Annotated in this window: 61 protein-coding genes, 1 tRNA gene and 1 pseudogene (1 of these 63 running past the window's edge); 39 read left to right on the plus strand and 24 right to left on the minus strand. The window is 47.7% G+C overall.

Translation table 11 applies throughout. The features are described 5' to 3' along the window. Positions 1-1,814: 1,814 nt before the first annotated feature. Positions 1,815-3,449: a tetratricopeptide repeat protein gene (locus GF401_02030; protein ID MBD3343825.1), complete on the plus strand. Its 1,635-nt coding sequence runs from the start codon at positions 1,815-1,817 to the stop codon at positions 3,447-3,449. Positions 3,450-3,517: 68 nt separating this feature from the next. On the opposite strand, the gene uvrA is transcribed toward GF401_02030, so the two are convergent. Genes uvrA through argF form a run of 7 tightly spaced genes read right to left on the minus strand, consistent with a single transcriptional unit; the run spans position 3,518 to position 9,497 of the window. Beyond that, positions 3,518-6,349 carry an excinuclease ABC subunit UvrA gene (gene uvrA, locus GF401_02035; protein ID MBD3343826.1) on the minus strand — a complete coding sequence of 944 codons (2,832 nt, stop codon included), beginning with the start codon at positions 6,347-6,349 and terminating at the stop codon, positions 3,518-3,520. Between the two features lie 19 nt (positions 6,350-6,368). Then, a complete protein-coding gene (locus tag GF401_02040) occupies positions 6,369-6,803 on the minus strand; it encodes a response regulator (protein MBD3343827.1) in 435 nt (144 codons plus the stop codon). Then, positions 6,775-7,155, minus strand: coding sequence for a response regulator (locus GF401_02045; GenBank protein MBD3343828.1), 381 nt, complete (start codon positions 7,153-7,155; stop codon positions 6,775-6,777). Before GF401_02045 ends, GF401_02040 begins: the two co-directional genes overlap by 29 nt. Positions 7,156-7,165: 10 nt before the next feature. After that, positions 7,166-7,465, minus strand: coding sequence for a hypothetical protein (locus tag GF401_02050; GenBank protein ID MBD3343829.1), 300 nt, complete (start codon positions 7,463-7,465; stop codon positions 7,166-7,168). Between the two features lie 5 nt (positions 7,466-7,470). Continuing rightward, positions 7,471-7,776, minus strand: a complete 306-nt coding sequence (locus GF401_02055) for a hypothetical protein (GenBank protein MBD3343830.1) — start codon at positions 7,774-7,776, stop codon at positions 7,471-7,473. 2 nt (positions 7,777-7,778) lie between these two features. Then, positions 7,779-8,552: a hypothetical protein gene (locus GF401_02060; protein MBD3343831.1), complete on the minus strand. Its 774-nt coding sequence runs from the start codon at positions 8,550-8,552 to the stop codon at positions 7,779-7,781. Positions 8,553-8,570: 18 nt separating this feature from the next. After that, the gene (argF, locus tag GF401_02065) at positions 8,571-9,497 is read right to left on the minus strand and encodes an ornithine carbamoyltransferase (protein MBD3343832.1); all 927 of its coding nucleotides are present in this window, start codon (positions 9,495-9,497) and stop codon (positions 8,571-8,573) included. Positions 9,498-9,924: 427 nt separating this feature from the next. Between argF and spoVG the strand changes: the two genes are divergently transcribed. The 12 genes from spoVG (at position 9,925) to nrdR (ending at position 17,729) form a co-directional block, all read left to right on the plus strand. Then, positions 9,925-10,245 (plus strand): septation regulator SpoVG, encoded by a 321-nt coding sequence (gene spoVG, locus GF401_02070; protein ID MBD3343833.1) that lies wholly within the window; start codon positions 9,925-9,927, stop codon positions 10,243-10,245. 145 nt (positions 10,246-10,390) lie between these two features. Beyond that, positions 10,391-10,465: transfer RNA gene (locus GF401_02075), tRNA-Gln, on the plus strand. After that, entirely contained in the window at positions 10,434-11,168 is a 735-nt protein-coding gene (locus GF401_02080) for a 50S ribosomal protein L25 (protein MBD3343834.1), read from the plus strand. The genes GF401_02075 and GF401_02080 overlap by 32 nt, the downstream gene beginning before the upstream one ends. Before the next feature lie 66 nt (positions 11,169-11,234). Beyond that, positions 11,235-11,849 carry an aminoacyl-tRNA hydrolase gene (locus tag GF401_02085; protein ID MBD3343835.1) on the plus strand — a complete coding sequence of 205 codons (615 nt, stop codon included), beginning with the start codon at positions 11,235-11,237 and terminating at the stop codon, positions 11,847-11,849. A 71-nt stretch (positions 11,850-11,920) separates the two neighbouring features. After that, positions 11,921-12,283: a 30S ribosomal protein S6 gene (gene rpsF, locus GF401_02090; GenBank protein MBD3343836.1), complete on the plus strand. Its 363-nt coding sequence runs from the start codon at positions 11,921-11,923 to the stop codon at positions 12,281-12,283. Positions 12,284-12,286: 3 nt separating this feature from the next. Further along, the gene (rpsR, locus tag GF401_02095; GenBank protein MBD3343837.1) at positions 12,287-12,526 is read left to right on the plus strand and encodes a 30S ribosomal protein S18; all 240 of its coding nucleotides are present in this window, start codon (positions 12,287-12,289) and stop codon (positions 12,524-12,526) included. A 71-nt stretch (positions 12,527-12,597) separates the two neighbouring features. Next, positions 12,598-13,050, plus strand: a complete 453-nt coding sequence (locus GF401_02100; GenBank protein MBD3343838.1) for a 50S ribosomal protein L9 — start codon at positions 12,598-12,600, stop codon at positions 13,048-13,050. A gap of 51 nt (positions 13,051-13,101) precedes the next feature. Further along, positions 13,102-13,992 (plus strand): 4-hydroxy-tetrahydrodipicolinate synthase, encoded by an 891-nt coding sequence (locus GF401_02105; GenBank protein ID MBD3343839.1) that lies wholly within the window; start codon positions 13,102-13,104, stop codon positions 13,990-13,992. 5 nt (positions 13,993-13,997) lie between these two features. Beyond that, positions 13,998-14,801 carry a 4-hydroxy-tetrahydrodipicolinate reductase gene (locus GF401_02110; GenBank protein MBD3343840.1) on the plus strand — a complete coding sequence of 268 codons (804 nt, stop codon included), beginning with the start codon at positions 13,998-14,000 and terminating at the stop codon, positions 14,799-14,801. 35 nt (positions 14,802-14,836) lie between these two features. Next, a complete protein-coding gene (locus GF401_02115; GenBank protein MBD3343841.1) occupies positions 14,837-16,417 on the plus strand; it encodes a hypothetical protein in 1,581 nt (526 codons plus the stop codon). Next, positions 16,414-17,118: a hypothetical protein gene (locus GF401_02120; GenBank protein MBD3343842.1), complete on the plus strand. Its 705-nt coding sequence runs from the start codon at positions 16,414-16,416 to the stop codon at positions 17,116-17,118. The genes GF401_02115 and GF401_02120 overlap by 4 nt, the downstream gene beginning before the upstream one ends. Positions 17,119-17,276: 158 nt before the next feature. Next, complete coding sequence (nrdR, locus tag GF401_02125; protein ID MBD3343843.1) at positions 17,277-17,729, plus strand: transcriptional repressor NrdR; 453 nt, start codon at positions 17,277-17,279, stop codon at positions 17,727-17,729. A gap of 130 nt (positions 17,730-17,859) precedes the next feature. On the opposite strand, the gene GF401_02130 is transcribed toward nrdR, so the two are convergent. Next, complete coding sequence (locus GF401_02130; protein ID MBD3343844.1) at positions 17,860-18,075, minus strand: hypothetical protein; 216 nt, start codon at positions 18,073-18,075, stop codon at positions 17,860-17,862. Positions 18,076-18,189: 114 nt separating this feature from the next. On the opposite strand from GF401_02130, the gene dacB reads away from it, so the two are divergent. Then, on the plus strand, positions 18,190-19,647 hold the full coding sequence (gene dacB / locus GF401_02135; GenBank protein MBD3343845.1) for a D-alanyl-D-alanine carboxypeptidase/D-alanyl-D-alanine-endopeptidase: 1,458 nt from the start codon (positions 18,190-18,192) through the stop codon (positions 19,645-19,647). A gap of 26 nt (positions 19,648-19,673) precedes the next feature. Here the strand turns inward: dacB and GF401_02140 are convergent, their stop codons facing one another. Next, positions 19,674-20,411 carry a hypothetical protein gene (locus GF401_02140; GenBank protein ID MBD3343846.1) on the minus strand — a complete coding sequence of 246 codons (738 nt, stop codon included), beginning with the start codon at positions 20,409-20,411 and terminating at the stop codon, positions 19,674-19,676. A 164-nt stretch (positions 20,412-20,575) separates the two neighbouring features. Between GF401_02140 and hisA the strand changes: the two genes are divergently transcribed. The 9 genes from hisA to GF401_02185 all read left to right on the plus strand — a co-directional run bounded on the left by hisA (position 20,576) and on the right by GF401_02185 (position 29,797). Then, entirely contained in the window at positions 20,576-21,343 is a 768-nt protein-coding gene (gene hisA, locus GF401_02145) for a phosphoribosylformimino-5-aminoimidazole carboxamide ribotide isomerase (protein ID MBD3343847.1), read from the plus strand. 24 nt (positions 21,344-21,367) lie between these two features. Beyond that, positions 21,368-22,036, plus strand: a complete 669-nt coding sequence (locus GF401_02150) for an AAA family ATPase (GenBank protein ID MBD3343848.1) — start codon at positions 21,368-21,370, stop codon at positions 22,034-22,036. Next, complete coding sequence (locus tag GF401_02155; GenBank protein ID MBD3343849.1) at positions 22,036-24,345, plus strand: DNA polymerase II; 2,310 nt, start codon at positions 22,036-22,038, stop codon at positions 24,343-24,345. Before GF401_02150 ends, GF401_02155 begins: the two co-directional genes overlap by 1 nt. Before the next feature lie 216 nt (positions 24,346-24,561). After that, entirely contained in the window at positions 24,562-25,380 is an 819-nt protein-coding gene (locus GF401_02160; GenBank protein ID MBD3343850.1) for a TIGR02147 family protein, read from the plus strand. Between the two features lie 204 nt (positions 25,381-25,584). After that, entirely contained in the window at positions 25,585-26,427 is an 843-nt protein-coding gene (locus GF401_02165; GenBank protein MBD3343851.1) for a TIGR02147 family protein, read from the plus strand. Next, entirely contained in the window at positions 26,417-27,085 is a 669-nt protein-coding gene (locus tag GF401_02170) for a hypothetical protein (protein MBD3343852.1), read from the plus strand. Before GF401_02165 ends, GF401_02170 begins: the two co-directional genes overlap by 11 nt. A gap of 203 nt (positions 27,086-27,288) precedes the next feature. Beyond that, entirely contained in the window at positions 27,289-28,086 is a 798-nt protein-coding gene (locus GF401_02175; protein MBD3343853.1) for a hypothetical protein, read from the plus strand. A 36-nt stretch (positions 28,087-28,122) separates the two neighbouring features. Then, a complete protein-coding gene (locus tag GF401_02180; GenBank protein MBD3343854.1) occupies positions 28,123-29,115 on the plus strand; it encodes a hypothetical protein in 993 nt (330 codons plus the stop codon). Positions 29,116-29,488: 373 nt separating this feature from the next. Continuing rightward, on the plus strand, positions 29,489-29,797 hold the full coding sequence (locus GF401_02185) for a DUF1508 domain-containing protein (protein ID MBD3343855.1): 309 nt from the start codon (positions 29,489-29,491) through the stop codon (positions 29,795-29,797). A 647-nt stretch (positions 29,798-30,444) separates the two neighbouring features. Here GF401_02185 and GF401_02190 read toward each other — a convergent pair. The 4 genes from GF401_02190 to GF401_02205 form a co-directional block, all read right to left on the minus strand. Then, on the minus strand, positions 30,445-31,029 hold the full coding sequence (locus tag GF401_02190; GenBank protein MBD3343856.1) for a hypothetical protein: 585 nt from the start codon (positions 31,027-31,029) through the stop codon (positions 30,445-30,447). Between the two features lie 11 nt (positions 31,030-31,040). Beyond that, positions 31,041-32,066, minus strand: coding sequence for a hypothetical protein (locus tag GF401_02195; GenBank protein ID MBD3343857.1), 1,026 nt, complete (start codon positions 32,064-32,066; stop codon positions 31,041-31,043). Between the two features lie 220 nt (positions 32,067-32,286). Further along, the gene (locus GF401_02200) at positions 32,287-32,439 is read right to left on the minus strand and encodes a hypothetical protein (protein MBD3343858.1); all 153 of its coding nucleotides are present in this window, start codon (positions 32,437-32,439) and stop codon (positions 32,287-32,289) included. Between the two features lie 16 nt (positions 32,440-32,455). After that, positions 32,456-33,514 carry a hypothetical protein gene (locus GF401_02205; GenBank protein MBD3343859.1) on the minus strand — a complete coding sequence of 353 codons (1,059 nt, stop codon included), beginning with the start codon at positions 33,512-33,514 and terminating at the stop codon, positions 32,456-32,458. Positions 33,515-33,825: 311 nt separating this feature from the next. On the opposite strand from GF401_02205, the gene GF401_02210 reads away from it, so the two are divergent. From GF401_02210 to GF401_02250, 9 genes are all read left to right on the plus strand, one after another. Continuing rightward, a complete protein-coding gene (locus tag GF401_02210) occupies positions 33,826-35,112 on the plus strand; it encodes a protein kinase (GenBank protein MBD3343860.1) in 1,287 nt (428 codons plus the stop codon). Between the two features lie 35 nt (positions 35,113-35,147). Further along, a complete protein-coding gene (locus GF401_02215; GenBank protein MBD3343861.1) occupies positions 35,148-35,726 on the plus strand; it encodes a DUF4390 domain-containing protein in 579 nt (192 codons plus the stop codon). Positions 35,727-35,789: 63 nt separating this feature from the next. Beyond that, the gene (locus GF401_02220; GenBank protein ID MBD3343862.1) at positions 35,790-36,959 is read left to right on the plus strand and encodes a HAMP domain-containing protein; all 1,170 of its coding nucleotides are present in this window, start codon (positions 35,790-35,792) and stop codon (positions 36,957-36,959) included. Positions 36,960-37,089: 130 nt separating this feature from the next. Continuing rightward, the gene (locus GF401_02225) at positions 37,090-38,445 is read left to right on the plus strand and encodes a response regulator (GenBank protein ID MBD3343863.1); all 1,356 of its coding nucleotides are present in this window, start codon (positions 37,090-37,092) and stop codon (positions 38,443-38,445) included. Positions 38,446-38,655: 210 nt separating this feature from the next. Further along, positions 38,656-40,356 (plus strand): SpoIIE family protein phosphatase, encoded by a 1,701-nt coding sequence (locus tag GF401_02230; GenBank protein MBD3343864.1) that lies wholly within the window; start codon positions 38,656-38,658, stop codon positions 40,354-40,356. Continuing rightward, positions 40,346-40,669 (plus strand): STAS domain-containing protein, encoded by a 324-nt coding sequence (locus GF401_02235; protein MBD3343865.1) that lies wholly within the window; start codon positions 40,346-40,348, stop codon positions 40,667-40,669. Before GF401_02230 ends, GF401_02235 begins: the two co-directional genes overlap by 11 nt. A 137-nt stretch (positions 40,670-40,806) precedes the next feature. Then, positions 40,807-43,794, plus strand: a complete 2,988-nt coding sequence (locus tag GF401_02240) for a phosphoribosylformylglycinamidine synthase (GenBank protein ID MBD3343866.1) — start codon at positions 40,807-40,809, stop codon at positions 43,792-43,794. Positions 43,795-43,812: 18 nt separating this feature from the next. Further along, positions 43,813-44,637, plus strand: a complete 825-nt coding sequence (locus GF401_02245) for a phosphoribosylformylglycinamidine synthase subunit PurQ (GenBank protein ID MBD3343867.1) — start codon at positions 43,813-43,815, stop codon at positions 44,635-44,637. A 136-nt stretch (positions 44,638-44,773) separates the two neighbouring features. Beyond that, positions 44,774-45,133 carry an STAS domain-containing protein gene (locus tag GF401_02250; GenBank protein MBD3343868.1) on the plus strand — a complete coding sequence of 120 codons (360 nt, stop codon included), beginning with the start codon at positions 44,774-44,776 and terminating at the stop codon, positions 45,131-45,133. A gap of 35 nt (positions 45,134-45,168) precedes the next feature. Here the strand turns inward: GF401_02250 and GF401_02255 are convergent, their stop codons facing one another. Beyond that, entirely contained in the window at positions 45,169-45,501 is a 333-nt protein-coding gene (locus GF401_02255; protein MBD3343869.1) for an STAS domain-containing protein, read from the minus strand. Between the two features lie 175 nt (positions 45,502-45,676). Here GF401_02255 and GF401_02260 point away from each other — a divergent pair, with 175 nt between their 5' ends. The 5 genes from GF401_02260 to GF401_02280 all read left to right on the plus strand — a co-directional run bounded on the left by GF401_02260 (position 45,677) and on the right by GF401_02280 (position 49,000). Further along, positions 45,677-46,648: a histone deacetylase gene (locus tag GF401_02260; protein ID MBD3343870.1), complete on the plus strand. Its 972-nt coding sequence runs from the start codon at positions 45,677-45,679 to the stop codon at positions 46,646-46,648. A gap of 69 nt (positions 46,649-46,717) precedes the next feature. Continuing rightward, positions 46,718-46,885, plus strand: coding sequence for a SelT/SelW/SelH family protein (locus GF401_02265; GenBank protein ID MBD3343871.1), 168 nt, complete (start codon positions 46,718-46,720; stop codon positions 46,883-46,885). Continuing rightward, entirely contained in the window at positions 46,882-47,490 is a 609-nt protein-coding gene (locus GF401_02270; protein MBD3343872.1) for a threonylcarbamoyl-AMP synthase, read from the plus strand. Before GF401_02265 ends, GF401_02270 begins: the two co-directional genes overlap by 4 nt. Before the next feature lie 77 nt (positions 47,491-47,567). After that, the gene (mazG, locus tag GF401_02275) at positions 47,568-48,347 is read left to right on the plus strand and encodes a nucleoside triphosphate pyrophosphohydrolase (GenBank protein MBD3343873.1); all 780 of its coding nucleotides are present in this window, start codon (positions 47,568-47,570) and stop codon (positions 48,345-48,347) included. Positions 48,348-48,799: 452 nt separating this feature from the next. Beyond that, entirely contained in the window at positions 48,800-49,000 is a 201-nt protein-coding gene (locus tag GF401_02280; GenBank protein ID MBD3343874.1) for a hypothetical protein, read from the plus strand. Here the strand turns inward: GF401_02280 and GF401_02285 are convergent. The 10 genes and pseudogenes from GF401_02285 to GF401_02330 form a co-directional block, all read right to left on the minus strand. Next, complete coding sequence (locus tag GF401_02285; GenBank protein MBD3343875.1) at positions 48,993-49,421, minus strand: hypothetical protein; 429 nt, start codon at positions 49,419-49,421, stop codon at positions 48,993-48,995. The genes GF401_02280 and GF401_02285 overlap by 8 nt on opposite strands. 73 nt (positions 49,422-49,494) lie before the next feature. Continuing rightward, entirely contained in the window at positions 49,495-49,734 is a 240-nt protein-coding gene (locus GF401_02290; GenBank protein ID MBD3343876.1) for a cystathionine beta-lyase, read from the minus strand. Then, positions 49,703-50,569, minus strand: coding sequence for an HD domain-containing protein (locus GF401_02295; GenBank protein MBD3343877.1), 867 nt, complete (start codon positions 50,567-50,569; stop codon positions 49,703-49,705). Before GF401_02295 ends, GF401_02290 begins: the two co-directional genes overlap by 32 nt. 196 nt (positions 50,570-50,765) lie before the next feature. Continuing rightward, a pseudogene (locus GF401_02300) lies at positions 50,766-52,520 on the minus strand (P-loop NTPase). Continuing rightward, positions 52,517-52,798: a hypothetical protein gene (locus GF401_02305; GenBank protein MBD3343878.1), complete on the minus strand. Its 282-nt coding sequence runs from the start codon at positions 52,796-52,798 to the stop codon at positions 52,517-52,519. The pseudogene GF401_02300 and the gene GF401_02305 overlap by 4 nt, the downstream one beginning before the upstream one ends. A 30-nt stretch (positions 52,799-52,828) precedes the next feature. Beyond that, complete coding sequence (locus GF401_02310) at positions 52,829-53,542, minus strand: MBL fold metallo-hydrolase (GenBank protein MBD3343879.1); 714 nt, start codon at positions 53,540-53,542, stop codon at positions 52,829-52,831. Positions 53,543-53,622: 80 nt separating this feature from the next. Continuing rightward, positions 53,623-53,994, minus strand: a complete 372-nt coding sequence (locus tag GF401_02315) for a hypothetical protein (protein ID MBD3343880.1) — start codon at positions 53,992-53,994, stop codon at positions 53,623-53,625. Between the two features lie 39 nt (positions 53,995-54,033). Continuing rightward, on the minus strand, positions 54,034-54,219 hold the full coding sequence (locus GF401_02320) for a hypothetical protein (GenBank protein ID MBD3343881.1): 186 nt from the start codon (positions 54,217-54,219) through the stop codon (positions 54,034-54,036). A gap of 47 nt (positions 54,220-54,266) precedes the next feature. Then, on the minus strand, positions 54,267-54,695 hold the full coding sequence (locus GF401_02325) for a hypothetical protein (GenBank protein MBD3343882.1): 429 nt from the start codon (positions 54,693-54,695) through the stop codon (positions 54,267-54,269). A 279-nt stretch (positions 54,696-54,974) separates the two neighbouring features. Continuing rightward, positions 54,975-55,673, minus strand: coding sequence for a helix-turn-helix domain-containing protein (locus GF401_02330; GenBank protein MBD3343883.1), 699 nt, complete (start codon positions 55,671-55,673; stop codon positions 54,975-54,977). 161 nt (positions 55,674-55,834) lie between these two features. On the opposite strand from GF401_02330, the gene GF401_02335 reads away from it, so the two are divergent. After that, a complete protein-coding gene (locus GF401_02335; GenBank protein MBD3343884.1) occupies positions 55,835-56,701 on the plus strand; it encodes a hypothetical protein in 867 nt (288 codons plus the stop codon). A 15-nt stretch (positions 56,702-56,716) separates the two neighbouring features. Further along, positions 56,717-56,756, plus strand: the 5' end (the start) of a protein-coding gene (locus GF401_02340) for a hypothetical protein (protein MBD3343885.1). The gene runs 1,235 nt beyond the window's last position; only the first 40 of its 1,275 coding nucleotides appear in the window; it begins with the start codon at positions 56,717-56,719; its stop codon lies off the right edge, out of view.

Here is a 56,756-nt window from a genome sequence, read left to right on the forward strand (position 1 = left end):
ATGATGGATATCAGCCGGGTGTATCGAATTAAGGGCGACGGTCCCAATCCCCAAAAACTCTGGTTTGCCACTGCGGAAGGCGTCCGGGTACTTGACCTCGAGACATTCGAATGGATCCGTTACGGACTTGATCATGGGCTGGTATCCGAGATCGTTTCGGACCTCTGCTTTGTCCGGGGTGTTCCCTGGCTCGCTACCTGGAACGGAGTGCAATATTTCGATTCGTCACAGCGGCGTTTCATACCGGTTCCGTTCAAGCGTGATATGATCGGTGCACGGGTCCTTGCAATGGAATATGTGGAGGGCGCGGGGGTATATTTCTCGGTTGACGGCAAGGGGTTGTTTCTTCAGGAAAGACCCGATACCATTGCCCGCCATATAGATATACCATCCGTAAACGCCGCCGACCGAATAACCTGCATCAAGAATACCGGCACCCGTCTGTATATCGGCGTAGAGAACCGCCGCCTCTTTACGGCGAATACCGGTAATCATAACTTTACTGAAATACCCTTTACCTGGGACCGGTCGCCAAAAACGCTTGTCTGGGATGTTATCGAGCATGATCGCACTCTCTGGGTGGCCACCTCTGATGATGGCGTCTGGACAAAGGCGGATACAGCCGATACACTCCGTATGCTCGATGATTTTCCGGCAAAGGGGGCCTATGTTTTTTATGAGGAAGATGATGGTTTCTGGTGCGGAACTCCCTTCGGACTCTGGCGATATCATGACCGGAACAGGGCCTGGGTTCAATTTATCCATCCTGAGGCCAAAGGTCCTACCGATTTTCAGGTTTTTGCCCTTACCGGTGTTCCTGATATGCTCTGGTATGGAAGTATGGATCTGGGGGCGGGGTATATCAAAAAAGAGAATGTGGAGTGGCGGCCCATGCGCGCGGGGCTTTCCAATCCCAATGTAGCGGCTATCATTGCAAATGAGACCATGGTATGGACCGCCTATGGATATCAGGGTGGGTATATCGATAAGTTTTTTGCCGATAATGTGCAGTATGATCGCAACTATGGCTCCATGGCCGGTATTGGTGACGATCATGTTCAGGCCTTTGCTTTGTGTGACTCGGTGCTCTTTTACGGCAGCTACCGAGGTTTCGGGTATTTTGATTACCGAACCCGGTTGTTCCGTCATTATGAAGCCGAAGAACAGCTGCCCTTTGGCGATATCGCCGCTATTGTATGCCCCCAAAAAGGTCCTGTCTATCTGGCAAGCCTCTTTGGAGTAATTGAGTTTTATCCTGAAAAAGATTCCTTTGCCGTACTCGAGGAGACCGGACCCTTTCGGATTACATCACTACTGCTTTTTGAAAACAAACTCTTTTGTGGTACACTTTCCCACGGGGTAGTAAAAATGGATCGGGAGAGTCGAAAGGTCGATACTCTTTGGGGAGGTATTAAAGGCAGTATCGTGGGACTCTCTGAATATGAGACAGAGAATGGAAGTAGCCATGTTTTTGTTGCCACAAAGAGAAACGGATGTTTCGCTATAGAAACATCGTCAAATAAAGTATCTTCTATTGAAATGCCCCGTGATAAATCGAGGAGCCCCAAACAATATGAAAATCATTGTATGGCGATGAGGAAAATTGGAAACAGAATATGGCTCGGTACACGAGAAACCGGTGCAATTGTTTATAATTGTTCGACACGCCGATGGAAACGATTCGATTATTACGACGGGCTGGTGAGTGATCAGGTCCGGTCGTTCCATGATACCAACAGGTATATCTGGATTGGATGCTATGGTGGGATCAACAGAATCGATAAAGCATATGTAAATGAAATACTGCAAAGCAAATGACAGCCTTAACAGGAATTGCTGTAATAAACGTTGCTATGGAAGGAATTGATATGATGAAACGTATTCATGTGCTTGGAATGGTTGTTACCGTTCTTGTCATAAATGCATCGTCGGTCTCAAAGGCTGATGATTTATCCAAAGGGCTTATGGCCTTGAAACGCGGGAATGCACAGCTGGCGGTCAAATTCTTGAGCAAAGCCCATTCAGAAAATTCCGAATCCTTTCGTGCCAATATGGGGTTGGGCAATGCATACCTTATGCAGAAGAATTATGAGAAGGCGCTTCCCTATCTTAATAAAGCGGTTTCACTGGACCCTCGCAGTATCGGCGCCCGGGCAAATCTGGCCAGTACCTTTTCAGCGCTGGGCAAACCCGACAGGGCTATCGAGCTGTATACGTCGATTGTCAAAGAAGAGCCTGACAATGCCGAAATACATAACAATCTTGCTGCAGTCTACCATGTAAAGGGAGCTATAAAGAAAGCGATTAATTTATATAATGAAGCTATCCGGCTCAATCCTCACGAAGCGAGATATTATGTCAATATAGGAAAAGTATATGAGCATACCGGCAATAACGAGCGGGCCATTGAGCTGTATGAAAAGGCGCTCGAACTTAATTCGCGATCACAAGAGGCGCTGATTTCTCTTGGACAGGTTTATCGAAATAAAGCCGAATACGAAAAAGCCAAAGAGCTTTTTCTCAAGACGATTTCTTATTATTCCGATTCCTGGGAAGCCCAGGGAGAACTGGGGACGGTTCTTGAGGTTGAAGGTCTGCTCGATCAGGCGATTTACCGGTACTTTCAGGCCCTGAAAATTAATCCCAAAAGCGATAAATTTATGGAAGCCCTTGCCATGGCCTATGCAAAAAAGGGTGATCTCGACAAGGCGATCAGCTACTTTCGTCAACTGATAAACCGTCACCCGGGATCGGCGCGCGCCCATGGAGAACTCGGGGTGGCCCTTGTTCAGAATAAGGATTATTATACCGCGGTGGGGGAGCTGAAAATTGCACTTGAAAAGGACCAGGAAAATATCCGCTATCTGAACTCACTTGGTATTGCTTATCTGAAGCTGGAGAAATACGAACTGGCCGCCGGTTGTTTCGAGGATGTTCTTAAGAACAATGCAAACAATGAAGAGGCCCGGCTCTACATGGGGATTACTACATACAAACAAAACCTCCCGGGAAAGGCCGAAAAATATCTCAAGGGTGTTCTGGCGCTTTCACCGGCCAATGCCGATGCCCGCTATTATACCGGCATGGTTGAATTAAAGAAAGAGAAATATGATGCGGCTGTTGCCCAGTTTACCGAACTAAAATCCTTCGCGCCCCGGGATCCACGGGCATGGTACGGGCTGGGGGTTACCTACTCCCGGAAAAAAAATACCACAAAAGCTCTCGAATACCTTGTGAAGGCTGTTGAGCTTGATGAAAAAAACAATGAGGCCCGCTGGGAACTTGCAAAAATTTATGAGTCGACAGGGGCAAAGGAAGATGCGTATCGCCAGTACAAGAAAATCCTGCTTATCGATCCCGAGTTCCACCTTAAAGATGTAATCAAAGATCGCATGGAAGAACTTCGGCAGGATGGTATTGCTGAAGATGACGAGTGGCGGAATTATTGAAGATTCACCCTGAATTTCACGAAAAATCACAAATGAAAAATACTTTGTGAATTCGCAGAATTAGATTTCTACAAATATTCCTTCAAATATTTGCCGGTCTCCGATTCGGGGCGATTCGTCAGTTCTTCGGGGGTGCCAGCGGCAATAATCCGGCCACCTCTGTCACCGCCTTCCGGACCGATGTCGATGATATGATCGGCGCATTTGATAACATCGAGATTATGTTCGATAACGATAATCGTATTGCCTTTGTCGACAAGTTCCTGAATGACATTCATGAGCATGACAATGTCTTCGAAATGAAGGCCTGTTGTTGGCTCATCGAGGATATACATTGTTTTCCCGGTGGCTCTTTTCGACAACTCGGCGGCAAGTTTTATCCGCTGTGCTTCACCGCCCGAGAGGGTGGTTGCCTGCTGTCCGAGATGAATATATCCGAGTCCGACCCGGGAGAGAATCGAAAGCTTTGTTTTTATTCCCGGTATTTTGTCGAAAAAGACCAGTGCTTCATCAACCGTCATCTCCAGTACATCGGAGATATTTTTCCCTTTAAAGGTGATTTCGAGGGTTTCCCGGTTGTAACGTTTCCCGCGGCATGTTTCGCACTCGACATAAACATCGGGCAGAAAATGCATTTCTATTTTAATCAGGCCGTCTCCCTGGCAAGCCTCGCACCGGCCGCCCTTGACATTGAAACTGAATCGTCCGGGAGCATACCCCCGTATTTTACTTTCCGGGAGCATGGCAAAAAGGTTCCGTATCGGATCGAACAGTTTGGTATAGGTGGCAGGATTTGACCGCGGTGTCCGCCCGATAGGAGACTGGTCGATATCGATTACCTTATCGATCAGCGAAAGCCCTTTTATCTTTTTATAGGGAAGGGGGGTGAGTTTTGAGCGATATAACTCTCTGGCCAGGGCCGGATACAAGGTCTGGTCGATCAGCGTACTTTTCCCCGACCCCGAAACACCGGTAACACAGATCAGTTTTCCCAGCGGAAATACGGCATTGATATTTTTCAGATTATGGCCCGATGCCCCGGTGAGGGTTATCGACTTTCCCGAACCTTTACGCCGACTTCTCGGCAGAGGAACGGTTTTCTTTCCTGACAAGTAGGCGCCGGTAACCGATGAATTATTTCTGGCAATGCTTTTCGGCGTTCCCTGAGCAACGACTTCTCCGCCCTGTGTTCCTGCGCGGGGACCGATATCGATCAGGTAGTCGGCGGCGAGAATTGTCTCTTTGTCATGTTCGATAACAACGACCGTATTACCGAGATCGCGCAGAGAAATAAGGGTGTTGAGAAGGCGCTTGTTGTCGCGCGGGTGAAGTCCGATACTGGGTTCATCGAGGATATAAATAACCCCGGTAAGCCGTGAGCCGATCTGGGTCGCCAGTCTGATTCGTTGGGTTTCACCACCCGATAATGTGGATGCCATTCTGCTCAGTGAGAGGTAGGATAACCCTACATTGATTAGAAAATCGAGTCGCTGGTTGATTTCCGCAAGTATCTGACGGCCGATTTGCATCCTACTTTTAGATAATTTGAGATCACTGGAAAAGAAGGCTTTGAGATTCTCGATAGCCAGATCGGAGAGTTCACCGATGTTTTTACCGTTGACACGGACCGCCAGACTCTCTTTTCTCAGCCGACGGCCATTACAATGGGGACAGGGAGTCCGGGTCATGTACCCTTCGATCCACCGCCTGATTTCTTCGGAAGATGATTCCTTATATCGCCGCACAAGGTTGGGAATGATTCCTTCAAATTCCCGTTTAAACTGCCCGTATCCTTCCCGCGACCGCGACTGCCACCGCATGAGAATTCGTTCTTTGCCCGCACCGTAAAGGATGATTTTTTTGAACCGTGCAGGAAGATCTTTAAACGGACGGTTCATGGGGATATCGAAATGGGAGCAGACCGATTCGAGTATCTGACGGCTCCAGCTTCCTATATTCGTTGTCGCACTCCAGGGTTCCAATGCGCCGCCGATCAGGGTTCGTGAAGGATCGGGAACGACAAGGTCCTTGTCGATTTCCATCAGATAGCCGAGACCGCTGCATTTTTCACAGGCGCCGAAAGGACTGTTGAAGGAAAACATGCGGGGAGACAGCTCATCATAGCTGATATCGCAATGCGGACAGGTAAGGAGTTCCGAAAACATGACTTCATTACTACCGATACGATCGATTATGACCATATGATTCGCACTGAGCTTGAGAGCCGTTTCAAGGGATTCGGTAAGCCGGTTACGAATACCCTTATGGTTGGTAAGACGGTCAACAACAACTTCGATAGTATGCTTTTTGTTCTTGTCGAGAGTAATCTCTTCGTCGAGCGATCTTATTTCATTGTCGACACGGATGCGAATATATCCGTCTTTCTGGAGTTTTTTGAAAAGCTCCCGGTATTCTCCTTTACGGCCCGATACAACGGGAGAAAGAATCTGAAACTTTTCCTTCTCCGGAAAAGCCATAACTTTATCGGATATTTCCTGAACGGTTTGCCGGCTGATAGGGCGTCTGCAATTATAGCAGAATGGATCGCCGACCCGGGCATAGAGGAGTCTGAGATAATCGTGGATTTCGGTAATTGTCCCGACAGTCGAGCGTGGATTATGACTGATTGTTCGCTGCTCGATACAGATGGCGGGAGAGAGGCCTTCAATGGAATCCACATCGGGTTTTTCCATAAGCCCGAGAAACTGCCGGGCATAGGCAGACAACGATTCAACATACCGCCGCTGGCCCTCGGAATAGAGCGTGTCGATAGCAAGGGATGATTTTCCCGAACCGGACAGACCGGTAATGACAGTCAGGCTGCTGCGGGGTATGGTAACGGATATATTCTTGAGATTGTGCTCGCGTGCACCTTTAATAACAATGTCGGAGGTATGCATGGGTCAATATAAGTCGGGGTTAAATTAATTCCGCCTTCCGGGCGGTCTGATAGAACGCGCGGTGGTACTCCAGCCATGAATGTTGTATGCCCTCGGCGAGTTTATATTTGTCGAAGGGTTTGAAAAAAATAGCACATTTTGAAATACGTTTGATTTTAATAAGAGTATGTTTGGGATTATACCCGAATCCGGTCATTAAGGCAACTTCAGAATTGACCTGTTTATTGCGGAGGGCGGCTAGAAATTCGTAACCGTCCATCTCGGGCATGGCAATGTCGGTTAAAATCAGAAAAAATGGCTGTTCCTCGAGAAGCTCGATGGCATGGGATACCGAAGAACTGGGAGCAATATCCCATCCAAGCGAATGGAGGAAAATAGCCAGAAAATCCAAAACATCTTCTTCGTCATCAACAACGAGTATCGTGTTACTGATCTTTTTGCTTGAAAAGTTCATCGGTTTTATCGATTAGCTCCTGTTTGCCGAATGGTTTAGTAATATATGCATCTGCTTTCATTACGTGCAAGCCGACCATTTCATCAAAGCCTTCCGATTTTGCCGTCAGAATCGCGATGGGTACACCGACGAATTCGGGATCTTTACGGATTATTTTAAAAACCTCCCATCCGTCAAGCCTGGGCATACGCAGATCGAGAAGGATTGCATCGGGCTTATATGATTTTGCCGTTCCATACGCAGCTTCCGGATCAAGAATCGTCTGGACTTCATAGTCTCTGGTTTCAAGCACAAGCTTGACCAGATCAGCAATGTCTTTCTCGTCTTCAACAACTAGTATCTTCTTTGACATGTAATTACCCTCACCGTTTGAGGTGTTCTGAAAAAAGCCAGTTCCAATATCGGAAGCAAACACCGGCAGCAACTAATATGGCGGCAAATCGAATAATCATAGGGAGTGTTTCGGAGATAGTAAATCCGATACTTCCATGCAGCGTATCGATTGTAAAGGCAATGAAGATAAGCATGCATGTTCCGTAGAGAATCCGGTAATAGGGTGCGATTTTGAGCGCTTCTCCAAGCCGCCTGCTCAGGTATGAAAGCAGCAGCATAAGCAGGATCACCGCCATATCGCAAACAAACAAGTATTTCAATAAAAACATAAGAGCTATTTTCGGGGTTTTTTCATTATATAGTACAGCAATACCGAATTCCAGCCCGCCGCAATGCTTCCACCGATAAGAAGCAGGGTCTGGGCGGTACGCAATATTTTCGATTCGTTACCGACAATAAGAATGCTGCAAAACAGCACTGTCCAGAGTATTAGGGCGATCATGAAGCCCAGTTTCGGTGACGGTTCGGTGAATTTTTTATGGTAGAATGCAGAGATCATGTAGCAAAAGAGCACCAGGCCGGTGGCGCCGATCAGATATCCAATGAGAAGAAGCTCAGAGGCTGTGATCTGATTTCCCACAGTTATTTTCCTTTGCCGAATGCGTTAACAAATGCATCCTGCGGCGTCGAATGGGTAATACCGCTCATGATACCTTCCCTGCCTGCGAACTTGGCTTCGACTTCAATGCCTTTGGATGTTACGTTGAAACATCTGATGTCTTTATGATGATGACTTCCGCGCATTTTAAGCACAATAAGCGCCTTCTGGATTTCACTGTCGACCTCCACATACCTGAGCAGAAAATAGGAGTCGACAATAAAGGGTATTTTGCTCGTCACATGATCCATTTGACCCATGAGACTGTCGTTTTCCCGTAAAAGGATACTGGTCACTTCTTCCCGCTTCAATGAATTGATAAACTGCCGCTCTATTTCCCTGAGCTCGAATTCATCGAGGGACAACGACTCGAAATGGGTCATGCTGTCGATAGCGACCCGTTTGATATTCATTTTTTCGATTATCTCGACGAACTCACCGTCGAGTTTTTCGAATTCTCCCAGTGTTGTCTGGGGATCTGAGAAAACGACTTTCAGAAGTCCCTTTTCTTCCAGTGCCTTGAAATCCCATCCGAACTGAAGCGCATCGTGATAATATTGCTGAGGGAATTCCTCGAAAGTAATTATCAGACCGGGTTCGTTGTGTTGGGTGATTCCATTATAAATGAATTGCATGGCCAGGGTGGTTTTGCCGGTACCCGGAGCACCTTCAATAAGGTTGGCTGTACCGGGCAGCAATCCGCCCATAAGCATTTTGTCTAAAGCCTTTATGCCAAAAGAAATTCGTTGGTCACTCATAGTATGTACCTCGGAAGGTTATGATAAAAGATACTGTATTACCGCTTTTTGTACATGGAGGCGGTTTTCCGCCTCATCCAAGGCTATCGATTGTGCCGAGTCGAGTATCTCAGAGGTAATTTCCTGTCCGCGGTGGGCCGGAAGGCAGTGAGACACAAGAACATCACCGGGGGCACGGGAGAGTAGTTCGGTGTTTACCTGATAGCCGTTAAATATCCTTTCTCTATCCGTTGCTTCATTTTCCTGTCCCATGCTTGTCCAGACATCGGTATAGATAACCGTTGCATTTTTTACTGCCTGCAAAAGATCCTGTGTTATCGAAAGCGTGCAGTTCTTTTTTTTGGCTATCTCCAGACAGGCGGCCACGATTGTTTGTGGGGGTTCGTATCCCTTTGGACAGGCCAATGTAAAATTATATCCTAATTGCATCGCCAATGCCATAAGTGATGAACATACATTATTACCATCGCCAATGAAAACAATTGTCCCGCTACCATCTTCTCCCCGATGTTCCCGGAGGGTGAGTGCAAAGGCTAATGCCTGGCATGGATGATAATAGTCGGTTAAGGCATTTACCACAGGAATAGAACAGGCCCGGGCGAGTTGAACAACGGTTGAGTGAAGATAGGTTCTGGCGATTATCAGATGAACCCATCGTTCGAGATTCCGGGCAACATCATCAACTGTTTCGCGTTTACCGAGCTGCACCATCCTGGATTCGAGATTGATCGCATGGCCCCCGAGTTCGTTCAACGCAGTTTCAAAGGTGATTCGTGTTCGCAAAGATGGCTTCTCGAATATCAAAACCCCGGTTTTCCCTCGCAAGATATCCGGTTCCCGCTGAAGCCTGTCCTTTTTCAAATTCTGCGCAATCGAAAGTATTTCGCCAATCTGATCGCCGGTATAATCAAGGAGTGTCAGAAGATCTTTATGTGGTTGTGCCATAACAAAATAACGTTAAAATAAATAGGATATTTACTGCCTGTTCGGGGCAGAGAATAAAATAAAATACATCTTTTTCCTCCCCGTCTCACAATACTAAACACTCTTTTCATAGAATATTTTCAAATCGCCCAAAAAAGATCATATATAATAATGTACAAAAACAACATTTTTTCCTTGCATGACCCTTATGCAATCCAACATATTTAACTAAATTAACAAAATATCATATAACCGATGGTCAGTATTTATATGCTGGTGTTACGGTAATTCTTCAATGGAGGGAGGGTTGTAGCCAATAGAAATGCGTCTTTTAACAGAAATGCTGAAAGGATGTTGTAACGGCAAAAGCCGTAAAAGAATGTCGTGGCTGCTTCTCTTGCCGAAATATAGCGGGCAGCCGAGAGTGTAATTAACGAGGAGGCTTACAGTGGAAATAACTGAAGTAAGAATAAGTTTGCGAAGTGAAGAAAAGCTTAAAGCATTTGCAAGCGTTACATTTGACAATTGCTTTGTTGTGCGTGGCTTAAAGATCATTAATGGTTCGGATGGCTATTTTGTATCGATGCCCAGCAGGAAGCATAAGGATGGGACCTATCACGATATTGCACATCCTATTAATAACGAAATGAGGAAGACCATCGAAGACAGAGTATTGGACGAATTTGAGCAGGAATTGAACAGATCCGGTCAGGCTGAAGAGCGGGAAGCTTTTCATCATGAAAAAGAGATCCCTGCTCACGCTGAATAGATGCCTCACATATTCCTGAAGATTTTTTATACATGGCGGGTGTTTTCCGGAAATGGAAAATGCCCGTTGTATTCCGGACAATAAAAGATCCTTTTTACCTGCAGTATACCCAAATACTATTTTTAGAAGCTTATATCTCGAATGTTGGGGCGTCGACAAGCGGCAAGTCACATGGTTTTGGTCCATGTATTCGGAGGTTCGAATCCTCCCGCCCCAGCCATTTTTATAGAATATACGATACAAAGCGTACTTATAAAGGAGGAACTAGCTTGAATATCGAAAAGCTAACCGCGCGCATCCGAACTTATCAGGGAAAATCGAGCGCCCGAAAATCCAGAGAAAGTGGATGGATTCCGGCTGTTTATTACGGAAACAATCGGGAGACGAAAAGTATTGAAGTCAGTGTTCCGGAGTTTGGCGTATTGCTCCGTGCCGGAAATGTTTCCCATCTTATCGACCTGAACCTGGAAGGTGAAAAGGATTCGATTGCTATTGTGAAGGAAATTCAGAGAGATCCGATTATACCGGGACATATCTTTCACCTGGATTTCCAGCATGTATCAATGGATGAGAAAGTCACAGTCGAAATACCGGTGGAAATATCCGGTACACCTGTTGGTGTCAAAGAGCAGGGTGGCATTCTGGGACATCCGGTAAAAACCATTACCGTTGAATGTCTTCCCATGAATATCCCCGAAAAAGTAGTGGTTGATGTTTCCGGTCTTCATATCGGCGAATCGATTCATCTCTCGGATTTAAGTGTCACCGATGCTGAAATCAAAGGTTCTCTGCAGGAAATGATCGCCAATGTAACACCGCCGACCAAAGCGAAGGAAGAAGAAGCCGAAGCTGAAGAAGGTGCTGTAGAGGAAGGTGCTGCCGGTGGAGAAGCTAAAGAAGGCGGAGAAGCCAAAACTGCATAAGCCCGGCAGTAAAAAGAAATTATCCGGTAACAGGATGCTGGAGTCCCGGAAGCCGGTGATATAACTATGTGGCGGATCTTTGAAATTTTTGGTTTAACTAAATATCTGCCAAAAGGGATCGAATATTGTGTGTTCGGTATCGGCAACCCTGGTATTCGTTATAGTGACACCCGTCATAATATCGGTTTCAGAGTAGTCGATACTCTCTGCCGATCACTCGATATCAAGGGGAATCGCCGGTTGAAACAGGCGCAGATTACATGGGGAACAAGCCCGGAGGGCAGGTCGATTCTCTGTATCAAACCGCTTACCTATGTTAATCGATGCGGTCCTGTCCTTAAAAACTGGTTAGAACGCTGTCGGCTTCCCTTATCCTCGTGTCTGGTAATAACCGATGATCTGCATCTTGACCCTGGAGTAGTTCGTTTACGGCGCGGTGGTTCTGCCGGCGGCCATAACGGATTGAAATCGATCATTGGATCGGTCGGTAAAGATTTTCCCCGATTGCGATTCGGAATCGGAAAGGTTCCCGCGGGAACAAGTACTATCGATTTCGTTTTAGGAGAATTCTCGGCAGAAGAAGAAACAATTATTGCTTCGGCAATAAATCGGGCTTCCGAAGCCGTACTCTTCTTTTTCAATAATGGAATCGATGCAACAATGAATAAATATAATACCTGATTTTTTTTCATCCTGTCCCGGATTAATCCTGTCGAAAAAACCCGGGGCCATAAGTCCAAAGGAGGTTTAATGTGAAACGACCCTATGAAACAGTGGTTGTTTTTGATGGATCACTTTCAAGCGAAGTCCTTCAACAGGAACAAAAGAAAGTTGAAGATCTGATCAAACAAAACGGTGATTTCGAAAAACTCGATCATTGGGGAAATCGCCGTCTCGCCTACGAAATCAACAAAAAGAGAAGCGGTCATTATTCTCTTTTTCAATTCCAAAGCGACAAAAATGTAGCCGAACAAATGGATCGGGCTTTCAAGCTTAACTCGAATATTTTGCGTCACCTGACAATCGTTCGGGAGCCTGATAAAAAAAATAATCCTAAAGGAAAGCAATCCTCAGCGAATACAATTACTGCAAAATCGAACGAGGAGGAGAAATAAATTATGCCACGATATAATAAAGGTCCCAGAGTTAAACGATCATGCTGGTATTGTGCCAATCGGGTTGAACCCGATTATAAAAATTCCGATGTATTACGAAATGGCGTTACCGACAGAGGCAAAATAATGCCGAAACGGACTACAGGCACTTGTGCAACGCATCAACGGAGAGTGGCCCGGGAAGTCAAACGGGCGCGGCATCTGGCGCTCTTGCCCTTTGTGGCCGAAAATATCCATGGATAAGAATGTGCCGGCGATCACAGGCACAGGTAATACAGGAATAACGTTTTCATACCAGATTGGAGTACAATACAATGGATGTAATTTTAAAACAGGATTATGGAAAGCTCGGCAAAACAATGGATGTTGTTTCTGTCAAAGAGGGCTATGCGCGTAATTTCCTCTTTCCTCGCGGAATTGCCGTGCTGGCCACGGAGGGGAACCGCAAAGCCGTTGCCGAGGCAAAAAAGGTAAACGAAAAGCGTGAAGGCAAAAAGATCAAGGAAGCCGGGGAGCTGGCCCAAAAGATCGAAAAGGTTCCCTGTACTATTCCGGTGAAGGTTGGTGAAGAAGACAAAATGTATGGTTCGGTGGGTTCCCAGGAAATCTGTGATTTCCTTAAAAAGGAAGGGTTCGATATTGAACGCAGCAAGGTTATGCTTGAAGAGCCGATCAAACAGCTCGGTGTTTATACCATCGATATCGATCTTTACAAAGATGTTATTGCCCATTTGAAAGTCTGGGTTGTAAAAGATCAGGGCAGCTGACCCAATTTGTTTTTTTTCAATTCAAGCCAATGAGGAAAATGAGGAATATATATGGAGCTTAAAGGATGTTATGTCGCTTTGGTGACACCTTTTTTGTCCGACGGTGCTGTTGACGAAGACGGGTTACGTTCGAATATCGAATTTCTGATCTCCAAAGGAGTCAGCGGGGTTGTTCCCTGCGGAACGACCGGAGAATCGGCTACCCTTTCATGGGAAGAGCACAATCGTGTTGTCGATATCGCCATCGATGAAGCCAAAAAAAGAGTGCAGGTTATCGCCGGTGCAGGGTCCAACAACACCGCCGAGTCGATCAAGGCCGCCCGGCACGCCCGGGAACAGGGGGCCGATGCTATATTATGTATCACTCCTTACTATAATAAACCGACCCAGGAAGGCCTCTTTCAGCATTATAAAGTGATCACCGACGAGGTGGATATCCCCGTGGTGGCATATAATGTTCCCGGAAGAACCGGGACCAATCTTCTTCCCGAAACTGTCGAGCGACTTTGCGAACTCCAGAATGTTGTCGCAGTTAAGGAAGCGAGCGGTGATGTGGGGCAAATATCCGAGATTCATCGCCGGTGTGGGGACCGGTTAACCATCCTTTCGGGTGATGACGGTTTGACGTTCCCCATAATCGCCTGTGGCGGCAAAGGCGTGATTTCGGTGGTTGGAAATATTCTTCCCGATGCCATGTCGGAAATGATTTCCCTGTATCTGCAGGGGGACAGTGCCGGTGCATTAAAAATCCACGAAAAATTGTTGCCGATTTGCCGAGCACTCTTTTTTGAGTCCAACCCGATTCCAGTAAAAACCGCCATGAACTACCTTAACCTGGCAGCAGGTCCACTTCGTCTTCCCCTGACTCCGATGAGTGAAAACAATAAACAGAAACTCATCACCGTACTCAATGAGAGTAATGTAGATAAAATAAAAGGGTAACCCCTATGCCATTAAACGTTATAATTGTCGGTGCGCTTGGAAGAATGGGCCGTGAAATCGGCTCGATTGTTTTAAATGATCCATCGCTGAAGCTTGCCGGGTGTGTTGAAATTCCCGATCACCCGCTCAGCGGCATCGATTATGGCGAAGCACTGGGCAAAGGAACCATATCAGTACCGGTTTCCGGCGATATTGATGATGTTCCCTGTGAAAATGCGGTCATCATCAACTTTGCCTTACGTGATGCGGTTGATTCGTTTTTGTCAAAAGTCGAAGGAAAAAATACGCGAGTTGTTGTCGGTACTACCGGTCTCAGCGATGCCGCGATTGCTTCATTTGAGCGAATCAGCACTGCAATTCCTGTTGTATTGAGTCCGAACATGAGCCTTGGTGTCAATCTTCTTTTTTACCTTGTGGAACAGACCGCAACCCGGTTGAAAGATGAGTTTGATATCGAGATTATCGAAGCTCATCACCGTCATAAAAAAGATTCTCCCTCGGGAACCGCCCGCCGGCTTGGAGAAATAGCCGCATCGGCACTCGGTCTTTCCTACGATGATACTGTTCGCCACGGCCGTTCCGGTATGATCGGCGAGCGAACAAACAAAGAAATCGGTATGCATGCCGTTCGCGGAGGAGAAATTGTTGGTGATCATACGGTGCTTTTCGCAGGCGCCAACGAAAAAATAGAACTTCGACACATGGCGCAGAGCCGGGCAACCTTTGTCCAGGGGGCAGTATTTGCCGCAAAATGGCTTGCACAAAAGGAACCCGGATTGTATTCTATGCGTGATGTGCTCGAGCTTTAGCTCCCGGTAACCATTAGCTGTTCCGTAGGTCTCTCATGACAAAATCCTTTTGCTTCTTTCTTTGCGCCGTTTCTTTATGCTTTCCTCTTTTTGCCGCTCATTCGAACACCAGCTCAGGCAATGTATCCGAATTATTCCGTCAAAGCGATATGCTTCTTGCCCAGGCCGAAGAAATAGTCGATGAAGAATTAGATGAAGAATTAATTGTTGAAGAAGAAGAGAAAAAAGCGGATAAAGTTCTACCCGAGGCGCCGTCTCCGGAAGTGAAATCTGAGGAAACGGTGGTTGATACCCAAATGGAATCCGAAGAGATCGTGGAGGATGCTGCCGGGGAGACCGCTGAAAATGTTGCCGAAGAAACCATGGAAGAGGCTCAGGAAGCGGTGGATGAGGTTCCGGTGCCGGAGCCCGAAGAAAAACCATTGCGTAAGTCTTCCGATAATGAAATCGACATCGATGATATCCTTGTTGAAGAAGGGCGGGAGGAAGAGTCTGCCGGCGAGGAAGAGGTGGGTGCGGAAGAAGATGATATTCTCGTGGAGGAGAGCAGTCCGGAGGTGATTGTCACCGAAGAAGAGGGTGGAATTGTCGAAGAAGAAACCGTGCCGGAGGAGGCTGTTGAAGCTGCTCTGGAAAGCATCCCGCCGGTTGTCGATACCCAAGCCGTTGTTGTTGCTCCTGTCAAGGTTGAAGAAGCCCGGTCCATAAATTTCGCCCGTAATCTTGAAGATTATCGTTCTCCCAAGCTTGCCATGCTTATGTCACTTTTCGTGCCCGGACTTGGACAGGCCTATGCAAAAAAATACTGGAAAACCGGTCTTTTCGCAGCCGTTGAAATCGGTGTTGTGGGAGCCAGTGTCGCCTACTATCGCAAAGGACTGGAGCGCGACAAAGACGCCCGGGAGCATGCCGATAAATATTTCGACTTTTCCAGGTTCGAATCATACTACACTACACTGAAAACCAAGCTGGAAGACCGCTATCAGAGTTCACAACTCGAACGTACCTATGCCGATACGGTTCTCGACAGTTATTTCGGGTATGGATACCAGCCTGATACCCTGAAAAAGCATTATGCGGCAAAAAATGAAGAATTTTATGCAATGGTCGAATGGCACGGCTATGTTCAGGGGTGGACTGATTGTGTTCCCCGCCTGGACACCGATCATGGATATGGAACGCTGGGAGAAAAGATCGCCGATCCACAGAGTGTTGCCGGTGACACCGTCTATATCTCGGGCGATACGGTTATAACCACCAGCAGCGCCGAAGCTCCGCATCTGGAAAACGGCGTTCCTTTCAAGCTCGACAGACGTGTGGGCGGTAAAATGGATCCTAAGAACGATCAGAGCAAGTATGGCTTTTCCGGCTATTATAATCAATATAAAGATATCGTCTACGACAAAAACAAACAGTTCAGAATTTCCGGTACGATTCTCTATCTGATGATTGCAAACCACATTGTCAGTGCTATTGATGCCGGTATCACGGCGAAGCGGCATAATGAGATGCTATTAGGCAGGCAGAGTTTCTGGCAGCGAATCGATCTTGATCAGCAGTGGGTCAATACCGGTTCGGAAAAGGTAATCGGCTGCGCATTGAGGTACAAATTTTGAGAGCAACGTTAAAACAGATACTTGTTACCGCACTCCTGCTGGGTAGTATTTCGACCCTCCGGGCCCAGGTTACCATCGATGAAGAGGTCGAAACCGACAGCATCGATATTTTTGCCTACAAGGAGCCGGATAAAAAACCGGGGACGGCAATGTTTGCTTCCATACTCCTGCCCGGCCTGGGACATCAGTACCTCGGAAAACCGCGGCGGGCAATCGCCTATTTTACTGCAGAAGCTTTTTTTATTTTCGGCCTGGCCTATTCGGAGTCTTATTCCCGAAAGCTTTTTTTCGACTCTGAAGTTTACGCGTGGCAGTATGCCGGTGTGCCGGGCGGAACAGGAGCAGATGATTTCTTCTGGCAGAATGTGGGAAAATTCATGGATTCCGACGAGTATAATCGGATACTTGAACTCAATCGTACCGATGATATCGGATCGCTGAAATATGTTGGGGATAACCTCCAATGGCGATGGCCTAACGACTCTCTCAGAGAAGAGTATAACGAACTCCGTTCGAGGGCGACCCGGTATCATGTGACCTCAAATTTCTTCCTGGTAGGAATGCTCCTCAATCGGGTCGTTGCCTTTATCGATGCCCGGGTTTCAACAAAATATAAGGGCATTCGCTCCAGCTTTTCTGTCCAACCATCAAAAAATCAGGCATTTACCCGATACCGCCTCGCTGTAACCAAAGAGTTTTAACAGCCCCGCATTCAGAGCTCTTTTTAAGCCAAAAATCTTGAACGCGCACAAATTGTATGGTATATTATAATAAATACAATATATAGTGATCCTTTTATTTCAATGAAATCATCAGTCATTGATTGAAAAGAAGATGTCAATTTAACGGGAGAAGTTGAATGAAATGTCCTTTTTGCGGGTATGAGCAGGACAAAGTTGTTGATTCGCGTTCAAGCAGGGAGGGGCGCGCTGTCCGGAGACGGCGGGAGTGTCTGAAATGTGAAAAACGTTTTACCACCTATGAATATGTCGAGACCGCCCCTTTGACCATTGTCAAGAATGATCAGCGGCGGGAGCCTTTTGACCGTCAGAAGCTCCTGCAGGGTATTGAAACCGCGTGCAAAAAGCGGCCGGTCGGCAAGAAACAGGTGGAAGGTGTTGTCGACAGGATCCTCGACCGGGTCGAAAAACTTGCCAAAATCGAAGTGCCCAGCCAGGAGATCGGAAAACTCGTAATGGAAGAGTTGAGGCTTTTAGATGATATCGCTTATATCAGGTTTGCATCGGTGTATCGTCAGTTCAGTGATAAAGGCGAGTTCGTTTCCGAAATCAAAGAGATGGGTGTTGAGTGAGACCGGAGACCGGAAAGGTCATTTTATTTTTCGAGGCAGTAAGGGAAAAGAATAATGCTCTTTTGAAGCTGAACTTGCAAGAGAGCATTTATTGTAGTGCAATCTGAAAATAATGCTGAGCACGATTACATTAATCGCACTGTATTATACTTCCACCGCCGCTTGTTTTGTCAAAGAAATCTTCTTTGAAATAATAGAAACCCTGATCATCTTCGGAATAGAACCCCTGAACTTCTTCGGAAAAGAATTTACGAAGCGCAGTATCCTGATTCTCGGTTTCGATGATCCGATGACGCAAAGGGTTTTTTACTTCCGGGGTTACAAAGGCAATTGAAAATTTCGGCATGCTTTATTTCTCCTGGTATATTGTCATAAACATTGCTGATTACAGGTTCATAAAATACATATTCTATCAGGGCCGAGGAAACAGGAATTGCCATTTTAGGAAGGTTTTTTTTTAATGCGCCCGCTTAACCTTGTTTTTGCCCTTGTTATTCTCCTTCTCTTTCGAGAACCCCTGTTGGCGTCTCCTCCCCAGGGCAAGTCTGCGCTTTTCAGGAAAATTACCGCAGCTATTGCCGAAAAAGATTATCCTTCCGGTTCGGTTGGTGTTTGCATTCAGGATGTTTCATCGGGGAAGACGATTGTTGCAGTAAATGCCGATTCATTCTATATTCCGGCATCTGTTTCAAAACTGGTGACCGGCGCAATGGGCCTCGAACTCCTGGGACTTGATTACACCTTTCAAACCAATGCTTATATCGACGGCGATCTGAATCGGGAAAGCGGTGAGCTTGATGGTACCCTTTATATTCAGGGAAGAGGGGATCCGGGATTTCTGGTGGAACGGATGTGGCTTTTTGTGCAGCATCTTTCCCATCTGGGAATTACATCCATTCGTAAGGATCTTGTGCTTGATGATTTCTTTTTTGATTCGGTTTTCTGCGGACCGGGATTTGGTGAAGAAAAAACGAGCAGGTCGTATGAAGCAACCATTGGGGCGCTCTCGGCAGGATTCAATTGTGTCGCGATTCACGTTCGCCCCGGTGATACGGTTGGCGCTCCGGTGCAGGTCGATCTCTTCCCTCCACTTAAGGATGTTCACCTTGTTGCGACTGCAAAAACGATCGCACCACTCAGGAGAGATAAAATCGAGGTGAAAACCGAGAAGGTCGATGACCGGACCGGGGTGTTTGTGTATGGAAGTATGCATGTGGATGCCGAACCCCGGTATATATTCAGAAAGACATGGCATAGCTGGAAAAATTTCGGTAATACGCTTCAGGGGCTTTTTGATAAGAGCAAGATAACCCTCGCCGGCACCGTGCGCCACGAAAAAGTACCCGATTCACTGGAGAAACGAGGTCCTTTCTATACCTTCGAATCGCTTCCTTTCACAGAATATCTCCGCCACATGTTCAAATACTCCAGCAATTTTGCCGCCGAGATGATTTTCAAAACCATCGCTGCAGAAAACGATTCGATTCCCGGTTCATGGGAAGGGGGAGAAAGGGTAGCGCTTGAGTGGTGGAAAGATAACGGACTGCCTGGTACGCCGGTAATAAAAAACGGTTCAGGGATGGGAAAGGTGAATCGTCTGAAACCTGCGCAGGTGGTCGCCCTGCTCAGGCATGCGCACGGGAAAAAAGAATACGCTCCCGATTATGTTTCCCTCCTGTCGGTTGCCGGCGTTGACGGTACCCTTAAAGACCGGTTTGCCCGGTCACGGCTCAAAGGTATTATGCGGGCAAAGACCGGTACCCTCAATGATCACGGTGTCAGTACGCTGGCCGGGTATGTGCTGATGCCCGAAAAAACCTGGGCCTTTGCACTCCTGATCAATAATAAAAATGTCTCCCAGATCACCCATTGGGAACTGCAGCAGGAGATCCTCCATCTGGCGGTACCTTCCGAGTGAGGGGAAAAGCCCTCCAGAAATGACCGTTAATAGGCGGTTCCACCGATCTGCTTGCCCTTTTCAAATTCAACTTTACCGGCAAGACGGCCCGATGAATTATAATTGTAGCGCTCTCCATGGTATTTACCTTCGAAATAGGTGCCCTTCTCGGACATATTGCCGTTTTCGTAATAAAGCGCATAGGGGCCATGGAGTGTATTGTCTTTATACATTTCCTCTTTTTCGAGATTGCCGTTGTCGTACCAGACTTTGAGCGGGCCGTTCCGATCGCCGTTTTTGTAGGTGATCAGTTTCTTTTTGTTTCCATCGGGCATATAAACAATTTCTTCACCCTCTTTTTTGCCGTTAACAAAGGTGACTTCCGATGCTGTTTTGCCGTCTTCGAAATAATTCCTGTGAGTCCCGATTGCCGTATCGTTGACAAATTCACCTTCGCTCTTTATCTGCCCGTTTTTGTACCAGGTTATATCCTTACCGTCTTTTTTTCCTTCTTTATACATGCACTCCCTGTATTTATTCCCGTTATCGTAATAGACCACGGTCGTGCTGTCGGGGTCACCATTTTCCATATGCTGGATCGACTGGACCTGCCCACCCGGAAAATAGATAACAATTTTACGGATATTGTTTGGTGATCCCTGATACCACTGGATTTTCTTGGGACTTCCATCAGGATGTTTTTCGACTACCTGTTCGGTCAGTTCTTGTGAACACCCCAGAATTCCAATCGCCAGCGCTACCCCGATGAGTCGTTTGAAATGCATGACCGCTCCTTTCGCAATGGTTTTGAGAAAACTATACTATTTAAAATGTATTTCGACCCGATATCAGTCAAATAGTAGGGAGATGTATTTCCGGGTGTCCTGAGTTTATTTTAAACGATAGAGTAACTACTCCATTACTCCATTTTTGACCGGAGTTTCCCAGCATGAGATTTCGTCCCTGCATAGACCTTCATGACGGTACCGTGAAACAGATTGTCGGAAGCACACTTTCCGATTCCGACCGGAATGGTCTTGTCACCAATTTCGAGTCGGAAAAGCCGCCAGCCTTTTATGCCGGATTATACCGTAAAGACAATCTGCTGGGTGGTCACATTATCATGCTGGGTCCGGGCAATGAAAAGGCTGCCTGTGAAGCCCTGGCGGCGTATCCCGGAGGAATGCAGGTCGGCGGTGGAATAACGCCCGATAATTCCCATGTTTTTCTTGATGCCGGGGCATCCCATGTTATCGTAACCTCCTATGTCTTTAACAACGGCACGATCAATCGGGATAATCTTGAGCGGATAGTATCCACGGTGGGCAAAGACCGTCTTGTGCTGGACTTGAGTTGTAAGAAAATGGGTGATCACTATGTTGTTGCCACGAATCGATGGCAGAAGCTTTCTTCAATGAAAATCACTCAAAATACATTGGCCGAATTATCGAAATACTGTAGTGAATTTCTGGTTCATGCCGCCGATGTGGAGGGGAAGCAGCAGGGGATCGAGAAGAAGCTTGTTGCACTGCTCGGTAATTGTTCTCCTCTTCCGGTAACCTATGCGGGTGGGATACGGGGTCTTGAAGATCTGGAGATTATTCTGACAGAGGGGGGTGACCGGGTCGATGCCACTATCGGAAGTGCTCTTGATATTTTCGGAGGTAAGGTTCCCTATGCCGATGTTGTCGCGTGGCACCGGAACCATGTTGCATGAACCCGAAGTTGTTACCTGGCGCCTATGAAAAAAATGGTATCATCGGAATGTGCATCTGTCCCGTGTCCGGTAACCGCTCTCTGTATTATGGGACATTCGAATGCGGGCAAGTCTCCCCTGGGAGAATATCTGTGCTATAGCTGCAGCGGCCGGTCCGAAAGGCGGCACCATCTTGATTTCGGAGAGCATCTCCGCCGGATTGCCCGTGATGATCTTTCCTATGGTTTTGATGCAGGCGACCGGGCTTATGTGCGGACCGTTCTTGATGGTACATTGCTTGATGATGCGCATTTTTATATTGCCCGCCGGATTATCGAATGGTTTCTGAATAGCAGGGGCTTCAATCGGGAACACGACCTGCTGCTCCTCAACGGAATACCCCGTCACCAGAGGCAGGCAGAGGGGCTTGCCCGTATGGGGGTGGTGGTAGGGAAAGTAATCTGTCTTTCCTGTTCGCCCGAAGTTGCTTTGGAGAGAAAACGTCTGGCCGATCGGGGCGAGGGACATGAAAACCGGAGAGCGCGGGGTGACGGTTCGATTGACATATTCAGAAAAAAAATCGAATCGTTCGAACGCGAGACCCTGCCGCTGCGTGACTATTATGCCAATGCCGGGGCGGATATCCTGTATGTCGATGTAGGTGAAAAGACGGCCCCGAAAGGCATGGCTGAACAGGTTAAGGATTTTTTATAATGAATTTTCATGATACGGTCGATTGTTTTCTCCTGACCCGGTCTCACCGGGATTTTCGGGGTACCTTCGAAATGACATTCCATGCAGTTACCACCAGCGGTGCAACGGCACGAATAGTAATCGATAATTACCGTCCGCTTTTTTTTGTACCGCAAAGTGTTCCGCCGTCGCTGACCCGCCTGTGTGCGGAACGGGCAGACCGGGGGCTTCGTGCAATGGACGGCACGTCGGTGGATTGTTGCTACTTTTCCACCTGGGCGTCTTATCTCGAATGTGTGCGGCTTCTTCGGTCGCAGGGTATACCCGCCTTTGAATCGGATGTCCATCCTGTCGACCGCTATCTCATGGAGCGGTCTGTAAAGGGCGGGTTCGAGATGCGATGCGATTACCCCGAAAAAGCACATCATCTCGAAGTCCGCAATCCTCATATCAGGGGTAAAGACGTGCCGTTTAACTTGCGGGTATTGTCACTGGATATCGAAACCAATGCAGATACCGGCCAACTGTACAGTATCGCCTTCTCGGGGCGGAACAACAGCGCTTTTATTATCGGCGACATGGAAAACAGACCGGAAATCGTTTTTTGCAGCGATGAAGTCGATCTTTTAAAGAAGGCATTTAATGCTTTGCGGAAGGAAGATCCGGATGTTATTATCGGATGGAGCATTGTTGATTTTGATTTACGGGTCGTTCAGGAGCGATGTGAACTGCATAAAATTCCCTTTCGTATCGGGCGGGAATCGGTTGCTGCGGTGATCGAGGTCGGTCAGGGAGATACGGTCCGCCGTATCGCCCGGGTCCCCGGACGGGTTGTTCTCGATATCCCGGTCATGCTTCGCACCCATTACAGTACCTTCGAAGAGTATTCGTTGGAGCATGTCGCTCAAACACTTCTGGGCAAGCACAAGATTATCACCAAAACCGACAGGGAGAAGATCGATGAGATCAATCGGCTCTTTGCACAGGATAAGCTGTTGCTTGCGCGGTACAATATCGAAGATGCTGTTTTAACCCGGGAGATATTCGAAACAACAAAAATCCTTCCCAACGCTGTTGAACGTGTCAAGCGGTCGGGGCATCTCCTCGACCGCCCCGGAGGAAGTATTGCCGCGTTCGATTATCTTTACCTTCCCCGGCTCCACCGGGCAGGGTATGTTGCCCGTGATGTTGCTGATGTGGAAAAACCTGCGGTCCCACTCTCGGGCGGCTATGTCATGGAGTCAAAACCGGGGATCTACGAAAATGTACTGGTATGCGATTTCAGGAGTCTCTATCCGTCAATAATTATGACCTTCATGATCGATCCGCTGGGGTATGCCTCGAAATCGGATAAGCGGATCACCGGTCCGGTAGGACCGAGTTTTGCCCGTGAAGAGACCATATTGCCGAAAATCATCTCCGAGCTGATGATTGCGCGGGCGGAAGCCAAAAAGGCCGGTAATCCCTATCTGTCACAGGCAATCAAGCTGCTTATGAACAGCTTTTACGGAGTTTTAGGCACCCCTGCCTGCAGGTTCTTTTCCCATGACCTTGCCGATACAATTACCGGTACGGGGCGGCACATTTTAAAAGAGACAGTTAGGCATATCGAAAAAACGACCGGGTATGATGTCATTTACGGTGATACAGACTCACTCTTCATTCTCCTGGGTAAAGGGTTTGAAGACCGGGCCGGTGAGATCGGCGCAGAGATTGCCGCAGAGGTTACCGCATGGCTCCGCCATGAAATCCGGGAGCGGTTCAAGGCCTATTCGACACTTGAACTCGAATTCGAAACCCATTTCCGTCACTTTTTCATGCCCACCCTCAGAGGCGGGACCCAGGGAAGTAAAAAACGGTACTGCGGCGCGGTGGAACAGAACGGAAAATTAATCCTCCATTTCAAAGGCCTCGAATCGGCCCGTTCCGACTGGACAGCACTGGCAAAGGAATTTCAGCACGAAATATATATGCGGGTATTTACCGGGAAGCCTGTTGAAGAGTATATCCTTTCGGTAGTCAAAAAAGTGAAAGAGGGCATCTTCGATGACAAGCTGGTCTACCGGAAACGTCTCCGCAAGTCTCTGAACGACTATGCCGGTCATGCTCCGCCCCATGTGCAGGCAGCCCGACTTCTGGATTCACCCAGACACAGTATTGCCTACTATATCACCAGAGAAGGTCCCCAGCCCAGAGAAAAGAGGACCGCACCGCTGGATTACAACCACTATATCGACACTCAGCTCAAACCAATCGCCGATTCGATTCTCGAGTGGACCGCCCATGATTTCGACTCAATTGTCACCGGCCAGCAGGATATGTGGGGGTGATTAGTCCCTGTTCAAAATTGACTTTCAATGGAGTAGTGGAGTACTGGAATGATGGAGTGATGTTTCGGTGGTTTTTTCCTGAAATCCGCCGATGAATTCACCACAGAACGGTGTTGATTTGAGGTCTTTGGTTTATTATGGTTGTTTGGCCAAACACATTAATAATATATTTAGAAGAGAACTAACAGGATTTGAATTTGATGAACAAGCCCACTTATGCCTGATATTTATGAATATACCGACCATCGATTATTTCTTCTGGATGCCTATCACAAACGGAAACTCGAGGATCCCCATTTCAGCCACCGGTATATAAATTCCCGCCTCGGATCAAAATCCCCCAGCCTCTTTACTCATATAATCCAGGGGAGGATGAAAATATCCGAGAAAATAGTCCTCAGGCTTGCAAAGACGTTCGGTTTGAATAAAAGGGAAACCGAATATTTTTTGCTGATTACAAAATTCACACAGGCAACGGATGAACAGGAGAAGCGCTATCGTCTACAGGATATCTCCAGATTCATGCATAAGAATGTGAAGATAATTCAGCCTCACAAATTTGAGTTTTACTCCAGATGGTATCATTCGGCCATATGGGCACTTCTTACCTTTTTCAAATTCAAAAATAATTTCAAATCCCTTGCCCGGATGGTCTATCCCTCAATTACTCAGAGCCAGGCAAAGAGCGCCATAGATCTTCTCGCCAAACTTGGATTTATCAGAAAGGGCCCCAAGGACTTCTGGGAACCCGAGGAACGGTGTATCAGTACCGGTGATACGGCTAATTCGGTGGCAATCAGTGATTTTCATATTCAGACCATGGATCTTGCCAGGAATGCCATGGATAAGGTCCCCAGAAACGAACGTGAATTATCCACCATGACAATAAGCATCTCCGAAAAATCCTTCAAACAGGTAACCGACAAGATCAGGGAATGTCGGCAACAGATTCTCAGTATTGCGCGGGAAGATACAAATCCCGACCGGGTATATCATATCAATTTCCATATCTTTCCCATGTCAAAAGACACCTGAGCGCGGTACGCCTTTGCTCTCTATCGCTGTTGGAAATTAAAGCTCACATCCTATGGACAAAAAATTTGTTCTGGAACTGTACTGTAGGCCTGAAACATATGTATTTTAATTCTAATCGTTAAATGCAGGTTCACAATGTGGACAAAATGTCCACGCATTAAAGAAAAATGCTTGCATTTTTATCTGCAGAAATAGGAAGCTTAGATGTCGGGTGTATTCGAATATTTTGATTATAGACAGTTCTTGATGGACATACTTGCAGAAAAGCAGAAAACCGCTTCCCGTCTTTCCTCCCGTGCTCTTGCCGGAAAAGCAGGGATAGATCCGAGTCTTTTTTCCAAGGTGCTTAAGGGCAAACGAAATATCTCCCCGGAGCAGGTGCTCAGGCTTTCGGAGGTTCTGGAACTGGATAAAAAGAGCACCGAATATTTTGAGCTTCTTGTTCGTTTTTGTCAGGCACGCAGCCATGAAGCGAAACGCCTGTATTTTGATAAGCTCTTGGAGCAGAAAAAGTATCCCGAAGCTGCGCCGTTGTCGCAGGAACAGTATACATTCTATAGCGTGTGGTATCATACGGTTATCCGGGAGCTGCTTCATTTTTTCCCCAGGCCTCACGATACCGGAGCGATCGCGAAAATGCTTGTTCCCGGTATCAAGCCTTCCGAGGCAAAACAGGCCATTGATCTTCTCGAGAAACTAGGTATTATCAAAACCACTTCCGACGGCGGATTTGAGCTGGCGGATGTATTTATTACCGCGGGCACGGATATTCAGAAACAGGCGATCAGGAATTTTCAGATATCGATGATGGATATTGCCAAAGACGCGCTGGTGCGGTTTCCAAAGGAAAAAAGAGAAATATCGACTTTAACGTTGAGTCTGTCTGAAGGAGGTTTTAAGGAAGTTGCCGAAGCGATACAACATTTTCGCAGAAAACTTATGGAGATCGCCAATAATGATTCTAATATCAGCGGCGTGTACCAGATAAATTTTCAGGCCTTTCCGGTCACCCATGTTTGCAGAGAGGATATTGATAATGCTGGTTGACAGATGCTGTGGACGACTGCTGGTCTGTGCATTGATCCTTACCGTTCTTCTCAAAATTTCCTGCTCCAATGCGCCTGTGCAGACCTCCGACGGCAGTGGTTCGGAAACGCCGAATTCTGCAACGGTCATTTCATCCTGTGGCCGTATCGAAGGGACTTCGAATCCATATTCAGCGATCGGAATATACAGCAGCGATTATATACCCTATAATGATTCGGGGTTCGACACATCGATGATCGCCGATGACAAGGGACGTTTTGTTTCCGGCGTGCTCGATTCGGGAATATATAATGTACTTTCTTTTAGTGCCGTCCCGGGTACCGGGGCCTTTTTCAGCGGCATAAATTCAACCCCTTCCGCACAACCGGATACGGTAATCCTTCCGCTGAAACCGGTTGGTTCGGTAACAGGAGTGGTTAGCGATACATTCGATATATTACGTGAAGACCTTCCGGTGTATATCCCCGGTTCTCCCTATCTGGACAGTCTTGATAACAACAACAGGTTTGTATTGCACGATATTCCTGAAGGTGAATTTGATCTCCATACTAAAGATGTTGCTTCACATAAGATAATGACAGATACCTTAAATGTGGATACTTTGTTTAATATCACCGCAGGTGAACGAAAGGACTTGGGTAGAATAAAGCTCGAGTGAGATAACATCTTTTAAACATAGGAAAGGAGGTGATATCTAATTACGACTGTAGGAGAAAAATAACGGGAATCCTGTAACCCCGCCAAGAGTTGCTCAGGATCCCCGGAGTAAAGGTGACCGTCGTGCATGATATACATGCACCGTCCCTTTTTGTATTTGTTGCTCACTTTTTGGAGTTAACGCCTGTTCAAGGAGAATTCGCTATGATCACGAAAATAATATATTGCACACTTTTTCTGACGGTCTTTTCTGCAAGTCTGCATGCAGTACCGTCCTATTTGTGGTATGCGACCCACAGTATAGAGGATTATTCTGTTAATGGCTCGTGCGGCTGGTTAGATCCTATGAAGCCTCATGATGAAGCTGACGGCTTTGCTGCCGCTGTACAAGGTCATAATATAACCAATAGCTGGCTCCGTTACAATCGGAGGGATTCCGAGTGCACGGCATTCAGATGGTCGGGAACATCCGCGGAAACCAATAATGTCGATTTTCTGTTTTATTCCGGCCATGGATGGGGAGATGGCCCCTATCTTGGGTGCAATGGTGCGTACCTGATTACCTGCTGGATTGACATACAATTCGGAGGATCGGGATATCTCAAGTGGGTACAGGCCTCAGCCTGTGAATGGTTTGTCGATGAGATGTATGATAGGGCCGGTTCGGGATTAAATGAGCATGAGCGGTGGGGTCCCGCATTCAAAGGGGTTCACGCTGTCCAGGGCCATCGGGCCGCGACATACGATCATAATTATTCCAATGAAATCTCGGATGAATTCTGGGACCGCTGGGTGGACAATGGAGAGTCGCTCTACTGGTCGTGGCGCCAGGCGCAGATCCATTGGATATACACGGTTACCGGCTATCCCGGTCTTCAGCCGGCAACGGGAGCGGCCAATTCCACCTATGGCTATGAGACCTGGGCCGCTGCGGGAAATGAAATGGCGCCGGACGGCATGGGGTGGCTCGGTTGGGCGACTGTCGGTGATCCTGATTATTAATTAAATTCGAGGAAATTAACGAGGAAGGAATACTTTATGATAAAGAGAATTATGTTTCCGATCACTTTCCTGTTGCTGGTGATCGGGAACACACACGCTGCAGACCTGGAAAAAAACGAGTTGGTCGATACTTTTCTTAATTCCTGTTCAACAACGAAGCTGCCCCTGTCGGCAGATCTTACCTCATTCGGTATACGCAATGCCGAACGCGTTACCGAACGGCCGGTTGCATACAAAGTTAAAAAAACGCCCTACTCGGAAAATCGCCTTCTTGAAATTTCAGCGATAGTAAATTGTGCTTCGAGCGGTGAAGTCAAAACCAGAGGCGCCTGCACAATCGTTGAAAATGCCGATAACAGCGTTCGTACCGGATATGACGAACAGCGGGGGCGGTATTTCTATTATAATAGTACCACCGAGAAAAAACCCCTTGCAAACACCGGCAAGACCGAACTCAGTGCATTGAAAGCTGAGGCACAGAAATATCTTAATGAGCTTCTCGGGAATGATGCCGGGAATTTCGTATTCGCCAATACCGAAACGGATTGCGTTCAGGTGCGCGGTGATGCCATTCCCGTGATTTCTAAACAAAGCTATCGATTCACCCGGAAAGTGAATGGACGGCATATTATCGATAATACCGCTTTTTTCAAAGCCACCTTTGCGGGGAACCAGGAACTGTGTGCCATGGAGTTTTCAAATCCGGTTCTGGAACCGGTGCAGATAAAAACGATGGTCAAGCCCGGGGTGACGGGTGAACGCCTTACGAAATGGGCAGAGAATAAAGAAAATGCAGTTGCACCACCAAATAATAAAATCAAGGTGAACCGTGTGTCTTCACTGAAACCGGTCGAATCGTATTTGGCAATGACGGAAGGGGAAGAGGTTTATATTGTTCCTCACGTCTCATTCTGGTCGGAGCTCAATTTAGACAATGGAGATTCATATAGAAGGTTCATTCATCTTTGCATGGATGCTCAACGGACGCCGAATCTCGATGAGGCCATGATCGAGAACACAGGCAGATAGTTGATACCTCCAGGGAATTACCGGCGGCATGCCGGTAATTCCCGGCCTTTCCGCAGGCTCCGGAAATGGCCGGTTACCAATGGCGTAGTGGAATTGTTCGGCAAGGCTGGAAGTTTGGCTTTTACTGTTGCTGCAAGTAAATGGCTTAAAAGCAACAGATTATTCAACACATAAATTGGTGGTCAAGCTTGTCCCCGTGAAACCGGGAGCGTTACGGTTGGCGGGAATTCGTTGTTTGAATTCCTGTTTGGCTTTCGTGTTTACGGCGCATTCAACAGGCATAAAGCGGATAGTCGTGAAAAAGTAAAAGTGCTTAAATACAACCAGGAATCGAAAGGAGATTGTTGTGGCAGGCAAGTTTATCATTCAGAAAATGAATGACAACGAGTATTATTTCAATTTAACGGCAGCATCGGGAGAAAGGATCCTTACAAGCGAGAAATACGAATCAAAAGGGCAAACATTGAAAATGATATCAGCCGCCATACGGAACGCTCCTGTTAACAAGAGATATAAAAAGAAAGTGTCGGGACTCAATAAGCCGTATTTCATACTCAAAGATGCACAGGGGGTCATTATCGGTGTAAGTGAAATCTACAGCACCGAAGCGGCTCGGGACAATGGGATCGTGTCGGTCAAAAAAGCAGCGCCCTGGGCGTCAATTGATGATTTTACGATGTAGGCGAATCGCGACTTCAGGAGACGGAGCTAGTTTAGAAGTTTAAGGAATCATCTCCAACCCCGATTCCGTCACGATCCGGTGCGGCTTAAACGACACCGGCTACCACTCGAATCCCGTGCGGTTGCGGGGATCGTTGCGAAAGGCATAGCGTCCTGCGCTGCGGATTTCACGTTCGGCTACCATGAGAAATGTCCAGGCTTTGTTGCAATACTATTTTTAATGCCTGCATAAGTATTGTTCAATGGTCTTCCGGAAATTTTGCCATACTTACTCCTGCTCAGGCATTGCTGACCATGAAACAATATCCTTCGATACGTAATCTGGAAAAGTATATAAGGAGAATCATTAATCTTTGATTCTTTTCGCCGGCATTACAACTGGAATACCATTATATTATGTCCTGTACGATAAAAAGCAGATGTTTATGATGTTTATTAAGAGGCAGATTAAGATGAGATCAGGGATGAGTCCCACCTTGTTGTCGCGTTGAAGCATGGTTTTTTTCTCCTCTCGTATGCTCGTACGCTCGTTTTCCCTCCCTATGCGCACATTGCGCATAGCTATAAAAAAGCATTTACAACGTGGGGTACAAGGGGTGGAAACCCCTTCCATCCCTTAATCTAAATCATTTGTTAATTATGAAGACATTAAAATTTAAACGTCGCTGCGGCAACGACGGTTTTTCCGATGGGGTCTGCGCCCAGTTTGATATCGAACCGGTCGGCGTTGCTGAAAGTGAGTTTTTCGTTGAACCGCTGTGCGCCTTGGTAAGCGTCGATGATACCGAAGACATAGCTTGACGCTGCCAGAGTGAGGGCCGCGCCCAGGATGACTTTTTCTTCGGTGGGAAGTCCCCCCTGTTCATCGTCGGGTTTAAGGGCGGTGGCTTCATGGTAAATATTCGTTGGATCGCCGGTTTCGCTGTATTCCCGGACATAGAAGGTATCGGTATTGAGTTTTTCCCACCGGGAGAGCATATAGTAGGTGGTAAAGAGGCCCGTATAGAATGCCGAACCGGTGATAACTCCTCTGAAAAATTCCCGGTTGTATAACTGTCCGGTACCCGGAAGGGATGCCGAGAAGAATGCCGAGGCCAGCGGATCTTTGGGGATGGCATCATAGTTGTACCTGGAAACCTCAGGCTGTAAAACGACCGTACTCTCAGCCTCCCCCGCGTGGGCGGGAAGGCCAAGAGCGGTACAAATCATGAGCAAAATAATAGTGTGTTTCATATTGCTATTCTTTAATATACTTTGTGTTCTTTGTGTTCGATCACGTTTCCGTCTTTGTCATAGAAGGTCGCTTCGCCGTCACCCATTTTTTCATCGTGGGTGAACTCTATCCGTAATATTCCATTGGGACCCCCTTCGTACACCTTCCCTCGCCGCTGATAATCACGTTCAAAATAGATCCGGAAATAGAGCTGGTCCGATTCGCTGTCTTCCCAGGGAAGGTAGAATTCGACAATACCTTCGTTGTCCTGATAGCGGTGGTATGGTTTGGCTTCATCGAGGGTGTTTTTATGAATGACAGTCAGATAATAAGTGAAGGAACGCGAACCTTCATCATGATGATCGCCGGTTTTGGCGTCGTAGTAGTGGCCCTCGCCGGACTGAGTATAATTTATTCTATCGATCGAATCGAGTTGGAAGGAGGTGGTATCGCCTTTACCGAGGAAATCGGTTTCACTGATATTTTTTGCCCAGAACCATGAATTTCCGGGTTCCAGCTCTCCGAGGACCGGGTTGGAGAATTGGATGTGCACCTGAAGGGAACAGACTTCATTTCGTTTATACCCCTGGGTCTGACGTTCCCGTCCGATAAAATACCAGGAATAAACGGCGTCGATCAGATTGGTTTGCAGTTGAGCGAGTGAATCAATACGGTCGCCGGTATAACGGGCTTTGACTTCGGCGTATCCGGTTGCAAGGCGGTCGGGATCTTCTTCGGTAGGCTTGTCGTTTACTTTTTCAAAGTAGACGAGGGTATCGCCACTCCAGGAGATACCGTTGTCGACCATCCAGTCTTCGGCCGCCCCCGACTGGGCTTTGGCCAGCCGTTTTGCCATGCCCTGGCCGCTGGAGACCGCTGCTTTGACCGTTTCCTTGTTGTTGTTTTCTTCGTTGATCGCCTCAGGACGTTCCATGGCCTTGCCGATATTGGCGAAAAGTTTCAGACCCCGCTGGCCTGCACCAAAGGGATTGAGACCGCAGCCGGCAAAGACCGTACAGATTATCGCACCAACGATAAGCGATTTGAGTAGACGCATAGCTCCCTCCTTACATATGTGGTTATCTATAAATTTACATTTTTTCATTCGGGCCAGAAAACTACAATGGGCATGGAACCCAGGTAGTGAAAGATTTTTTTCAGTAATGCGATCATGGTTCAGTCCTTTTCTTTACTTCTGTCATTCTGCCTCCGGGTTCTGTGATGCAAAGGGTATGCCATGAAGACAGGCTGGTTGTAAGATGTGAAATAATAATAAGTTACAGGTATTTGTGTGAAATCGTGGCATAGGTAAGTGTCACCGGTGATACGAAATATCGATGGGTTGTGTCAAAAATGATACTGGGAAGATTTGGAGTGGAGAAGTGATGGGGAAGTGGAATGCCGGGTTTCGTCGTTGGCTTTTTGCCCATTACTCCAGTTCTTTCTTCAGAAGTCCCATCCGAATCCGAGCATGAGATAGGGGCGGTCGGCAAAGGAGATATGGTTGATCAGGGTAAGGTCGATCCGGAGGTGGCGGGTGTTGTAGGAGAATCCCCAGAAGAGGAGGGAGAACATGAGCCGGTCGGGATTGTAGAAATCGAGATTGTCTTCGGAACCCAGTATCTGGAACAGGCGGAGGGGCAGGTCGACAGGGTTCATCATGTAGTATTCGAATCGGAAACTCCAATCAAGTTTTTTACCCCAGTAGATCCGGTAGGCCGGGGCGAGGTAATAGGTGGTGATAAGCCGCGTGTTGCCGGACGCCGAACCCTGGTTTCTGAAATTCAGCGAGGAATAGAGATTGATCCGGTGGCGGTTGTTGAAGGTGAGTCCCTGAGTGGCGAACAGACCCAGGGCCCGGTCTTCTTCAAGCGGGAACCCGTCACCCAGATGATCGGTTATCTGTGATTTGGCCCCGTAGAGTTTGAGGCCTCCGCCCGCCTTGTAGGCGTGGCCGTTGAACGGCACGGTATAGGGACAGGACTTCAGGGTTATCAGCGAGAAATTATCACCCAGGGTCATGCTGCCGGTCTCGAATATCGGAATACCGGCATAGAGAATATCGATTGTCATGATTTGGGCAAAGGTGAAATAAAAATCGAATATCGGCAAGGGGAGCACCGCCGTATCCATGGTGGCGCCGTCATCACGTTCCTCGATAAGTTTAACCGAGGTTATATTGGTCCGTATACCGCCCCGCCAGGGATGGCCGATTTCGGGGGTCTCCGAAAAAAAGAGCTTATGAGCAAATCCCTTGCGGGAGATATCGTTCACCGGAGCAAAGTAACTCTTATCAGTATCCTCATTCTCCCCGGATCCATCATTCTTCTCATCTCTCTTTTCATTGTTTTTAGCCCGATCAACCTGCCCACTCGGCTCCACTATGATATCACTTTCCCCATCCTGATCGACAAGCAGCAGATCATCGTCACCAAACGATGCGGTTGCAGCAAATCCCATAATGATAAGGCAAACAAAAACAACATTAAAAAAGCGGAAAATCATCGGTACTCCTCATCCATTGCTTGCTCCCCTGATAAAACAAAAAGCATGCCACCATTCTCCCTGTGCCGCCTTTGAAGAGGTTTTTCCGGGAATGCCGGCGGAGCGGTGCAATATATAAAGTACATCAAAAGATGGCCCGATAAAAAGCGTTTTCATTCCATCGTGAATGTTCAGGAAAGGGGGGAGAGGGAAGCGTATCATTGGTGATACATTTTATCACACGATTAAAAGGGTTGCCATATAATATTGATTGGCTGTTTTTTCATGGCATTTTATTTGCATTAACCCTTGCTCATACTGGAGGAATTGTTATGAATAGTGATGATACTTGTATTGGTGCGGGAACTGTTTTAGTTGTTGATGATGAAGCGTTGATCAGGCAATCGGTGCGTGATATACTCGAGGATGATGGTTTTTGCGTGATCGAGGCATGTAATGGTGAGGAGTGCTGTTTTTTGCTCGACTCGCATCAGGTGGATCTGATTTTGATGGACATTCAGATGCCGGGCCGCAATGGTATGGAGACATTCAAGGAGATGATACGGGCGCGGTATAAGGTCGAGACGATCATGATATCGGGGCATGCTGATATTACGACTGCGGTGGATGCGATCAAGTCGGGGGTTGGTGATTTTCTGGAGAAGCCTTTTTCGGTGGAGCAGCTTCGGAAAAGCGTACAATCCGCTTTCAAGCGCCGGGGTGAGAACCGCAATATGGAGATATCACCCAACGGGCAGGAGAGTAGCTATGAGATCAATGATGAGATCGGCCGGGGCGGCACTGCAACGATCTATCGAGCCGTACAGAAGGACCTGGATAAGGTGGTCGCCCTGAAAATGCTTCATCCGCACCTTACCGATCCCCTCTCCTTTGGTGAGCGTTTTGCGAGAGAGGCCCGTATTCTGGCATCCATGTCCCATCCCCACGTGATCCAGGTTTTCGATTACGGACAGATTTCAAAGAGCTATTATCTTGCCATGGAGTATGTGGAGGGCACTTCCCTTGGGGCATATATTTCCCGGCGAAGGGGGGTTCCCCGGTCTGTTGTCGCGCTTGTTGGTATGGACATTTGCCGGGCGCTCGAGCATGCTCATGCACGGGAGATTATTCACCGGGATATTAAGCCCGAAAATGTGCTGATTTCACGGCAGGGTTACTGCAAGCTGGCCGATTTCGGTATTGCTCGGTGGATGCAGGAGCGGGGGAAAAATATCACCGATCCGGATTTTGTTGCCGGTACGGCCGAGTTTATGTCGCCCGAGCAGGTGGAGGGCAAAAAGGTGGATCACTTCACGGATATCTTCTCCACAGGAGTCCTTCTGTATGTAATGATGACCGGATATCAGCCCTTTACCGGAGAAAATGCGGCATCGATCATGTATTCTATTGTCCATAAGGAGCCTGTGCCGCCAGCCGAAATGAACCCGAAAACCGGATCAAAGATGAACCGGATAATCAACAAGTGTCTTCGGAAAAAAAAGGAGAAGCGGTTCCGTTCAGCGGCTCACCTGAGTAAGGCCCTCGAATCGACACTTACCTCCAAGGAGTGTGCCGGTGCCCGTCGGATAATACAAAATTATTTCTTTGGAAAGGAATAATGGGACAGAACTAATTATTTTAGTTAAAGAAGAATATGAATTTCATAATCGGTATACTGGTTGGCGCAAAGAGTATCGCTCTCATTGCCGGAATGATCGCTTTCGGCACGTCGGATATTACTATATCTCCACCGAAACTGGTGCTGACCCCCAATGAAATCCAGTTGAGCTGCCGGCTCGAAAACGGATATACCAGAGATCTTCGGAAACTCTCCCAGACCGGTACTGAAATAATTGTCTACCTTTTTGTTGAAGTCAAAGAGGAGGATTCCAGAGAGCTTGTCGCCAAGGTATCATCCGAACACACGCTCTTCTATAACATGCTCGATAAGGAATATGTTGTGTACCGTCAGGAGAACGATGCAAAAGAGACCTTCGGCGAACTCGATTCGGCCCTTGCCGTGGTATCCACATTCACCAGTGTGCCGGTAGTATCGATCCATAAAATAGAGGCAACGGGCGATTACTTTTTTGAAATTTATTCGATTTTAGGAAAAACAAAGATCGAGGCGCTTGATGATAAGGAGATCGATTTGATGTACTATTGGGATTACAAGCGTCCTTCGGTGCGCACCGAGACGTTCAAAGGCTCGGTCCTTCTGTATGGAAAATAGGAGGTCCCGAGGGGGGAGTTATCCACGATTTCCGATTTGGTGACTCGAGCGGGAAAGAGCATTATGATTAAAGGGTTATCACTCAAAGCCAAGACATTTATTCTGCTTTTCTGCATTGTTCTTTTGGCGACCGTGCCGCTGATAGTCTATTATGTCAAGACTGCTCATGCTCTTTCGGCGCTGGGTGAAGATCCTGTTATCGAGTCGGTATTGACCGGTGCGGTGGATAATGTGCAGGGGAGTGAAACCCGGGAAGCCGCGGCGTCGGCACTGAAACGCTATCAGCAGATTACGGTTTTAAAAGACGCCATTGTGTCGCAGGTCCTTCTGTTCAGCCTGGTTTATTTCGGCTGTGTCGTTTGCATTTCGCTGATTGTGGGCTACTTTTTTATCTCCCGCATAACAAAGCCCCTGGCCAATCTGACCGGCGCCACACAGCAGCTTGCCCGGGATAATCTCGATTATACGATCCCCGAGGATACGGGGGGAGAGATCGGACAGCTTATCAGGTCTTTCAACACCATGGCCGAAAAACTGAGTGTTGCCCGAAGGGAAAAACTGATTGCCGAGCGAAAGGCGATGTGGCAGCGGGTCGCGAGGGTTATCGCCCATGAGATCAAAAATCCCCTTACCCCGATCAAGCTCTCGACCGAGCGGATGTACGAAAAATATCTAACCGAAAGTAAAGATTTTCCCGAAGTAATCAAGAGCACGACTTCTACTATCCTCTCCGAAATCGGTAATCTCCAGAACCTTGTCGATACATTCCATACCTATGCGAAATTTCCCGATCCTGTGTTAAAAGATGAGAAACTCAATGATGTTATCCGCGACTCCGTTGCCCTTTTTGGTGGGGACAAGGTTGCAATCACCTGCGATCTTGCCGATACGGTCCCGATTCTCAAACTCGACCGTCGGCAGATGGGTGAGGCATTGAACAATCTGATAAAGAACAGTATCGAGGCTATCGGAGAAACCGATCACGAGGGCACAATCGAGATGAAAAGTTTCTGTGAAAACGGCACGGTTATTATCGAGATAGCCGATAACGGCTGCGGAATTACAAAGGAAAATATGGAACGCCTGTTTCAACCATACTTTACAACAAAAAAGCACGGCAACGGTATCGGCCTGGCCCTCACCGAGCGGATAATTAATCTTCACGGCGGAAAAATCGCGGTGGAATCGAACGTCGGCGAGGGGTGCAGATTTACGATACGAATGACTGTTTAGTATGGGGGCGAAAGTCTCGGGGCGTAGGTCGAAGAGGGAAGAAAGATGGTCGCACGTGAAACTAATGCCAATGGCTGTTTGTCTTTTGACCTTAGACATTGGACTCTCTTATTAGCAAGGAGCACCGGACATGCCTAAAATTTTAGTTGTTGATGATGAAGCGAATATCAGGAAAACGCTGGCCGAGATTTTAGAGGATGAATCCTATGAGGTGATTGTTGCCGAGGATGCGCAGCAGGGGGTGCGGTGTTTTAAACAAGAGTATCCTGATATTATCCTGATGGATATTCTTATGCCCGGCAAGGATGGTCTGGAGGCGCTTGCGGAGATCAAGGGGCTTGGGGCCGATTGTGAGGTGATCATGATCAGTGGTCACGGAACAATCGAATCTGCGGTGAAAGCAATCAAGATGGGTGCGTATCATTTTCTTCAGAAACCGCTGTCGCTTATCGAAGTCAAACAGATAGTCCGTCATGCCTGCGACGCCAAGATGCAGCGGGATGAGTTGAAATCGTTCCGGAAAAAGGATGAAGAGAAGTATGCGCTGGTGGGAAAGAGTGCGGTTATTCAGAAGCTGCAGCAGGAGATCAGGAAGATTGCGCCTACCAACGGACGGGTGCTGATCCGGGGAGAAAGCGGGACCGGTAAGGAATTGGTTGCCTTTGCGATCCACAAGAACAGCGAGCGGGCAAAGGGCCCTTTTGTCAAAGTTAACTGTGCGGCAATTCCGCAAAATCTTATCGAGAGCGAGCTTTTCGGTCACGAAAAAGGGGCTTTCACCGGCGCGGTGGCGCAGAAAAAGGGGAAATTCGAGTGTGCCCACAGGGGAACGCTTCTTTTAGATGAAATCGGTGACATGGATCTCAATACCCAGACCAAAGTACTTCGGGCGATCCAGGAGGGCGAATTCGAGCGGGTGGGAGGAACAAAAACTATTTCCGTTGATGTCCGGATTATTGCCGCAACCCACCGGGACCTCGAAAGCATGATTGCCGAACAGACTTTCCGTGAAGACCTCTACTACCGTCTCTGCGTACTCCCGGTATCCGTTCCCATGCTGTCGGAGCGGATCGACGATATCCCGATACTGGCCGAATATTTTCTGGACCTTTACTGCAAAGAAAACGGCGCCTCCCGGAAAAAGTTCCTTTCCGAAGCATTGCAGGTGTTGATGCGACAGAAATATCCGGGTAATATCAGGCAGCTTCGCAACATCGTGGAACGGGCGGCTATCCTGTCATCCGAAATCGAGATTACCGGAGAATTCGTAGCATCCCTTACCGGAGAGGGAAGTGATAATGTCACCAGTGATCTTTTCACCCGGACCCGTTCGTTGCAGGAGGCAAAGGATGAACTGGAAAAAGCCTATGTGAAAACCCAGCTCGAACTCAACGATTGGAATATCCCCCGCACTGCCGAACTCCTCGGAATCCAGCGCACAAACCTTCACCGGAAGATACGGATGCTGGGGATTGAGCGAGGGTAGGGAGAAGGGGTGAAAGGTGAATGAACGTTGAAGAGAAGGGGATAAGGGATCGGGATACTAGACGACGATAATGGGATCCAGTATCCAGCAATACCACAACTATTTATGCGCTCGTTTTTTGCCTTGTAGTTAACAATCCCCCATGGTACAATAAAACAGATCTCCGCATCATGCTTTTCACCAGTGCCTTTTTCCAGATATCAGTCGGTCATGCAGCGAGAAATACAATATTTTATCAACAGTATCAATATTCCTGCGTGTGTAGTCGATTCCGGGAGGCGGATTGTGTCGGCCAATGCCGATTTTGCCGCCATGGTTGGCGTCGATTCCCGTTCTATGGTTACTGCATCTCTTTTCGATAACCATTGTCTTCTGGAGAGTACCGACAAACAAAAGGAGAAAATCACCCGGGCGATTGCCGGGCAGAAACGGGTCAAGCTCAGCAATGTGCGGGCCCGGAACGGCCGGGGTGAAGAGCTTTATTTCAAAATAAGCGGTGTTCCTCTGGCGCGGCTTTTTGACGAAAAGGAATTGATGCTTCTCCTCTTTGCCGACAGAACTTCCGAGAAGAAAGTGATGGACAAGTACGAGACGCTCTATGTACAGGAGCGTGAAGAGCGGGAGAAGCTTGAAGAATTCAATGGCCGTCTCAACGATCTGATCGGTGAAAGGACCAGGGAGCTTTCAAAGGCCCACAGCCGGCTGAAAAGAGCATATGCCTCGCTCAATGAAGAGCTTGAGATTGCAAAGAACGTTCAGGAAGGCCTTATCCCCAAAGAATTGCCGGAAATAATCAACATGCACTCCTGGGCGGTTTACATGCCTACCGGGAAAGTGGGAGGGGATCTGTATGATATCATTTTCACGCCTCGTCATAAAGTAGCGGTGCTTATTTTCGATGTCGCGGGCCATGGCGTCCCGGCGTCCCTGATCGCTGCAATGGCAAAGATGCTTTTCAGTCAGTTTATCGAGAAAGTCGAATCTCCGGCAAGAATATTTCATCTGGTCAACAAGCATGTCTCCCGGCTTATAAAGACCGGCCATTACCTGACCGCTTTTCTGGGAATCATCGATCCGGTTTCCCACCATATGGTCTATGCCAATGCCGGGCATTCGCAGCCCATTGTTTACCGGAAAAAAGAAAAAAGACTCATCATGCTGAAAGCGCGTGGCTCATTTATCGGCCATACATCTCTTGCCGATATCGCCGAGTACAACGATGAAACCGTGCAGCTTCAGACCCATGACAAGCTGATTCTGTACACCGATGGACTAACTGAAGCTGTTGATGAAAAGGATGAGATGTACGGGATCAAACGGTTGAAAACGGCCGTTGCCGATAACGGAGAGCAGCCGATCCGGGATTTTGTCGGGTCACTTCTTCTGGATCTCAACAAGTTCAGGGGCTCCGAACCTCTGGCCGATGATTTCACAATACTGTCTATCCAGCTGGGAGATCCGGAAAAGATTTTAAAAGAGTCCGGGTTCAGAAAAGGTGAACGCCCCCATATCCTTGTCCTTCATACACTCGATAAAATTGAAGATATCTGTTCGAGGGTCCTTGAAGATATGGATAATAATGGATATACCGGCAGGGATATCCGCCGGACCAAACTCTGTGTTCACGAAATTCTAACCAATGCGATAATCCACGGCAATAGAGGTGATACGGAAAAGAAAGTTGTTGTTCTGTTCAACGTGGATACCGAAAAGGTCGTAGTCAGCGCTATCGATGAAGGCGAGGGATTCGATTATATTCATTTGCCTGATCCTTTGAAGCCGGAAAATCTACTCAAGGAGAATGGACGAGGTTTGTTTATTGTTAAAAAATTTATGGATGATGTCGCTTTCAACAAAAAAGGCAACAGGATTACGATAGCAAAATATCCGGAGGGTCCCAATGGATACTAAGCTGTTCTCTTCAGAAAAACCTTTTCGGGTGATGCTTATCGGAAAGCTGTTTCGCAATGAAGATTTTATCACACTGGAATCGATCGTATCTCGATGCATAGAAGAAAACAGAAAAGAGATTGTTTTTGATTTGAGCCGTATGACTTTTATCAACAGTCAGGGGCTTGGTATGATTGTCAAAATGTTCAGGATTATCAATGAATCCGGTGGAGATCTTCGACTTTTCAAACCTCCAAAGGATATCAAAGAGATAATCGACATTTCGGGCATTTCCCGCATTATTCCTGTTTTCAGTTCAGAAGAAGATTCCTAGCAGGCTAGTTTCCTTTCGGTCGGATTATCCCCCTATATATTTAGATAGTTTGCCCTGGTTTGTAATAATAAATATTTTTAACAGTCTCTAATAAGAGATTTTGAGAAATCAGTGCATATTGCCCGAAAAGGAAAAGCATGGCAGACCGTATTTATGTAGGCACCAAAAGCCATCATCGAGACGCAATCGGCGAGCGAACCCGAAACCGCATCGTTAACGACCTTGGAATCGGAACGATTACCTCGGTCAGAAGCGCGACGGTCTATATCCTCAACGGCCGTTTATCTTCCGAGGATCTTAAGACACTGGCAGAGGGGCCGTTCACCGATCCGATTGTGCAGGAATATAAGATAAATGCCTCAATTTGCGATACTTTCGACTGGATGGTCGAGGTCGGTTTCAGGCCGGGCGTGACCGATAATGTGGGAAGAACAGCAAAAGAGGCCGTGGTAATTACCCTGAAAAGAGATTTTCCCGAAAATTTCTCGGTTCATACGGCTACGCAGTACTTTTTTGAGGGAAATATCTCTCAAAAGCATGTTGAGCGGATTGCAAAGGAGATTCTGGCCAACGATCTGATTCAAACGGTCGATATCTATACCCGGGATGAGTGGCTGAGGGTCCACACGGGCAATTTCGGCGCTCCTGTTGTTACCGATGTCCCCGAGGTCGAGATGTGGCATGAGGTTAATCTTGCCGTCGATGACGGGGAACTGGAAAAAATCAGCAGGAAGGGCATGCTCGCCCTGTCGCTCGATGAAATGAAGGCGATTCGTTCCTACTACAGCAAGGATGAGATCAAAGAGCACCGCACATCACGGGGTCTTCCGGAAAACCCTACCAATGTGGAACTCGAGATTTTGGCACAAACCTGGTCGGAGCACTGCAAACACAAAATTTTTAGTGCCGGCATTACCTACTACGAAGAGGACCGTCATCCGCAGAAAATTTCAAGCCTTTTCAAGGTCTATATCCGTAATGCCACCGAGAGTGTCCGGTCGATGAAAGGTGATGATGATATCTGTCTTTCGGTATTCAAGGACAATGCCGGGGTGGTGAGATTCAATGACACGTGGGCGGTTGTTTTCAAGGTGGAGACCCACAACAGTCCCTCGGCACTCGATCCCTACGGAGGGGCGCTCACCGGTATTGTGGGTGTTAACAGAGATCCTTTCGGGACCGGTCTGGGCAGCCGTCTTATCGCCAATACCGACGTTTTCTGCTTTGCCTCACCTTTTTACGACAAGGAGATTCCGCCCCGCATATTGCATCCCAAGCGGGTATTCGAGGGGGTCCGGGAAGGCGTTGAGCATGGCGGGAACAAGAGCGGTATTCCGACTGTCAATGGCACGATTGTTTTCGACGATCGTTTTTTAGGAAAGCCGCTGGTTTATTGCGGGACCCTGGGAATAATGCCGATCGAGATTAACGGACGAAAAGGGTACGAGAAAAAGGCCCTAATTGGCGATCATATCATTATGGTTGGCGGCCGGATCGGCAAGGATGGTATCCATGGCGCGACCTTTTCATCGGAGCCGCTCCACGAGGGATCGCCGGCAACCGCGGTCCAGATCGGCGACCCTGTCACTCAGAAACGGATGACCGATTTTCTGCTCAAGGCCCGGGATTTGAATTTGTACAGTTCGATCACCGACAACGGCGCCGGAGGATTATCGTCATCGGTGGGTGAAATGGCCGAGGATACCGGAGGCGCGGTAGTCAATCTCGAGCGCGCACCGCTCAAATATCACGGACTGGAGCCCTGGGAAATATTCCTGTCGGAAGCCCAGGAGCGGATGACCGTTGCAGTTTCGCCGGAGCAGCTCGATCAATTCTTTGCCCTGGCAAAGGAATGGGCGGTCGAGGCGACCGATCTGGGGGAGTTTACCGATGATGGGTTCCTCGTCGTTAAATATAACAACGAAACAGTCGGCGAACTGGCAATGGAATTTCTTCACAACGGTCTTCCGAAAATGGAGCTTGTCGCCCGTTGGGAAACACCAAAGGAGAGCAAAGCCGGCCCCATTGTTTCGGACAATCCTGTACAGGATATTATCGACCTGCTCAAGCGGCTAAATATTTGCAGTAAAGAATATATTGTGCGGCAGTACGATCATGAGGTCCAGGGTGGAAGTGTGGTCAAGCCCCTGTGCGGCGCCCGTAATGACGGCCCCTCTGACGCCGCGGTAGTTCGGCCGTTGCTCGATTCAAATGAAGGTATCGTTGTTTCAAACGGCATTGTGCCGCGGTACAGCGATATCGATACCTATGCTATGGCTTCCTGTGCGGTTGATGAAGCCGTGCGGAATGCCGTATGCGCAGGAGCAAATCCCGATCACATGGCCGGACTGGATAATTTCTGCTGGTGTGATCCACTGAAAAGCAAGGATAATCCCGATGGCGAGCATAAGCTTGCCCAGCTCGTGCGGGCCAATCAGGCGCTCCATGATATGTGCCTCCATTATTTGACGCCCCTGATTTCGGGCAAAGACAGCATGAAAAACGATTACCGGATAGGATCAACCAAAATATCGATCCCCCCAACACTTCTGGTAAGTGTCGTGGCAAAAATCGAGGATGTCCGGAATGCCGTTACCATGGATTGCAAAAAACCGGGTAATTATCTTTATATAACAGGAAACACCTACCGGGAACTGGGAGCGAGCGAATACGCGTTGATGAAAGGCATTTCCGACAGTGCTGTTCCCCATGTTCATTCGCCTTCCCGGACGTTAAAAATATACCGGGCCATTCATCAGGCGATTCTCAAAGGGCTGGTTTATTCCTGTCATGATGTTTCCGACGGTGGTTTAGGGGTTGCCCTTACCGAAATGTGTTTCTCCGGGGAACTGGGAGCTTCGTTGTCGCTGGCTGATGTTCCTTCGCAGGGGTGTTCCACCGATACGGAGATACTCTTTTCCGAATCGCCGGGAAGAATTATTATCGAAGTTGCGCCCGAAAATGCGGCGTCCTTCGAGTCACTGCTCAAGGGGCTTCCCTGCGCAAAGATCGGAACCGTTGAAAAGGGTGATATGATACGTATTATCGGGTTAGCGGGAGAACCGGTTTGTGAATTTTCCCGTATCGACGCCAAGGTTGCCTGGCGACAAACACTCGATTTTTAGGATAGTGGAGCATAGATAATGACACAAAAACTTTCAGTGATTATTCTCGCCGGAAACGGCGTCAATTGTGAGATGGAAACAGCTCATGCATGCCGGCTGGCGGGATTTGAGGCCGTTGATATTATCACCGTCTGGGAACTTCTCAACGGTGATACCATGCTCGATGCTTATAACTTTGCTATTTTGCCGGGAGGATTTGTTGACGGCGATGATCTTGGCTCGGCAAAGGCACAGGCAAACCGGATTCTCAGCAGCGTTTCCCGCAAGGACGGTTCACCGCTTATCGAGCAGTTCACCCGGTTTATAAACGACGGCAAGATAATTCTCGGGATTTGTAACGGATTCCAGCTGATGATCAAACTGGGGCTTATTCCTGCATTGGAAAACAAATATATCGAGCAGCAGGCCACACTCACGTTTAACGATAGCGGCAAATTTGAAGACCGGTGGGTGAACCTGAAAGTGAACGACCAGTCGCCCTGTGTTTTCACCAGAAATATTACTGATATGTACCTCCCGGTACGGCACGGTGAAGGCAAATTTATTGCCCGCGACACAGAGGTACTCGATATAATAAAATCCAACAATCAGATGGTTCTCAGCTATGTCGAACCCGGATCTGATGAACCTACGCTCGAATACCCTTTCAATCCCAACGGCTCGCAATCCGGTGTTGCCGGTATCTGTGATTCATCGGGAAGAATTTTCGGACTTATGCCCCACCCCGAAGCCTACCTCCACAAAACAAACCATCCCCGGTGGACCCGCCAAGAGCTACCCGAAGAAGGCATCGGATTGAGCATTTTCAAAAATGCCCGTGAGTATATAAAGAGCAATCTTTAGAATAAAGCGGTTTCCGGGATGCAGGCAAAGAAGGGGGCGGGGTTCAGGAAAATATTGACAAATCGATCCCTGAAAAATACCATTAGAGAGAGGAGACCGAGGGGGATACCTTTTCACAATTTACGGGGAACGAGTCATGACCAGAACTGCATCAAAAGAATCCCCGGTCCGTATCGAAACCTATTCGCGCGGTCCGTATCAAATTCTCAGAATTAATGGTGGTAATTCAATAACCGATCTTTCCGAACTCAGAGATCTGGTTTCACACTATCTCGATAAAGGCAAGCGAAAAGTTGCCGTAAGCTTTTCATCGGCATCCTATATATTCAGCGGCGCATTGAAAGTGCTTATCGATTGCTATAACAAAATTGCCGATCTCGGCGGCGATCTCTGCATAATCGAGCCTAATCCAAGCCTTTTCGATACTCTCGAAATGCTCAATATCGACCGGGTTATCGGCATTTATGTGTCGGAGGATTATTTGCCGGATAAGTGATCGTTACAGGGTTGTGTGGCGCGAGTGGTTAATTTTCACTTAAGATTTCTGACTACATTCAGGACCTGGTTTAAATTTGTCAATTCGAACAGGCGGTTGATATAGGAGCGGGGATTGGTGTTGGCATTGAGGACGATTACCTTTTTATTCTCCGACTGCATGCGGGTGTGATAGTAGACAATTATTCCCAGGCCGTGACTATCCATGAAATTGGTCCGAGTAACATCGATAATGATTGCTTTGGGATCTTTTTTGTAGATGGATTCGAGTTTCCGGGAAAATTTTTTAACATCGATATCGACAACCCTGCCCACAAGCTCGAGCAGAGGGATATCCTTATATTTCCGTTCGTGAAGTTCCAGGGCCATACAGTGAAGTATCCTTTGATTGTACCGGGCGCAATGCGGTGTTTATAGTAAAATACTAAGAGTGCAAGGTGAAATAAAACATGCATCGCAAACCGGTAACAGTAAGCCACGCTTCACTTAGCCGGTTTCATAGTGTATTTTTAGCAGCAATCCTGTAACGAAAGAAGTTTTTTTCATGGAAAACACCGGCGTATCATCACATTCAACGGCAAAAAAGGGAACCGGGTTTGTTTATCATGACAAATATGCCCGCCATCAATTGACACAGGGCCATCCTGAATGTCCGCAGCGTCTGGAGGCTATCCGTGAAATGATGGCGTCGGAGGGGTTTGATAAAAGGGTGTGTTCCCTTTCGCCCGTTGATGATATGGCGAAGGTTCTGTCTTTTGTAAGGAAAATTCATTCGGAGGAGCATTGTGAATCGCTGAAAGAAAATCCGGAGACCTGGGAGGTTGCGATGCTCGCTGCCGGCGGAGCCATGGCCGGAGTCGATGCCGTTTTTTCGGGTCAGTGCAAAAATGTGTTCTGCGCACTCCGTCCCCCGGGACACCATGCCAACAACAACGGGCTCCATTATGACGGGCTCAATCAGGGGGAAGGGTTTTGTTTTATCAATAATATCGCCGTTGCAGCACGCTATGCTCAGGCTGCATGGGGATGTAAGGATATTCTGATAATCGACTGGGATATTCACCATGGTAACGGTACCGAATGGGCGTTTTATGAAGATCCCACGGTATTTTATTTTTCAACGCATGTTTTCTGGACCTTTCCCGGAACAGGACATCCGGGCAAAAAGGGACGGGGGGCCGGCGAAGGCTACACCCTGAACTGTCCTTTAGAACCTTACAGCGGCGATGATGAGATCCTTCAGGTGTGGGATGATACTTTTATTCCTGCCCTTAAAAAAGTGGATTTCAAAGCCGATTGCATGATGATTTCGGCAGGGTTCGATTGCAAGGAAAATGATCTTTTAGGCAACCTTGGTATCACCGATGGGGGGATTGAAGAGTTGACAAGAAGAAGTATGGTCCTTGCCGATGAGCATTGTGATGGACGGCTTGTTTCGGTATTGGAAGGCGGCTATACTCTTGACAGTCTTGCCGATGCAGTAAATACGCATATTACTACATTACTCACTAAATAAGAAGGGGTACCTATGAAATTCAGAATCACCTATTGCGGCATGTGAAATTACAAACCTCGTGCTGCCGGTCTGGCAGAGGAGCTGAAAAAGAAATTTAATGCAGAATCGGAACTTATCGAATCGAGTGGCGGCGTTTTTGAAGTCGAAATGGATAATGACCTGATATTTTCCAAGAAAAAGCTGAATCGATTTCCGGAGGAAGGTGAGATAGCAACGCTCGTTTCGCAAAACAAATGATTCACTACGAAGTACATCCGTGCAACCCCCAGCCGCGTTTTTTGAATCATGCAGCAGCATTGCTGAAAAATGAAAACGGTATTTGTGTGTATCCGACCGATACCGTATACGGCATGGGGGCCTGTGCAAGCAATATAAAGGCTGTTTTAAAGATCGCTGAGCTTCTGAAAAAAGATAAAAAGCGGATGTTTTCCTATATCTGTACCAGTTTTTCGCAGGCGAGTGTGTATGCAAAAATCAGCAATGCTAATTTCAAGCTTATGAAACGGTATCTTCCCGGTCCCTTCACGTTTATTCTTCCGGCAACAAACTATGTTCCAAAGAAGATAAGTCCCAGAAGAAAGACCGTGGGAATCAGAATTCCCGATTGCCCGATCTGTCTGGAGCTTGTTCGTTTGATTGAAGAGCCCCTGGGAAATACATCGTTGAGGTTACCGGGGCAGGAGCGGGGAGATCCGAAAGCAATAAAGCCTGCAGTCATGCACGAAGTCGATATCATGCTTGATATCGGGCCGCTTCCCGACCCGCGCGGATCAACTATTGTCGATCTGACCGGGGATGTTCCCGAGATTATCCGGATGGGGAAGGGGGAGTGGGGAGAGTGACGCGGCGATGCGACGACGCGACGACACGACGATGGGACGACACGACGAAATATGAAACTGTTTTTCAAGGAGCACCAATGTCTGAAGCATTAGACAAATTTATCGAAATAATAGCCCGCCTGCGTGGTCCCGGGGGATGTCCCTGGGACAGGGAGCAGACCCATAAGAGTATTCTCAATTGTCTTCTGGATGAGACCTATGAATTTTTTGAGGCTGCCGAGCAGGACAACGATGAGAAGATGAAAGAAGAACTGGGCGACCTTCTTCTTCAGGTGGTACTGCACGCTCAGATGGGTGCGGAGCGGGGCGCGTTTACTATCGATGATGTTGCCCGGGGGATAGCCGAAAAAATAATCCGCCGTCACCCGCACGTGTTCGGGGATACCGAGGTATCGTCATCGAAAGAAGTTACTCGTAACTGGGAAGAAATCAAGCGCACGGAGAAGGGGATGCAGGACCGGAAATATCTTGTTGACGGCGTTCCCGAGGCTTTGCCGGCCCTGTTCCGGGCAGAGAAAGTGCAGCGACGGGTCGCCCGGATCGGTTTTGACTGGACCGATATGAAACCGGTACTCGATAAGGTGGAGGAAGAATTCGGGGAATTTCGTGAAGCTCTTGCGATGGACGATCAGGAACACGCCATGGAAGAACTCGGGGATATCATGTTTGCTCTTGTCAATGTTGCCCGCCATAATAAAATCTGCGCCGAAGACGCCCTCAGGATGACTGTTAAAAAGTTCATTAACCGGTTCCGATATATCGAAGACCAGTATAAAAAACAGGGAAAAGATATACGAAAAGCCTCTCTTGAAGAAATGGATTTGTTCTGGAATGAGAGTAAGGGAAAGGTTGGGTAGGATGAGCTGCAAAGTAATACACCTGCCGAATTGGGTCAAATAATTAAGCACCGTCGCAAACAGCTAAACTCAACTCCGGCAAAAGCCGCCGGTTTATGCGGTGTCTGAGAATTATAAGAAAAACAGAGCTTATTGTTGCCCCACTAAAATTACAGATTGTTTTAGTAGATAATTCTACTCCTAAGTATATTTTTAATTGTAACAGGTAGACGCTTTTCTAATTTCCGGTTTCATGGCGCCTGTATTCAGTCATTTCTGCTCCATGCTTCTTTTTCCAGAATCAAGCCATCATTCAATATATTCACGATTATCTTCTCTGATCATTACACTGTTAGTCTTTTTAGTGTTTTTGAGCTGTTCTTCATATCATTTGAGAGCAGGAAGTAGTTGTGAAAGAGCCCGCGAACAAAAAGGGTTAAGCGCTGTGGGCCGCGGGATTTTCGCTGCTTACTATGGGAACCGGCTGGGCGCGTGTAGAAGCACAGAAGCATTATCCCACCGATGTCCTCGTTGGAGCAGCACTCGGCAATTTCTGCGCCACCTTTGCTGCCGGTATTCTCTTTCCCCACTTGCCGGCGCCGCTTGAAGGGCTCGACATGCGGGTCGCGCCCGAACGGATAGAGTTCTCGCTGGTATTTCCACTCGCTAATTAACTTTATAAAACCGCGCCTGGGCCGTCACATGAGATCCACGGCCTGATTCCTGAGTAATCGCTGCCTTAACTTTATAGAGTTCTTTGTAACGTTCGGTAATGGAACAGCGGATACCGAGTTGTTGCTGTGATTTGACCGGTTTCCGGTACCGGATATTCATCCGGCCGGTGTAGCCGACAACCCCATGGCCCATCAGGCATTTGGCCATGGCCGAATCGATCAGCGCGGCGATCATACCACCATGCATCATGCCATCGTAACCCTGAAAGCTGTTGTAACAATAAAATGTACCGAGTAAATCACCATTATCGTTAAAGGATATTTCAAAATTATCTCCAACCGTCCCTTTTTTATCGTTGAACATACATTGTTGATGATGCTCGTTTTTCAGTCTGCAATAGGTAGTATAATAGCTGTTCATCAGTATCCTTTCTCCTGATTGTTTTACAATTTCGGGCCCGGAAATGTTGCACAACGGAGAAACACGATATCTGTTATACTTCTTTCAATGCCTGCTCGATATCTTTTGTCAAAACATCGGTTTGCTCGATACCGCAGGAAAGCCTCACCGTGTTTTTATTTACTCCAAACATTTCCCGACGTTCTTCGGGCATATACAGCATTGTCGTGAGATAGGGGATACAGATAAGCGATTCGGTGGAGCCGAGACTGACCGCATTTACAATAGGTGTAACCATCGGTTTATTGCCGTAGGGGGTCAGTGGGTCGGTCATTGCCGCACTTCCTTTCCAGATGGGCGTTCGTTATGGTGTATACTGTATCGGCCCGGCTCGACTTTGGCAGGGAGGCATGGATTTTTTCCAGATACTTTCTCCTCTTGATAATCCGAAAAGACCCGGGGAAATTGATATCGAAAACCCATCCCATTTGAAGTACCTTGAAATCGCTGAGTGATCTCATTTTTTCAACCCTGCCGATTCTGCCGTGAATAACATCATCATAAATGTCGGGCGATATTTCTGCGGTGTCGGGAAGGTCGAGTTCCAGCGCCCGGCTGCGGACAGTATTGTTACCGGCATAGTAATCGGTGACAACCTTCAGGATATCGATTTTATCGGCGTCACGGATAAGTTTGACAAAGAGAAGGCGCTCTTTGTTTGTATTATCGGGGATTTGGGCTCGATTGTGGCATGAAACCGCATTCACAACCAGGTTGGCGGCCTGAAGTGGGAGTCCCTTCAATAAATCGTTTTTGCGGATCTCATCAACCCCCAGAAGGGCATGGTTTTCCGATGCGCGATCAACGAATGTTTTATATCGGGCAAACTGTTTAAATCGCCCGATATCATGGAGACAGGCAATGATCTCGGCAAGATCAGAATTCTTTTTATCTAATCCGAGGTCATCGGCCAGCGTAAGAATTACTTTTGCCACCCTTTTGGTATGTTCTTCTTTGAGACGGACCGCTGCATTCATCTCCTCATCCCGAGAATAAAAGGTATGAATATATTTCGTAATCCGGGATTTTATTCGTGGAGCATGAGCAATACATTCCTTTTCCATACAATTACCCAAGTTTTTCCGAACCGCTGTATACTTCCTCGGCATCCAAAACAACTGCTGCAGTTCCCGGATATTTGGAATCCAGCCATTCTTTCATTGTATCGAAATGCCGGCCATTGCTATGGCGGGAGACCGGTCCTTTAATTTGATACGATTTCCGTTCGTTGGTTATAAACAGCAGTGAGGCCTTTGTTCCATTTATAATATTATTTCATGTCTTATTAAAATAATTATCAGCATTTTATTTGTTCAGGATCGACAGAACAGTGTTCCATACCCTTTTGATATCTTCGGCAACAGGGAGGTTGGTATATTCCACCACCGCGGCTTCAGCGATTTGGGCCTTGGTCACCATGGCATCGTATCTGATCGTCCCTGCGGCTGATAAACCTCGCTTCGTTGCGTCGGCAAGAATCCTTTCGGCGATCAACGGGTTGAGATCGAATTTATTGACACATACTACAGTCGGAATATTAAAATGGCGTGCAAGATCGGCAACCCGCTTAAGATCGTGTTCGCCCGACAAGGTCGGCTCGGTAACGATACAGATCAGGTCGGCGCCGGTAATCGACGCGATAACCGGACATCCTATACCCGGGGAGCCGTCGATAATAATCAGATCCCGCTTTTCATTTCGGGCAATTGATTTTGCCTTATTCCTTACCAGCGTAACGAGCTTTCCGGAGTTCTCTTCAGCAATACCCATCTTCGCATGAACCATGGGACCATACCGGGTGCTCGACAAAAACCAGTGGCCATTGACCACATCGGTGAAATCGATCGCCTTTTGGGGGCAGAACCAGGCGCAGACGCCGCACCCTTCACAGGCGACCGGATTTATTTCATACCGCCGCTTGTTCTGATTTGCCGCCGTGCTTTCCCGCACTGCATCATACCGGCATAATTTTATGCACGTACCACAGCCGGTGCATTTTTCCGGGACAATTGCGGCCCGCTTTCCGCCAATGAATTCATTCGTTTCATGAACCGATGGCGTGAGAATGCAGTGAAGGTCTGCGGCGTCGACGTCACAATCGGCCAGAACAGCGTTTTTTGCACAAGCGGCAAAGGAGGCCACGATGCTGGTTTTGCCTGTACCGCCTTTTCCGCTTATTATTACCAGTTCTTTCATATTTTGTCAAACTCCTGTTGTGCGCATATTTAAACAAATCGCTTTCCACAGCGATTCGAATGTCTTTTTCATCTCCGGCAATACAAGGCACGCCATTGTTCCCATTGAGTATGCTTCCGCTATCCTGCGGTCATCGGGTATTTCACCGATGATTTTTGCCCCCTGTTGGCGGCAATACTCCCGAGCCCGTATGTTATCCTCCTCATGACGGTTGACAACCACGCCGAATGGACGGTTCAGTTCCTTTACCATATCGACAGCAAGGCCAAGGTCGTTCAGCCCGAAGGGGGTTGGTTCGGTAACAAGGACGATATAATCGGCATCCTGGACCGCGGTTATTACCGGACAGGAGGTGCCGGGGGGGGCGTCAATAAGCGTAATACCGTTATCATCCGAATATTTTTTAACTTCCCTGATAAGCGGTGGACTCATGACAACGCCGACATCGAGTTTGCCGTGAAAAAAAGAAATACCCTTTGCATTGCCCGATTCAACCACACCGATACGGTTTCCCTTTTCGGTAATTGCTTTTTGCGGGCATACCCGTGCGCAGCCGCCGCATCCATGACAGAGTTCGGGGAAAACCATGGTTTTTTTTGCCAGACAGATAATCGCATTGTACTGGCATAGTTGTGCGCATAAACCGCATCCGGTGCACTTTGACTCGTCAATTTCGGGGACAGGAGTAGAAATCTGCCGTTCGAAATCAAAGTTTGGCTTTAAAAAGATATGACCATTCGGTTCTTCAACATCACAATCGATATAGGTTACCGGATTTTTGTTTTGTGAAAGGACCAGGGCGAGATTCGTGGCTACTGTGGTTTTACCGGTTCCGCCTTTTCCGCTTGCTATTGCTACTTTCATGATTTATTCTCGCTTACTACGGTATAATCGGCTTCAACGGCCGCTTTGTTACGGGCATTTTTGCGGTGGAAAAGCTTTTTCCTGAAAGTTTGAACTAATCCATTGGGATTCATAGCATCCCGTATAAGCGCACCGGCAACAGGTATAAGAGTACTGACAATCCCGGCCCGTCGCATGCTGAAACTACCGCGGGGAAAGAAAAATCTTTTGCACCATCCCCGTCTTCTTCCGGTCCCGGGTCCTGATCCGAGTGGTCCGGTTCCGTCTCTCTGCGGCATAGGGTACCTCCTGTAAATGTATGTGCGAAATTAAATCGTAATTGATTCGCCGACACGGAATGAAACATAATTGTCACCCCAGGCATCTTTGAATAACCGTTGGGCCTCATTCCCCGAACAATGGGTGGGACCAACTTTGCAGACACCGAGATCGTGTAACTCATTAATTATGCCGGTAATTTCATGTGTCTCTTTCTGCATACAATGAAATCCTCCGGCTGCAAGAGCAATTTCTTTTTGCTGAAATGAATCGGCGATGGTCCGTATCATGGTTGTGATTCCCGGATGGGCACAGCCGGTGACCACCGAAATACCGTCGTTGCCTTGAATTACCAATGCCTGCTCGGAAATCGGAGCATTTTTATAGGTCCCGATTATTTCGCCGGAGACAAAGATGTTTTCGGCTATGTGAGTGGAACCGGCCGGTTCTATGAGGTTTGTTCCGTATTTTCTCACGTTTTGTCTGAACCGGTCGCTAAATCCGGAACATCCGTAAACTGTACATGAGGGTTTCTTTTCCAGAAAACTCCCTAATCCGCCGGTATGGTCCCAGTGATCGTGTGATATGACCACAGAATCAATCGCATCGATATCAACATTCATCGCCTGCATATTGTGAAGAAGCCATTCGCCGTTTTCGCTGGCGTCGAATAAAACCGTTTCATTTATAAGAAAAGAAATCCCCCATCCGGTGCGATAATCGCTTTCCTGTGTGTCTTTATCAAAAAGGACTTTCATATTCATTCGATTTTTACCTTTATGTAATCAGAAGAAGCGAGTGGGCAGCCACCCGCTTTCTTCTGTGCCAACAACGAAAGGACTTTCTATTTTGTATCCGCCTCGAGTTCTGAAATACGTTTTTGTATGTCGGAGAGCGCATTCTGGAAATGCTCAGATTGCCCTTTAAGCATTTCCATTTCCTGCTCTTTTGTTGGCGTAGAGGGTTGAGCATAGGGTTGTGCTACAGGGTATCCCATGGGTGCTCGTTCCCGGCCGGTTAAGCCGGTTGCATAATACCGGTTACGTCGACCCCGACCGCCTCGACCAAAGCCGGCGCCGCGGCCGAAACCAAACCCGTATCCCCGGCCGCCGACCGGATTTGCATATCCCGGCGCCGAATATCCTGCGCAATATCCTGCTGCTCGTCCTGTCATCGGTCCCGTTCCTCCAGGACCGGTTCCATCTCCACCCGGCATAGTAGCCTCCTTTGTAAAATGGTTATATTAGCGTAACGTTTATTCTCGTGTCATCGGAATACCGCAGGTGGGGCAAACCTTTTGACTGCAGGGTTGTCCCCGCTGATGAGCTTCTTTGCGGCCGCACTGTGGACAGACGCACGTGCCGTCCGGTCCGGCTGCAAAGGGGCCTCGCATTCGTCCCCGGCCTTTACCTCGGGGACCGGTCGCATTTCCACCCGGCATACTGTACCTCCTTTGTTGATTCTCATTCTAAAGTGCATAAAGACGGTTCATTGCCTGAGCAGAGGATCTCTTCCGCCCCATCCTCGTCCTCTCCGCATTCTGCCGCAACGCCCAAGCCCCCATCCGCACCGGCCTTTCAGGCCCGATCCCGGAAGAAGGAACCGGGGCGTGTCCTGCAATTTTCCATTCAGCCAGGCATCCATCACCTGGTCGGTATCACCGGTTATGCCGGCAACAAGGGTTATTCCAGCATGCCAGATCATCGCTGCAAGAGGATTTGAAACAGCACCGCATATCAGTGTTTCGATTTGCATATCACGCATCGACCCCACTCGAATGGATGCCAGGGTGCAGGGAAGAGAAACAATTTCCTTGTGAATATTTGCACCATCGCAAACATCCGCCACCAAAAGCTTATCGGAAAAATCAAACACCGTTGCTATGCGTGACTCTTCAATTGAACATGCAATTTTCATTCGATTTCCTTCACTGATCCGGAATCTGTTCTGAATCGCAATGATTCCGATGATAAGATATGCAAATACCGTGCACAAAGGGATTTTTGCAAAATGCGCAAGGAAACAGAGGGGCTGGGGCTAAAGTGCGTTGCAATTTCACCACACCTGCACCATCATGATGGTGCAAAAATGCGCCCGGGTCCGCCCGGGCGGTGAGCACATCGGTGGGCTCCCTTGTCCTTATGCAGAAATCGGATGCCGGAAGGAAGGCGGCGTAACCATTACCGGCGGTCCAACTCAGCGCTTACCCTTCGCCTTTTTTTTTGGGTTTGACCTTTCTTTACTGATGATGATTCTGTAAATTGAATCAACATCGCCGGCATTGAGCAGTTTATCTCTGATCGTACGACGTTTCAGAAGTGAGCTGAGGTAGGCGAGCAGTCGTAAATATTGAGAATGCTGCTCTTTCCCTCCTGCAACCATAACAATAATCCGAATCGACTTGTCATCCAGTGATTCATAATCGGTGATATCATGGGTGCTGATCCCCACTGCGGCAACGAGGTTTGATACCGACTGCAACCGGACATGGGGGACAGCTACGCCCAGGCCGATCGCCGTACTCATCAGGTGTTCCCGGTGAAATATCTCCTGGGCAAGCTCATCTTTACCCGCGATCTCCTCCGCTGTCGATAAAACATCGATAAGCTCATTCAACGCATCAGCCTTGGTAATCGAATCGATAAAAAGTATGCGACTGGGCGAAAAGATTTTTTCGGTCTTAATTGAAGGCGGAATAACCGGTTTCCAGTTATGCACCAGTCGTTCATCCACCCATCGTTCGATTTCACTCCGTTTATACCGCCAGGAGGTACCGATTTTTCCGGAGGGTATTTTTCTGTTGAGTGTCCATTCATGCACGGTCCGCACCGATACTTTCAGGTACTCGGCGACCTCTTTCATGGTCATGATTTCATCACGGGGTGATGGGGCCATACAAAACCACACCTTTCAATAAATGCCCTCTATCAAAACATTATATATACGACAAAAATAAACATTTATGCATGCCAATGCAAAACCAAGTAATGGTTTGCACATATTTGCATGAATTTGCATAATATTTGTTGCATTTGCATAAATGCAATATTATTTTCATGGTGAAAATATCAGTCAGACCAGTTCAATGCCAGGCAAATAAGGAGCCTTTTATGGGACTCGAAAATGCGATAGGGGAAGAATGCATTGTTGTTCATCCTTCGGGCGGCGATAAGGAGCGTGCTCTCCGCCAGGTGGTCGAAGCCGCAAAACATTCTGAAGTGCTTCGTGACATCAATAATGAAGATATATATCAGCGGCTTCAAAGGCGCGAGGAACTTGGATCGACAGGGTTTGGGAATGGTATTGCAATACCTCACTGCACCTTTGAGTCTATCGATGAATTCGTGGTTGGTATAATCATAAGTTCCGAGGGCTTTGATTTTGCTTCGGTCGATGGGAAGCCGGTCCATATCCTTGTTTTTATCATCGGCCCGCGCTCCCGGCGAAACGAGCATATTCACCTTCTTTCAGGCATTTCACGGGCGCTTAATTCGGAGCATGCTGTTGAGGAACTGTTGCAATTGACCGATCCCGCCAAAATACGCAAAACGTTTATTCAACATTCGGAGCCCGAGACCGGAGGAATCAGAAAAATCGAATGGTCGATGGTTCAGGTTTTTGTTCAGGATGAAGGAAAATTCGAAGATATTCTTCAGGTCTTTTCCGAAATTGCAGAGTGCTCTATTTCTGTAGTCGAAGCCCGGGATGCCGGACAGTATCTGAATAATGTGCCGCTCTTTGCAGCCTTTCTTGATGATAAAGATCAGGGATATCACAGAATTATTAATGCGATTGTGCTGCGGTCGATGGTCAACGATACACTCCGTCGTCTTTCCGATCTGATTGGTGATTTACAAAAGTCGCCGGGGATTATGATTGCAGTTCAGGATCTGGTTTATTGCATTGGTTCACTTAATTTCTGAGGCGCCTGGATTCCCATGCATACATCATTAGAAATATACGGAATTTTAGCAGCAG

It is taken from the genome of Chitinivibrionales bacterium, assembly GCA_014728215.1.
Taxonomy (GTDB): Bacteria; Fibrobacterota; Chitinivibrionia; order Chitinivibrionales; family WJKA01; genus WJKA01.

What these genes read in the sequence shown, in the direction of transcription:
- GF401_02030 (MBD3343825.1), top strand. Translation starts at nt 1,815, where the DNA reads ATGACAGCCTTAACAGGAATTGCTGTAATAAACGTTGCTATGGAAGGA.
- uvrA (MBD3343826.1), bottom strand. Translation starts at nt 6,349, where the DNA reads ATGCATACCTCCGACATTGTTATTAAAGGTGCACGCGAGCACAATCTC.
- GF401_02040 (MBD3343827.1), bottom strand. Translation starts at nt 6,803, where the DNA reads ATGAACTTTTCAAGCAAAAAGATCAGTAACACGATACTCGTTGTTGAT.
- GF401_02045 (MBD3343828.1), bottom strand. Translation starts at nt 7,155, where the DNA reads ATGTCAAAGAAGATACTAGTTGTTGAAGACGAGAAAGACATTGCTGAT.
- GF401_02050 (MBD3343829.1), bottom strand. Translation starts at nt 7,465, where the DNA reads ATGTTTTTATTGAAATACTTGTTTGTTTGCGATATGGCGGTGATCCTG.
- GF401_02060 (MBD3343831.1), bottom strand. Translation starts at nt 8,552, where the DNA reads ATGAGTGACCAACGAATTTCTTTTGGCATAAAGGCTTTAGACAAAATG.
- argF (MBD3343832.1), bottom strand. Translation starts at nt 9,497, where the DNA reads ATGGCACAACCACATAAAGATCTTCTGACACTCCTTGATTATACCGGC.
- GF401_02085 (MBD3343835.1), top strand. Translation starts at nt 11,235, where the DNA reads ATGTGGCGGATCTTTGAAATTTTTGGTTTAACTAAATATCTGCCAAAA.
- rpsR (MBD3343837.1), top strand. Translation starts at nt 12,287, where the DNA reads ATGCCACGATATAATAAAGGTCCCAGAGTTAAACGATCATGCTGGTAT.
- GF401_02100 (MBD3343838.1), top strand. Translation starts at nt 12,598, where the DNA reads ATGGATGTAATTTTAAAACAGGATTATGGAAAGCTCGGCAAAACAATG.
- GF401_02105 (MBD3343839.1), top strand. Translation starts at nt 13,102, where the DNA reads ATGGAGCTTAAAGGATGTTATGTCGCTTTGGTGACACCTTTTTTGTCC.
- GF401_02110 (MBD3343840.1), top strand. Translation starts at nt 13,998, where the DNA reads ATGCCATTAAACGTTATAATTGTCGGTGCGCTTGGAAGAATGGGCCGT.
- GF401_02115 (MBD3343841.1), top strand. Translation starts at nt 14,837, where the DNA reads ATGACAAAATCCTTTTGCTTCTTTCTTTGCGCCGTTTCTTTATGCTTT.
- nrdR (MBD3343843.1), top strand. Translation starts at nt 17,277, where the DNA reads ATGAAATGTCCTTTTTGCGGGTATGAGCAGGACAAAGTTGTTGATTCG.
- GF401_02130 (MBD3343844.1), bottom strand. Translation starts at nt 18,075, where the DNA reads ATGCCGAAATTTTCAATTGCCTTTGTAACCCCGGAAGTAAAAAACCCT.
- dacB (MBD3343845.1), top strand. Translation starts at nt 18,190, where the DNA reads ATGCGCCCGCTTAACCTTGTTTTTGCCCTTGTTATTCTCCTTCTCTTT.
- GF401_02140 (MBD3343846.1), bottom strand. Translation starts at nt 20,411, where the DNA reads ATGCATTTCAAACGACTCATCGGGGTAGCGCTGGCGATTGGAATTCTG.
- hisA (MBD3343847.1), top strand. Translation starts at nt 20,576, where the DNA reads ATGAGATTTCGTCCCTGCATAGACCTTCATGACGGTACCGTGAAACAG.
- GF401_02150 (MBD3343848.1), top strand. Translation starts at nt 21,368, where the DNA reads ATGAAAAAAATGGTATCATCGGAATGTGCATCTGTCCCGTGTCCGGTA.
- GF401_02155 (MBD3343849.1), top strand. Translation starts at nt 22,036, where the DNA reads ATGAATTTTCATGATACGGTCGATTGTTTTCTCCTGACCCGGTCTCAC.
- GF401_02160 (MBD3343850.1), top strand. Translation starts at nt 24,562, where the DNA reads ATGCCTGATATTTATGAATATACCGACCATCGATTATTTCTTCTGGAT.
- GF401_02165 (MBD3343851.1), top strand. Translation starts at nt 25,585, where the DNA reads ATGTCGGGTGTATTCGAATATTTTGATTATAGACAGTTCTTGATGGAC.
- GF401_02170 (MBD3343852.1), top strand. Translation starts at nt 26,417, where the DNA reads ATGCTGGTTGACAGATGCTGTGGACGACTGCTGGTCTGTGCATTGATC.
- GF401_02175 (MBD3343853.1), top strand. Translation starts at nt 27,289, where the DNA reads ATGATCACGAAAATAATATATTGCACACTTTTTCTGACGGTCTTTTCT.
- GF401_02180 (MBD3343854.1), top strand. Translation starts at nt 28,123, where the DNA reads ATGATAAAGAGAATTATGTTTCCGATCACTTTCCTGTTGCTGGTGATC.
- GF401_02185 (MBD3343855.1), top strand. Translation starts at nt 29,489, where the DNA reads ATGAATGACAACGAGTATTATTTCAATTTAACGGCAGCATCGGGAGAA.
- GF401_02190 (MBD3343856.1), bottom strand. Translation starts at nt 31,029, where the DNA reads ATGAAACACACTATTATTTTGCTCATGATTTGTACCGCTCTTGGCCTT.
- GF401_02195 (MBD3343857.1), bottom strand. Translation starts at nt 32,066, where the DNA reads ATGCGTCTACTCAAATCGCTTATCGTTGGTGCGATAATCTGTACGGTC.
- GF401_02200 (MBD3343858.1), bottom strand. Translation starts at nt 32,439, where the DNA reads ATGGGCAAAAAGCCAACGACGAAACCCGGCATTCCACTTCCCCATCAC.
- GF401_02205 (MBD3343859.1), bottom strand. Translation starts at nt 33,514, where the DNA reads ATGATTTTCCGCTTTTTTAATGTTGTTTTTGTTTGCCTTATCATTATG.
- GF401_02210 (MBD3343860.1), top strand. Translation starts at nt 33,826, where the DNA reads ATGAATAGTGATGATACTTGTATTGGTGCGGGAACTGTTTTAGTTGTT.
- GF401_02215 (MBD3343861.1), top strand. Translation starts at nt 35,148, where the DNA reads ATGAATTTCATAATCGGTATACTGGTTGGCGCAAAGAGTATCGCTCTC.
- GF401_02220 (MBD3343862.1), top strand. Translation starts at nt 35,790, where the DNA reads ATGATTAAAGGGTTATCACTCAAAGCCAAGACATTTATTCTGCTTTTC.
- GF401_02225 (MBD3343863.1), top strand. Translation starts at nt 37,090, where the DNA reads ATGCCTAAAATTTTAGTTGTTGATGATGAAGCGAATATCAGGAAAACG.
- GF401_02230 (MBD3343864.1), top strand. Translation starts at nt 38,656, where the DNA reads ATGCAGCGAGAAATACAATATTTTATCAACAGTATCAATATTCCTGCG.
- GF401_02235 (MBD3343865.1), top strand. Translation starts at nt 40,346, where the DNA reads ATGGATACTAAGCTGTTCTCTTCAGAAAAACCTTTTCGGGTGATGCTT.
- GF401_02240 (MBD3343866.1), top strand. Translation starts at nt 40,807, where the DNA reads ATGGCAGACCGTATTTATGTAGGCACCAAAAGCCATCATCGAGACGCA.
- GF401_02245 (MBD3343867.1), top strand. Translation starts at nt 43,813, where the DNA reads ATGACACAAAAACTTTCAGTGATTATTCTCGCCGGAAACGGCGTCAAT.
- GF401_02250 (MBD3343868.1), top strand. Translation starts at nt 44,774, where the DNA reads ATGACCAGAACTGCATCAAAAGAATCCCCGGTCCGTATCGAAACCTAT.
- GF401_02255 (MBD3343869.1), bottom strand. Translation starts at nt 45,501, where the DNA reads ATGGCCCTGGAACTTCACGAACGGAAATATAAGGATATCCCTCTGCTC.
- GF401_02260 (MBD3343870.1), top strand. Translation starts at nt 45,677, where the DNA reads ATGGAAAACACCGGCGTATCATCACATTCAACGGCAAAAAAGGGAACC.
- GF401_02270 (MBD3343872.1), top strand. Translation starts at nt 46,882, where the DNA reads ATGATTCACTACGAAGTACATCCGTGCAACCCCCAGCCGCGTTTTTTG.
- mazG (MBD3343873.1), top strand. Translation starts at nt 47,568, where the DNA reads ATGTCTGAAGCATTAGACAAATTTATCGAAATAATAGCCCGCCTGCGT.
- GF401_02280 (MBD3343874.1), top strand. Translation starts at nt 48,800, where the DNA reads ATGGGAACCGGCTGGGCGCGTGTAGAAGCACAGAAGCATTATCCCACC.
- GF401_02285 (MBD3343875.1), bottom strand. Translation starts at nt 49,421, where the DNA reads ATGAACAGCTATTATACTACCTATTGCAGACTGAAAAACGAGCATCAT.
- GF401_02290 (MBD3343876.1), bottom strand. Translation starts at nt 49,734, where the DNA reads ATGACCGACCCACTGACCCCCTACGGCAATAAACCGATGGTTACACCT.
- GF401_02295 (MBD3343877.1), bottom strand. Translation starts at nt 50,569, where the DNA reads ATGCCGAGGAAGTATACAGCGGTTCGGAAAAACTTGGGTAATTGTATG.
- GF401_02305 (MBD3343878.1), bottom strand. Translation starts at nt 52,798, where the DNA reads ATGCCGCAGAGAGACGGAACCGGACCACTCGGATCAGGACCCGGGACC.
- GF401_02310 (MBD3343879.1), bottom strand. Translation starts at nt 53,542, where the DNA reads ATGAATATGAAAGTCCTTTTTGATAAAGACACACAGGAAAGCGATTAT.
- GF401_02315 (MBD3343880.1), bottom strand. Translation starts at nt 53,994, where the DNA reads ATGCCGGGTGGAGATGGAACCGGTCCTGGAGGAACGGGACCGATGACA.
- GF401_02320 (MBD3343881.1), bottom strand. Translation starts at nt 54,219, where the DNA reads ATGCCGGGTGGAAATGCGACCGGTCCCCGAGGTAAAGGCCGGGGACGA.
- GF401_02325 (MBD3343882.1), bottom strand. Translation starts at nt 54,695, where the DNA reads ATGAAAATTGCATGTTCAATTGAAGAGTCACGCATAGCAACGGTGTTT.
- GF401_02330 (MBD3343883.1), bottom strand. Translation starts at nt 55,673, where the DNA reads ATGGCCCCATCACCCCGTGATGAAATCATGACCATGAAAGAGGTCGCC.
- GF401_02335 (MBD3343884.1), top strand. Translation starts at nt 55,835, where the DNA reads ATGGTGAAAATATCAGTCAGACCAGTTCAATGCCAGGCAAATAAGGAG.